43 protein-coding genes and 5 pseudogenes (2 of these 48 running past the window's edge) are annotated in these 57,671 nt (G+C 71.1%); 27 read left to right on the forward strand and 21 right to left on the reverse strand.

Features of this window, described 5'->3' with window-relative positions; genetic code table 11:
* From ACFY1T_RS15295 to ACFY1T_RS15305, 3 genes are all read right to left on the reverse strand, one after another.
* Positions 1–772: the 5' portion of an APC family permease gene (locus ACFY1T_RS15295; protein ID WP_390788535.1), read on the reverse strand. Its footprint begins 635 nt before the window's first position; only the first 772 of its 1,407 coding nucleotides appear in the window; it begins with the start codon at positions 770–772; its stop codon lies beyond the left edge, outside the window.
* Between the two features lie 324 nt (positions 773–1,096).
* Entirely contained in the window at positions 1,097–3,304 is a 2,208-nt protein-coding gene (locus ACFY1T_RS15300) for a SpoIIE family protein phosphatase (protein ID WP_390788536.1), read from the reverse strand.
* Positions 3,273–4,742, reverse strand: coding sequence for an MFS transporter (locus ACFY1T_RS15305; protein WP_390788537.1), 1,470 nt, complete (start codon positions 4,740–4,742; stop codon positions 3,273–3,275). The genes ACFY1T_RS15300 and ACFY1T_RS15305 overlap by 32 nt, the downstream gene beginning before the upstream one ends.
* 136 nt (positions 4,743–4,878) lie before the next feature.
* On the opposite strand from ACFY1T_RS15305, the gene ACFY1T_RS15310 reads away from it, so the two are divergent.
* Complete coding sequence (locus ACFY1T_RS15310; RefSeq protein WP_390788538.1) at positions 4,879–5,811, forward strand: LysR family transcriptional regulator; 933 nt, start codon at positions 4,879–4,881, stop codon at positions 5,809–5,811.
* A gap of 106 nt (positions 5,812–5,917) precedes the next feature.
* Positions 5,918–6,844: a class I SAM-dependent methyltransferase gene (locus ACFY1T_RS15315; protein ID WP_390788539.1), complete on the forward strand. Its 927-nt coding sequence runs from the start codon at positions 5,918–5,920 to the stop codon at positions 6,842–6,844.
* A 30-nt stretch (positions 6,845–6,874) separates the two neighbouring features.
* On the opposite strand, the gene ACFY1T_RS15320 is transcribed toward ACFY1T_RS15315, so the two are convergent.
* Positions 6,875–7,783 (reverse strand): alpha/beta hydrolase fold domain-containing protein, encoded by a 909-nt coding sequence (locus tag ACFY1T_RS15320; RefSeq protein ID WP_390788540.1) that lies wholly within the window; start codon positions 7,781–7,783, stop codon positions 6,875–6,877.
* A 215-nt stretch (positions 7,784–7,998) separates the two neighbouring features.
* Here ACFY1T_RS15320 and tdh point away from each other — a divergent pair, with 215 nt between their 5' ends.
* The 3 genes from tdh (at position 7,999) to ACFY1T_RS15335 (ending at position 11,434) form a co-directional block, all read left to right on the forward strand.
* Positions 7,999–9,027 (forward strand): L-threonine 3-dehydrogenase, encoded by a 1,029-nt coding sequence (tdh, locus tag ACFY1T_RS15325; protein ID WP_390788541.1) that lies wholly within the window; start codon positions 7,999–8,001, stop codon positions 9,025–9,027.
* Positions 9,028–9,246: 219 nt separating this feature from the next.
* Positions 9,247–10,455 (forward strand): glycine C-acetyltransferase, encoded by a 1,209-nt coding sequence (locus ACFY1T_RS15330; protein WP_030865167.1) that lies wholly within the window; start codon positions 9,247–9,249, stop codon positions 10,453–10,455.
* Positions 10,456–10,519: 64 nt separating this feature from the next.
* Positions 10,520–11,434, forward strand: a complete 915-nt coding sequence (locus tag ACFY1T_RS15335; protein ID WP_390788542.1) for a LysR substrate-binding domain-containing protein — start codon at positions 10,520–10,522, stop codon at positions 11,432–11,434.
* A gap of 25 nt (positions 11,435–11,459) precedes the next feature.
* On the opposite strand, the gene ACFY1T_RS15340 is transcribed toward ACFY1T_RS15335, so the two are convergent.
* Complete coding sequence (locus ACFY1T_RS15340; protein ID WP_390788543.1) at positions 11,460–12,239, reverse strand: DeoR/GlpR family DNA-binding transcription regulator; 780 nt, start codon at positions 12,237–12,239, stop codon at positions 11,460–11,462.
* A 150-nt stretch (positions 12,240–12,389) separates the two neighbouring features.
* On the opposite strand from ACFY1T_RS15340, the gene ACFY1T_RS15345 reads away from it, so the two are divergent.
* Positions 12,390–13,292, forward strand: coding sequence for an SIS domain-containing protein (locus ACFY1T_RS15345; protein ID WP_390788544.1), 903 nt, complete (start codon positions 12,390–12,392; stop codon positions 13,290–13,292).
* The gene (locus tag ACFY1T_RS15350) at positions 13,289–14,125 is read left to right on the forward strand and encodes a ketose-bisphosphate aldolase (RefSeq protein WP_390788545.1); all 837 of its coding nucleotides are present in this window, start codon (positions 13,289–13,291) and stop codon (positions 14,123–14,125) included. The genes ACFY1T_RS15345 and ACFY1T_RS15350 overlap by 4 nt, the downstream gene beginning before the upstream one ends.
* 12 nt (positions 14,126–14,137) lie before the next feature.
* Here the strand turns inward: ACFY1T_RS15350 and ACFY1T_RS15355 are convergent, their stop codons facing one another.
* On the reverse strand, positions 14,138–14,971 hold the full coding sequence (locus ACFY1T_RS15355) for a hypothetical protein (protein ID WP_390788546.1): 834 nt from the start codon (positions 14,969–14,971) through the stop codon (positions 14,138–14,140).
* Between the two features lie 181 nt (positions 14,972–15,152).
* Between ACFY1T_RS15355 and ACFY1T_RS15360 the strand changes: the two genes are divergently transcribed.
* From ACFY1T_RS15360 to ACFY1T_RS15370, 3 genes are all read left to right on the forward strand, one after another.
* Entirely contained in the window at positions 15,153–16,343 is a 1,191-nt protein-coding gene (locus ACFY1T_RS15360; RefSeq protein ID WP_390788619.1) for an acyl-CoA dehydrogenase family protein, read from the forward strand.
* Positions 16,344–17,647: 1,304 nt separating this feature from the next.
* Positions 17,648–20,095 (forward strand): N-6 DNA methylase, encoded by a 2,448-nt coding sequence (locus ACFY1T_RS15365; protein WP_390788547.1) that lies wholly within the window; start codon positions 17,648–17,650, stop codon positions 20,093–20,095.
* The gene (locus ACFY1T_RS15370) at positions 20,092–21,435 is read left to right on the forward strand and encodes a hypothetical protein (protein ID WP_390788548.1); all 1,344 of its coding nucleotides are present in this window, start codon (positions 20,092–20,094) and stop codon (positions 21,433–21,435) included. The genes ACFY1T_RS15365 and ACFY1T_RS15370 overlap by 4 nt, the downstream gene beginning before the upstream one ends.
* 128 nt (positions 21,436–21,563) lie before the next feature.
* On the opposite strand, the gene ACFY1T_RS15375 is transcribed toward ACFY1T_RS15370, so the two are convergent.
* Complete coding sequence (locus ACFY1T_RS15375) at positions 21,564–23,729, reverse strand: DUF262 domain-containing protein (RefSeq protein WP_390788549.1); 2,166 nt, start codon at positions 23,727–23,729, stop codon at positions 21,564–21,566.
* Between the two features lie 215 nt (positions 23,730–23,944).
* Here ACFY1T_RS15375 and ACFY1T_RS15380 point away from each other — a divergent pair.
* The 7 genes and pseudogenes from ACFY1T_RS15380 to ACFY1T_RS15410 form a co-directional block, all read left to right on the forward strand.
* A pseudogene (locus ACFY1T_RS15380) lies at positions 23,945–24,058 on the forward strand (LLM class flavin-dependent oxidoreductase); the annotation flags it as partial.
* Between the two features lie 662 nt (positions 24,059–24,720).
* Positions 24,721–25,215, forward strand: a pseudogene (locus ACFY1T_RS15385) (TniQ family protein); the annotation flags it as partial.
* A 189-nt stretch (positions 25,216–25,404) separates the two neighbouring features.
* Entirely contained in the window at positions 25,405–26,661 is a 1,257-nt protein-coding gene (locus ACFY1T_RS15390) for a hypothetical protein (RefSeq protein ID WP_390788623.1), read from the forward strand.
* 183 nt (positions 26,662–26,844) lie between these two features.
* Complete coding sequence (locus tag ACFY1T_RS15395; protein ID WP_390788550.1) at positions 26,845–27,726, forward strand: TnsA-like heteromeric transposase endonuclease subunit; 882 nt, start codon at positions 26,845–26,847, stop codon at positions 27,724–27,726.
* Between the two features lie 17 nt (positions 27,727–27,743).
* A complete protein-coding gene (locus tag ACFY1T_RS15400; RefSeq protein ID WP_390788620.1) occupies positions 27,744–30,116 on the forward strand; it encodes a transposase in 2,373 nt (790 codons plus the stop codon).
* Complete coding sequence (locus ACFY1T_RS15405; protein ID WP_390788551.1) at positions 30,113–31,363, forward strand: AAA family ATPase; 1,251 nt, start codon at positions 30,113–30,115, stop codon at positions 31,361–31,363. The genes ACFY1T_RS15400 and ACFY1T_RS15405 overlap by 4 nt, the downstream gene beginning before the upstream one ends.
* 5 nt (positions 31,364–31,368) lie before the next feature.
* Positions 31,369–33,315 (forward strand): TniQ family protein, encoded by a 1,947-nt coding sequence (locus ACFY1T_RS15410; protein ID WP_390788552.1) that lies wholly within the window; start codon positions 31,369–31,371, stop codon positions 33,313–33,315.
* Positions 33,316–33,423: 108 nt separating this feature from the next.
* Here ACFY1T_RS15410 and ACFY1T_RS15415 read toward each other — a convergent pair whose 3' ends face one another.
* A complete protein-coding gene (locus ACFY1T_RS15415; RefSeq protein ID WP_390788553.1) occupies positions 33,424–33,828 on the reverse strand; it encodes a low temperature requirement protein A in 405 nt (134 codons plus the stop codon).
* Between the two features lie 669 nt (positions 33,829–34,497).
* On the opposite strand from ACFY1T_RS15415, the pseudogene ACFY1T_RS15420 reads away from it, so the two are divergent.
* Positions 34,498–34,767, forward strand: a pseudogene (locus ACFY1T_RS15420) (VWA domain-containing protein); the annotation flags it as partial.
* Positions 34,768–34,859: 92 nt separating this feature from the next.
* Here ACFY1T_RS15420 and ACFY1T_RS15425 read toward each other — a convergent pair.
* Positions 34,860–36,041: an agmatine/peptidylarginine deiminase gene (locus ACFY1T_RS15425; protein WP_390788554.1), complete on the reverse strand. Its 1,182-nt coding sequence runs from the start codon at positions 36,039–36,041 to the stop codon at positions 34,860–34,862.
* Positions 36,042–36,215: 174 nt separating this feature from the next.
* On the opposite strand from ACFY1T_RS15425, the gene ACFY1T_RS15430 reads away from it, so the two are divergent.
* Entirely contained in the window at positions 36,216–36,917 is a 702-nt protein-coding gene (locus ACFY1T_RS15430; protein WP_390788555.1) for a TetR/AcrR family transcriptional regulator, read from the forward strand.
* 14 nt (positions 36,918–36,931) lie between these two features.
* Here ACFY1T_RS15430 and ACFY1T_RS15435 read toward each other — a convergent pair whose 3' ends face one another.
* The 6 genes from ACFY1T_RS15435 to ACFY1T_RS15460 are packed head-to-tail and all read right to left on the reverse strand — an operon-like array spanning position 36,932 to position 43,353.
* A complete protein-coding gene (locus ACFY1T_RS15435; protein WP_390788556.1) occupies positions 36,932–37,729 on the reverse strand; it encodes an ABC transporter ATP-binding protein in 798 nt (265 codons plus the stop codon).
* A complete protein-coding gene (locus tag ACFY1T_RS15440) occupies positions 37,726–38,811 on the reverse strand; it encodes an ABC transporter ATP-binding protein (RefSeq protein WP_390788557.1) in 1,086 nt (361 codons plus the stop codon). Before ACFY1T_RS15440 ends, ACFY1T_RS15435 begins: the two co-directional genes overlap by 4 nt.
* Complete coding sequence (locus ACFY1T_RS15445) at positions 38,808–39,665, reverse strand: ABC transporter permease (protein ID WP_390788558.1); 858 nt, start codon at positions 39,663–39,665, stop codon at positions 38,808–38,810. The genes ACFY1T_RS15440 and ACFY1T_RS15445 overlap by 4 nt, the downstream gene beginning before the upstream one ends.
* A complete protein-coding gene (locus ACFY1T_RS15450) occupies positions 39,662–40,621 on the reverse strand; it encodes an ABC transporter permease (RefSeq protein WP_390788559.1) in 960 nt (319 codons plus the stop codon). Before ACFY1T_RS15450 ends, ACFY1T_RS15445 begins: the two co-directional genes overlap by 4 nt.
* Positions 40,618–42,303, reverse strand: a complete 1,686-nt coding sequence (locus tag ACFY1T_RS15455) for an ABC transporter substrate-binding protein (protein ID WP_390788560.1) — start codon at positions 42,301–42,303, stop codon at positions 40,618–40,620. The genes ACFY1T_RS15450 and ACFY1T_RS15455 overlap by 4 nt, the downstream gene beginning before the upstream one ends.
* Before the next feature lie 27 nt (positions 42,304–42,330).
* A complete protein-coding gene (locus tag ACFY1T_RS15460) occupies positions 42,331–43,353 on the reverse strand; it encodes an agmatine/peptidylarginine deiminase (protein ID WP_390788561.1) in 1,023 nt (340 codons plus the stop codon).
* A 269-nt stretch (positions 43,354–43,622) separates the two neighbouring features.
* Between ACFY1T_RS15460 and ACFY1T_RS15465 the strand changes: the two genes are divergently transcribed.
* A complete protein-coding gene (locus ACFY1T_RS15465) occupies positions 43,623–44,195 on the forward strand; it encodes a TetR/AcrR family transcriptional regulator (RefSeq protein ID WP_030865139.1) in 573 nt (190 codons plus the stop codon).
* 24 nt (positions 44,196–44,219) lie between these two features.
* Here the strand turns inward: ACFY1T_RS15465 and ACFY1T_RS15470 are convergent.
* The 4 genes and pseudogenes from ACFY1T_RS15470 to ACFY1T_RS15485 form a co-directional block, all read right to left on the reverse strand.
* Positions 44,220–44,549: pseudogene (locus ACFY1T_RS15470) on the reverse strand (urease subunit alpha); the annotation flags it as partial.
* Positions 44,538–44,786, reverse strand: a pseudogene (locus ACFY1T_RS15475) (urease subunit beta); the annotation flags it as partial. The pseudogenes ACFY1T_RS15475 and ACFY1T_RS15470, both read right to left, overlap by 12 nt.
* A 63-nt stretch (positions 44,787–44,849) precedes the next feature.
* Entirely contained in the window at positions 44,850–46,016 is a 1,167-nt protein-coding gene (locus ACFY1T_RS15480) for an agmatine/peptidylarginine deiminase (RefSeq protein ID WP_390788562.1), read from the reverse strand.
* A gap of 118 nt (positions 46,017–46,134) precedes the next feature.
* The gene (locus ACFY1T_RS15485) at positions 46,135–46,698 is read right to left on the reverse strand and encodes a TetR/AcrR family transcriptional regulator (RefSeq protein WP_390788621.1); all 564 of its coding nucleotides are present in this window, start codon (positions 46,696–46,698) and stop codon (positions 46,135–46,137) included.
* Between the two features lie 155 nt (positions 46,699–46,853).
* Between ACFY1T_RS15485 and ACFY1T_RS15490 the strand changes: the two genes are divergently transcribed.
* The 6 genes from ACFY1T_RS15490 (at position 46,854) to ACFY1T_RS15515 (ending at position 54,979) form a co-directional block, all read left to right on the forward strand.
* The gene (locus ACFY1T_RS15490; protein WP_390788563.1) at positions 46,854–48,503 is read left to right on the forward strand and encodes a serine/threonine-protein kinase; all 1,650 of its coding nucleotides are present in this window, start codon (positions 46,854–46,856) and stop codon (positions 48,501–48,503) included.
* Between the two features lie 48 nt (positions 48,504–48,551).
* A complete protein-coding gene (locus ACFY1T_RS15495) occupies positions 48,552–49,727 on the forward strand; it encodes an agmatine deiminase family protein (protein WP_390788564.1) in 1,176 nt (391 codons plus the stop codon).
* Between the two features lie 179 nt (positions 49,728–49,906).
* Positions 49,907–50,272 (forward strand): hypothetical protein, encoded by a 366-nt coding sequence (locus tag ACFY1T_RS15500; RefSeq protein ID WP_390788565.1) that lies wholly within the window; start codon positions 49,907–49,909, stop codon positions 50,270–50,272.
* 94 nt (positions 50,273–50,366) lie between these two features.
* Positions 50,367–51,290 carry an oxygenase MpaB family protein gene (locus tag ACFY1T_RS15505; RefSeq protein ID WP_390788566.1) on the forward strand — a complete coding sequence of 308 codons (924 nt, stop codon included), beginning with the start codon at positions 50,367–50,369 and terminating at the stop codon, positions 51,288–51,290.
* 33 nt (positions 51,291–51,323) lie between these two features.
* Positions 51,324–53,411: a tetratricopeptide repeat protein gene (locus tag ACFY1T_RS15510; protein WP_390788567.1), complete on the forward strand. Its 2,088-nt coding sequence runs from the start codon at positions 51,324–51,326 to the stop codon at positions 53,409–53,411.
* On the forward strand, positions 53,408–54,979 hold the full coding sequence (locus tag ACFY1T_RS15515) for a phytoene desaturase family protein (RefSeq protein WP_390788568.1): 1,572 nt from the start codon (positions 53,408–53,410) through the stop codon (positions 54,977–54,979). Before ACFY1T_RS15510 ends, ACFY1T_RS15515 begins: the two co-directional genes overlap by 4 nt.
* 6 nt (positions 54,980–54,985) lie before the next feature.
* Here ACFY1T_RS15515 and ACFY1T_RS15520 read toward each other — a convergent pair whose 3' ends face one another.
* Complete coding sequence (locus ACFY1T_RS15520) at positions 54,986–55,447, reverse strand: nitroreductase family deazaflavin-dependent oxidoreductase (RefSeq protein ID WP_030865118.1); 462 nt, start codon at positions 55,445–55,447, stop codon at positions 54,986–54,988.
* Positions 55,448–55,588: 141 nt separating this feature from the next.
* Between ACFY1T_RS15520 and ACFY1T_RS15525 the strand changes: the two genes are divergently transcribed.
* Complete coding sequence (locus ACFY1T_RS15525) at positions 55,589–55,975, forward strand: VOC family protein (protein ID WP_384705550.1); 387 nt, start codon at positions 55,589–55,591, stop codon at positions 55,973–55,975.
* Positions 55,976–56,029: 54 nt separating this feature from the next.
* Here ACFY1T_RS15525 and ACFY1T_RS15530 read toward each other — a convergent pair whose 3' ends face one another.
* Positions 56,030–57,671: the 3' portion of a serine hydrolase gene (locus tag ACFY1T_RS15530; protein WP_390788569.1), read on the reverse strand. 179 nt of this gene lie beyond the right edge of the window; 1,642 of the gene's 1,821 nt are visible here — the last part of the coding sequence; the start codon falls outside the window, past its right edge; its stop codon occupies positions 56,030–56,032.

The raw sequence follows: 57,671 nt of genomic DNA on the forward strand, positions 1-57,671 counted from the left end.
CGGCCGTGGAGATGGCGAGGGTGGCGAGCACCGTACGGGCCACGTTGCGCCGCGGGTTCTCCAGCTCCTCCGACAGGTAGACGGCGGTCGAGAATCCCTGGGTGATGAACAGGGCGATGGCGAGACCGGAGACCACCATCATCGCGGTCACCGTGGAGGTGCCGCCGCCCTCGGCCGCGACCGTGCCGTGCACCAGCGCGTCGGCGCCCCGCTCGCTGTGCGCGAAGCCCAGTACGGCGACCAGCGCGGCGGCGATGACCTCGAGCACCAGGAAGATGCCGGTGATCCAGGCGTTGGCCCGCAGGTCGAGGAGGCCGGCGAGGGTGGCGAGCAGCATCACGCCGCCGCCCGCGACCGGGGCCGGTATGTGCACGATCGGCGCGAGGTAGTCGGCCGTGCCCATGGCGATCACGGGCGGCACGATCATCACGACCAGCAGGGAGAGGACGAACACCAGCCAGCCGGCCAGCCGGCCCGCCATGGTCGACACCATCGCGTACTCGCCGCCGGCGCTGGGGATCAGGGTGCCGAGCTCGGAGTAGCAGAACGCGACGCCGATGCAGAGCAGCGAACCGATGGCGATCGTGAGGGCGGTCCACGTGCCGAGACTGGAGAACAGGTCGGGCACGACGACGAACAGGGTCGAAGCGGGCGTCACGCACGAGAGCGTCAGCAGTGTGCCGCCGACGACGCCGATGGAACGCTTGAGCTTCTGGGGGACGGGCCCGGTGGCGGGGGCGAGGGCCTGAGGGGCACTGATCGTTTCAGACATCGGTGCGGGGTTCCGATCGGCTGGTGCGGTGAACTGAGGTGCGGGAGCGGTATCGCCTCCGAGGCGGTGGTGAGCAGAGTGGTTCGGTGGCTCCCGGGGCGTCATCGAATCCCTGCGGGATCCGCAGGTCAATAGCGGTTCCCCTGCGGATTCCGTCGCCCCGTACCGCTGCGCCCGGCCGACGGCGGCGTTAAGACCGCGTAAACGCTGCACGGAGTGCGGGTGCGGGAACCGCAGCGGGGCGCGGGCAAATTTTCTTCCGCTTTGCCGACATGTGCCCCCGGCGACACCACCTGCCCACGGAGTGGGCACCCGGGCGGGGCGTCATGACTGCGGTGCGGCTCCCCGGCCGCCCGTACCCGACGCGCCGCCCGTACGGGAGGCCAGCAGGAGGGCGATGTCGTCCGGCCGGTCCGAGGAGTCCCCGGCCCCGCCGATCAGCCGGTCGGCCGTCTCGGTCAGCGGAGAGGGCCGGGCCGCGGCCAGCGCCGCCCGCAGCCGTTCCACGCCGATGTCGATGTCCTTCCCGGCCTCCTCCACCAGCCCGTCCGTGTACAGGGCGAGCACCGATCCCGGCGCCAGCCGCAGCTCCGTCACCGGGTACGTGGCGCCGGGGTCGATGCCGAGCACCACCCCGCCCGGCAGGTCCAGCACCTCGGCCCGCCCGTCCGCGTGCCGCAGCAGGGGCTGCGGGTGCCCGGCCCGGACGGCCCGCGCCCGGCCCGACGCCGGGTCGAGCAGCACGTAGCAGCAGCTGGCGAACTGGCCGGGGTCGAGGCCGATCAGCAGCCGGTTGGTGCCCGCCATCACCTGCTCCGGCGGGCTGCCCCCGAGCGTGAAGGCCCGTACGGCGCTGCGCAGTTGGCCCATCGTCGCGGCGGCCGCCACCCCGTGGCCCTGTACGTCCCCGATGACCAGCGCCAGCAGGCCCTCGCCCGTCTCGACCACGTCGTACCAGTCGCCGCCCACGTCCATGCCCTGGGTGCCCGGCAGGTACCGGCCCACCGTCTCCACGTTCTCGCGCACCGGCAGCCGGTGCGGCAGCAGCGCCGCCTGCAGTCCACGGGCCAGCGCCGCCTCGGTGTCGTAGCGCTGCGCCCGCTCCAGGGCCTGCGCGATCAGCCCGGCCAGCGCGGTCAGCACCGCACGCTCCTCCGGGCTGAAGCCGCGCGGCGCGTCGAAGCCGAGGATGCAGGAGCCCACGGGCCGTCCCGAGGCGATCAGCGGCAGGAAGGCGCGGGCCCCGACGTGGGCGTCCAGCGGGATCCCCGGATAGGCGCTGGCCAGGTGCTCCATCGACTCGAAGAACATCGGCCGGCCCGTGGTCAGCGTCTCCACGCCCGGCAGCCGCACGTCCAGCGCCACCCCGTCGAACCGGTCCAGGAAGCCCTGTGGGAAGCCCGTCTCCCAGGCCAGGTGCAGATGCCGCTCGTTGAGCAGGTAGATCGCCAGCTGGCGGCCGCCGAAGGCGGGCAGCAGCTCCTGGGTGACCACCGCCGAGACCTGGCGGGCCGTGACCGCCTCCGTCAGCGCGATGGCCAGGGACACGGGCCGGTACAGCGCCGAGGCCCGGTCGGCCGGCGAACCCGGGCCGGCGCCCGGGCGGACCACCGACCCGGGCTCCGGCGCGTAGCCGGGCGGCTCGGCCGCGTCGATCGTCACGGTCACCCCGTCCACGCCCGGATACAGGTCCACCGCCACCCATGGCGAGTCCTGCTGCCGGCCCAGCCGGGCCGGGAAGCGCACCGGCTCCCCGGACATGAACACCCCGCGGAAGTGGTCCTCGTACGCGGGCTGCCCCAGCCACGGCACGGCCTCCCAGAGCAACCGTCCGCGCAGCTCCGGCGCGCCCAGGCCGAGCAGGCCGGCGGCGGAGTGGTTGACGTAGCGGATCCTGCCCTCGCGGTCCACGGAGAGCACGGCGAGGGTGAGCCGCTCCACCGCCTCGCGGGCGCCCTGCGCGGTGTCCGGCGGCGGTACGCCCACCGGATCGCCCGTCCAGAGCACCGGCTGCCCGGCCGTGGTGAGCGCGGCGAGCCCCTCCGCCAGCCCGTCCGCCGCGGTGCGCAGCCGCTCCCGGTCGGCGGCGCCGACCGCGGCCCCGGGGGTCGCGGGGCGCAGGACGAACAGCACCCCGAACCGCTGGGCCCCGGCCATGACGGGTTCGTACAGCGACCCGAAGGGGAACGGCAGCCCGGCCATCAGCTGCGGGAAGCGCCGCATGGCCGCCTCCGCGTCGGGCAGGTGCACCGACTGTCCGGAGCGGTAGGCCTCGGCGACGGGGTACGGGCGGTTCACGTGCATCCGCCACCACGGGCGGAACAGCCGACCGGGCAGTCCGGTCATCACGGCCAGCAGCAGCGGGCCCTCGGCTCCGGAGCGCAGGTAGACACCGCCCGCGAACCCGCCGACGGCCTGCACCGCATCGACGCAGGCCCGCGCGAGCACCCTGACCGTGGCGTCGGTGGCGGGGCCGCTGTCCGGTCTCGCCGTCACACAGTCAGCATGCGCCCCCGACGCCGGGCGCTGCATCCCGGCGCCGGTAGCCGGCCACCACCGCGAGCGCCGCCAGCAGCAGCACCGCGGCGACCGTGCGCAGCGCGACCCCCATCGCGTCCGTGAAGGCGCCGATCTGCGCCGGATCGTGCGGGTCGCCGTGGAAGCGGGAGGCCAGCACGGTGCCGACCACCGCCACCCCCAGCGCGGCGCCGATCTCCCGGGCCGCGGTGTTCAGCCCGGAGCCGAGCCCGGCCTGGTGCGCGGGCAGCTCGGCGACCACGGTCAGGGTCAGCGAGGGCGCGCACAGGCCCGTACCGACCGACAGCACGAGCAGGTGGCAGGCGTACAGGGCGTACGGGGTGCCCGCGTCGGCGGTGGAGACCATCAGCAGCCCCGCCCCGATCAGGCCCAGCCCGGCGCCGACCGGCAGCCGCGGCCCCGTCCGCTCGGCCAGCCGGGCGCCCAGCTTCGGCACGACCGCCATGCCGATGGTCAGCGGGACGATCGCCAGGCCGGCGCGGGCGGGCGAGAAGCCCTTCGCGTACTGGAGGTACTGGGCGTTGACGAAGAAGAGGGAGAAGAGCCCGAAGAACGCGGCGCCGATGCCGAGCGACCCGGCGCGCAGCCTGGGCGAGGCGAAGATCCGCGGGTCCAGCAGCGGGTGGGCGGCGCGCAGCGCGTGGCCGGTGAAGGCCGCGAGCAGCCCGGCGCCGGTTCCGAAGGCGATCAGCACCGCCGCCGAGGTCCAGCCGTACGAGGGCCCCTCGATGATCCCGTAGACGACCGCGAGCAGAGCCCCGGCCAGCAGCAGCGCGCCGGCCGGGTCGACGGAGGCGTCGGCCCTGGCCGGGGTGCGGGGGACCGTACGGGCCACGCCGAGCGCGAGCAGCGCGCCGAGCGGGACGACCGCCCAGAACAGGGCCCGCCAGGTCAGGTACTCCCCGGCCAGACCGCCCCCCACGTTGCCCGCCAGGCCCCCGAGGCCGGCGGACAGCGTCCACGTCGCCAGCGCCTGGCCGCGGCGCTCGGGCGGGCTCAGGTGGATCAGTACGGACATGGTGGCGGGCATGATCAGGGCCGCACCGGCCCCGCACAGCCCGCGCCCGGCGATGAGCACCGCCGGGGCCGAGGCGAGGGCGCTGACCGCGCCGCCCGCGGCGAACAGCCCGAGACCGGCCAGCAGGGCGCCCTTGCGGCCGTACCGGTCACCGAGCGCGCCGGCCGGGATGAGCAGCGCGGCGAAGACGATGACGTAGGCGTCGACCGACCACACCAGTTGCCCGGGCGTCGGGTGCAGGGCGGAGGCGGCGAGCTGCGGGATCAGCAGGTTGACGGCGGCGACCATGGCCTGGGCGACGAGCACGCAGGCGCACAGGACGAGCAGCACGGGCCGGGTGAGGGCGCCGGACGCCGGGGCGGGCGCGGTGGTGTCGGGATCTCGGGCATCCCGCTTGAGGGCATGGCGGAGCACGGCTCCTCCTCGGAGTCGGTGGCGGTGAAGTGGTGTGGCGTGGTGTGGGGGAGGGGAGCGCGGTCGGCTTCATCCCCCGTTCCTCACCGTAGAGTTGGGATGACCTGCTTTCCAGTGCAAGTTCTGCAAGGGATGAATGCGTGTGACGCAATCCGGCCTGGACCTCAATCTCCTCGTCGCCCTCGACGTCCTCCTGGAGGAGTCGAGCGTGTCCCGCGCGGCGGCCCGCCTGCACCTCTCCGAGCCCGCCATGAGCCGCACCCTCGGACGGATCCGCAAGGCCCTCGGCGACCCGGTGCTCGTCCGCGCCGGGCGGACCATGGTCCCGACCCCGCACGCCCTCGCCGTCCACGGGGAGGTACGCGCCGTCGTGGAACGGGCCCGGGCCCTGTTCCTGAGCGGCGGACAGGTCGACCTGCCCACCCTCACCCGCACCTTCACCGTGCTGGCCCACGACGCCTTCGCCGCCACCTTCGGGGCCACGCTCTTCTCGCGCGTGGCCCGGGAGGCCCCCGGCGTACGGCTGCGCTTCCTGTCGGAGAGCCACGTGGACACCCCCGCGCTGCGCGAGGGCGTCGCCGACCTCGAACTCGGCGTCGTGGACAGCGGATCCCCCGAGGTGCGCGTCGAGCGCCTCTTCGACGAGCACATGGTGGGCGTGGCCCGGGCCGGCCACCCGCTGCTGCGGGGCCGGATGACCGCGCGCCGGTTCGCGGCCGCCGAGCACCTCATCGTCTCCCGGCGCGGCCGGCTGGAAGGCCCCGTGGACACGGCCCTCGCCCGCCAGGGACTGTCCCGGCGGGTCGTGGGCACCGTCGGCTCCTACCCCGCCTCCCTGTTCATCCTGCGCGAGGGCGATCTCGTCGGCCTGATCGCCTCCCAGGCCGTGCCGCTCGCCGCCGAGCTGGGGCTGGAGGCCTTCGAGGTGCCGCTCGACCTGCCGACGCTGCCCTTCGGCCTCGCCTGGCACCCGCGCCACGACGCCGACCCGGCCCACGCCTGGCTGCGGGACTGCGCCCGCGAACTGCTCCCCGCGGTCGCGGGGCACCCCGTACGCCGTACGCACTGACCCGAACGCCTCCCCCGTCCGGGGGACGGGCCGCCGCACCCGGACCCGGCGGGCGCGCTCCGGGGCACCATACGCACGCGACCCACCCCGCCACGGAAGGCAGAGCATGCGGTTCCAGTACGACAGCATCGGCGATCGCTTCGTGGAGTCGAAGACCACGGCGGCCTTCTCGGCGGCCGACACCCACACCCTGCTCGGGGCGCTCGACGCGCTCGGCGGGGTGCGCGGACTCGACACCCTCGACCTGGCCTGCGGATACGGCTACAACACGCGGCTGCTGGCCCGGGGCGGGGCCCGGCGGGCCGTGGGCGTGGACATCTCGGAGGAGATGATCCGGCTGGCCCGCGCGCACGGGGTGATCGGCGGGGGCGGCGTGGGCGCGCTGGAGGCCGCGGTGGGTGCGGTACGTCCGGCGGGCGGGGCGTCGTCGGGGGCGGCGGCGGCCGAAGGCGCCGGGACGGCTCTCTGCGGGGCCGCGCCGACCGGGGCCGCGGGGGACGCTCCGGCGGGGGACGGGCCGACCGGAAACGCGCCGACCGGGGCCGCCTCGATCGAAGCCGGGTCGATCGAGTACCTGGTGGCGGACGCGGCCAAGCTCCCGCAGATGGGCCCCTTCGACCTGGCCACCGCCGTGTACCTGTTCAACCAGGCCGCCGACCGGTCCTCGCTGCACGCCATGTTCCGCTCGATCCGCGCCAACCTGCGCGACGGCGGCCGGCTGCTGGCCATCGTGCCGAACGCCGGCGCCTTCCCGCACGTCGACTGGTCGCCCTACGGGGTCCGGATCGTCGACCGCGTCCAGGAAGGCGACGCCCCGCTGCTGAAGGCGCAGTTCCTGACCCAGCCCCCGGCCGACTTCGAGTTCCGCGAGTGGGCGCACGCCGACTTCGCCGAGGCCGCCGTCGAGGCGGGCTTCTCCACGGTCGGCTGGCAGCCGAACCGGACGCCTCCCGCCGACGGCGCGCGCGACGAGGCGTACTGGACCGCCTACCGCGCCTGGCCGATCAGCTCGCTGATGACCTGCACCGCATGACGGCCCGCACCCCGGCCCGGCGGCCGGTCGTCACTCGTCGGCGGCGGACCTGATCAGCGCCACGATCCGGTCCCGGGCCGCGCGCCCCTCCGGCACCGGCAGCAGCGGGTACCCGTGCGGCAGCCCCGGCTCCTCGTGGAACTCCACCTCGACCCCGTGCTCACGGGCCCGGCGCGCCAGCTCCCGGCTGTCGGTGGTCAGCACGTCGTGGGTGCCGGTGAACACCGTCAGCGGCGCCAGGCCCGCGAAGGAGCCGTGCAGGGGGCTCACCCGAGGGTCGTCCGTGGCCAGGGTGCCCGCGTACAGCCGGCCCGCCTCCAGCAGCCCCGGCCGCGCCTGGAACGGGTCGGCGGCCTCGATCGCCGCCTGGTCGGGGTGGCTCATGGTCAGGTCCAGCCAGGGCGAGATCAGTACGATCCGCGAGGGCTGGTCCCCGGTGCGGTCGCGCAGGCGCTGGGCGGCGGCCAGTGCCAGGCCGGCTCCCGCGGCGTCCCCGACGAGCACCGTGCCGCCCGCTCCGCCGCTCGCCATGAGTCCGCTGAGCAGGTCCGCGGCCACCGGAACCGTCCGGTCGGCGGTCCCGCGCGGGGCCAGTATGTACGCCGGCACGACGACGCGGGCCCGCGCCTGCGTGACCAGGGTCCGGATCATCGACCAGTGCGGCCGGACCAGCTCGTCGATGTACCCGCCGCCGTGCACGTACAGCACCTGGACCGTGGGCTCGATCCCGCGCGGGGAGGCGTCGTACACCGGCCAGGCACCGACGAAGGTGCGGGAGACGTCGGCGACCCGGCCCAGTGAGCGCGGCGGCAGGTGCGACGCCGGCCGGCGGGCCGTCTCCGCGACCCGTGCACGCACCGCCTCGGCACTCGCGAACCGTCTTCGCCGCCCCGCCGCGATCAGCGCGACCGACAGCGCTCTGCTGCGCAGACTCGGCACGCCCCTCACCTCCCCATTCCCTGCCCCGGCCGCGGGCCCCTGCCCAGGCCACAGCCCTTCACGTGAGGAGCATAGGCGTGAAGCTGGGCTGTCGACCCGCTTAAGAAATCCTCGATGGACTGATCACCTCCGCGCTCGGCAGATTGGTGCCTGTCGATACGTCGCACCCGCACCAGTGGTTGCAACGTCCCCTCCGCATGCCTGGAGCCACCCCCATGAAGGCACTCGTCAAGCACAAGGCCGAGCCCGGGCTGTGGCTCATGGACGTCCCCGAGCCCGAGTACGGCGCCGGCGACGTGCTGATCAAGGTGCTGCGCACCGGCATCTGCGGCACGGACCTGCACATCCGCTCCTGGGACGGCTGGGCGCAGGGCGCCGTCAAGACCCCTCTGGTGCTCGGCCACGAGTTCGTGGGCGAGGTCGCCGCGGTCGGCGCTGACGTACGGGACATCGAGCTCGGCGCGCTGGTCAGCGGCGAGGGCCACCTGGTGTGCGGCAAGTGCCGCAACTGTCTGGCCGGGCGCCGCCACCTGTGCCGCAGCACCGTCGGCCTCGGCGTCGGGCGCGACGGCGCCTTCGCCGAGTACGTCGTCCTGCCCGCGCAGAACGTGTGGGTGCACCGGACCGCCGTGGACCTGGACGTGGCGGCGATCTTCGACCCGTTCGGCAACGCCGTCCACACGGCGCTGTCGTTCCCGCTGGTCGGCGAGGACGTGCTGATCACCGGCGCGGGCCCGATCGGGATCATGGCGGCGGCCGTGGCCAAGCACGCCGGCGCGCGCAGCGTCGTCATCACCGACGTCAGCCCCGAGCGGCTGGAGATCGCCCGCAAGGCGGGCGCCACCCTCGCCGTCAACGTCGCCGAGTCCTCGATCGCCGAGGCACAGGCCAAGCTGGGCCTGCGCGAGGGCTTCGACGTCGGCCTGGAGATGTCCGGCCGCGGCGAGGCCATGCGCGACATGATCGACAACATGACGCACGGCGGCCGGATCGCCATGCTGGGCCTGCCGGCGCAGGAGTTCCCGGTGGACTGGGCGAAGGTCGTCACCTCGATGATCACGATCAAGGGCATCTACGGCCGCGAGATGTTCGAGACCTGGTACGCGATGACGGTGCTGCTGGAGGGCGGGCTCGACCTCAGCCCCGTCATCACCGGCCGCTACTCGCACCGGGACTTCGAGGCCGCGTTCGACGAGGCGGCCACCGCCCGCAGCGGCAAGATCATCCTGGACTGGACGGCGTAACGGCCCCCGGGCCCCCGGGCCCGCCGACCGGGCCCCCGGCCCCCGGCCCCCGGGCCCTGACCCGGGTCCCGGCGGGGAAGGCGTGAGCGCCCTCCCCGCCCGCGGACCTGCCCGCCTCCGTCCCACCGAACCATCTCCCTCCGGCCGGGCCCCGCCCACCCTCCCCCCTCCGCGGGGCCCGGCCCCCTTCGTCCGCCGCACTAGGAGAAGCCGAAGCCCATGTTCGAGTCCGTACGCGAAGACCTCCGCACCACCCTCGACGAGATCCGCGCCGCGGGCCTGCACAAGCCCGAGCGCGTCATCGGCACCCCGCAGAACGCGGCCGTCGCCGTCACCGCGGGCGGCGCCCCCGGCGAGGTCCTCAACTTCTGCGCCAACAACTACCTGGGGCTGGCCGACCACCCCGAGGTGGTCGCCGCGGCGAAGGACGCGCTGGACCGCTGGGGCTACGGCATGGCCTCGGTCCGCTTCATCTGCGGCACGCAGGAGGTGCACAAGGAGCTCGAGGCCCGGCTGTCCTCGTTCCTCGGCCAGGAGGACACGATCCTCTACTCCTCCTGCTTCGACGCCAACGGCGGCGTCTTCGAGACCCTCCTCGGCGCCGAGGACGCGGTGATCTCCGACGCCCTCAACCACGCCTCGATCATCGACGGCATCCGCCTCTCCAAGGCCCGCCGCTTCCGGTACGCCAACCGCGACATGGCCGAGCTCGAGGCCCGCCTGAAGGAGGCGACCGAGGGCGGCGCGCGCCGCAAGCTCATCGTCACCGACGGCGTCTTCTCGATGGACGGGTACGTCGCCCCGCTCGCCGAGATCTGCGACCTGGCCGAGCGCTACGACGCCATGGTCATGGTCGACGACTCGCACGCGGTGGGCTTCGTCGGCCCCGGCGGCCGCGGCACGCCCGAGCTGCACGGGGTCATGGACCGCGTCGACATCATCACCGGCACTCTCGGCAAGGCGCTCGGCGGCGCCTCCGGCGGCTACGTCGCGGCCCGCGCCGAGATCGTCGCGCTGCTGCGCCAGCGCTCGCGCCCGTACCTCTTCTCGAACTCCCTGGCACCGGTCATCGCGGCCGCGTCCCTGAAGGTCCTGGACCTGCTGGAGTCGGCGGGCGACCTGCGCGAGCGGCTCGCCGCCAACACCGCGCTCTTCCGCACGAAGATGACCGAGGCCGGCTTCGAGATCCTCCCCGGCGACCACGCGATCGCCCCGGTGATGATCGGCGACGCGGCGGAGGCGGCCAAGATGGCGGAACTGCTGCTGGAGCGCGGCGTGTACGTGATCGGCTTCTCCTACCCCGTGGTCCCCATGGGCGCGGCCCGCATCCGCGTCCAGCTCTCGGCGGCCCACTCGACGGCGGACGTGGAACGCGCGGTGGCCGCCTTCGCGGACGCCCGCACGGCCCTGGCGGCGACGCAGGCCTGAGGCCGCACGGGCGGGGGCGGCTCGGCCGGCCGGGCCGCCCCGCTCCACCTGCGAGAATGGTGGGGTGATCGACCCCCGCCGGCTGCGCATTCTGCGGGCCGTGGCGGACCACCGTACGGTGACCGCCGCGGCCGCAGCCCTGTACCTCACCCCCTCCGCCGTCTCCCAGCAGCTCGCGGCGCTCGAACAGGAGACCGGGCACGCGCTGCTGACCCGAAGCGGCCGCGGCGTACGCCTGACGGCGGCCGGCGAGATCCTGCTCGGCCACGCCCACGAGGTCCTCGCCCAGCTGGAGCGCGCCGAAGCCGAGCTCGCGGCCTACGCGGGAGGCGCGGCGGGAGAGGTGACGGTGGCGGCCTTCGCGACCGGCATCGCCGAGGTCCTCGCCCCCGCCATCGGCCGCCTGGCCCGCGAACACCCGGGCATCCGCCTGCGCGTACGGGACGCGGAAGGCGACCAGAGCCTGCCGCTGCTGCTCGACGGCGAGGCCGACCTGGCGCTGGCGGTGGAGTACCGCGGCGCCCCGGGCGCCGACGACGGCCGCCTGTCGGTGCTCCCGCTGTACGCGGAGCCCTTCGACGCGGTGCTCCCCTCGGGACACCCCCTGGCCGACCTTCCCGAGGTCCCGCTGGCGGACCTCTCCGGCGCGGACTGGGTGGGGCAGTACCCCGGGAACCCGTGCCACGACGTGACGCTGCTCGCCTGCGAACTGGCGGGCTTCCAGCCCCGGTTCGTGCACTCCTCGGACGATTTCCGCGCCGTGACGGCCCTGGTGGGCGCCGGGGCGGGGGTGGCGCTGGTCCCGCGCTCGGCGCTGCGCGGCATGGACCTCAAGGAGGTCGAGGTCCGCCCGGTCTCGGGATCGACGCCCACCCGGAGGGTCTTCGCGGCGACCCGCCGGGGCGCGGAGTCCCACCCCCTGATCGCCCCGATCCTGGCAGCCCTGTCGCAGGAGGCGGGACGCCTGCCGGCGCACTGAGGGGCGGTCGGGGCGGGGGCGGCCGTCACACCCTCCGCACCTCCACCCCCGCGGCCTCGAACTCGGCCGCCACCCCGTCCGGCAGGGCCGTGTCCGTCACCAGGACGTCCACCGACCGCGTCGGGCAGATGCGGGCGAAGGCGCGGACCGCGAGTTTGCTGGAATCCGCCGCGATCACCACCCGGCGGGCCCGTTCGCACAGGAGGCGGTTCATCGCCGCCTCGTCCTCGTGGCGGGTCGCCGCGCCGTCCGCCGGGTCGAAGGCGTCCACGCCGACCACCGCCGTGTCCATCGTCAGCTGGCCCAGCACCTGCTGCGCCAGCGGGCCCGTCAGCTCGTACGACTGGGGGCGGGCGACCCCGCCGGTCAGGACGATCTTGAACTGCGGTCTGATGACGAGTTCGCCCGCGATGTTGAGCGCGTTGGTCACCACCGTCAGCGCCGGCGAGCCCGTCGCCAGGTCCGGGCGGCCGGCCAGCGCCCGGGCCACCTCCGTGGTGGTGGTGCCGCCCGTCAGGCCGATCACCTCGCCCGGGGCGATCAGCTCCGCCACCGCCTCGCTGATCCGGTGCTTCTCGGCGGCGCGGCGCGAGGTGCGGTAGCGCAGCGGGAGTTCGTAGCTGACGCCGTGCACCACCGCCCCGCCGCGCGTGCGGACCAGCAGCTGCTGTTCGGCCAGCTGGTCGAGGTCGCGGCGGATGGTCGCGGCGGACACGCCGAGGGCCTCCGCGGCCGGCTCCACCTCCAGCTCGCCCCGCTCCACCAGCTGGTCCAGCAGTGTCTGCCAGCGCTCCTTGCGGGTCATGGACCCCACGGTGATCGACCCCCTCGGGTGTGCTCCAACGGCCTACGCGTCGACATTAACCCAGGAGATCAACCCCCCTGGGTGCTTGAAGTTGCGTGAAATGGGCCGCTACCTTGCAGGAAACTGCACTCACCACGCCAGGGAGCCGGCATGAGCCACGTCGCGTACGAGTTGGGCACACAGCCCGAGTGCTGGGAGCGGGCCGCCGAACTGGCCCCGGCCCACCGGGCGTTGCTGCCGCGGCCGGGGGAGCGTACCGCGATCGTGGGCTGCGGGACCTCGTACTACATGGCCCAGGCGGCCGCCGCCCTGCGCGAGGAGATGGGTCAGGGCGAGACCGACGCCTTCCCCGCCTCCGAGTTCCCCCTGCACCGCCGCTACGACCGGGTCGTCGCGCTCACCCGGTCCGGCACCACCACCGAGGTGCTCGACCTGCTGGCCGGGCTGCGGGACACGGGGGTGCGCACGACCGCCGTCATCGGGGACCCGGCGACGCCGGTGATGACCCTCGCCGACGAGCTCGTCGTACTCGACTTCGCCGACGAGCAGTCCGTCGTACAGACCCGCTTCGCGACCACCGCCTTCACCCTGCTGCGCGCCCACTTCGGTCTGCACACCCCTTCCGTCGTCGCCGACGCCCGCACCGCGCTGGCCGAACCGCTGCCCGAACAAGCGGCGAGCCGCGGCCAGTTCACCTTCCTCGGCCGCGGCTGGAGCGTGGGCCTCGCGCACGAGGCCGCGCTGAAGATGCGCGAGGCCTCCCTGTCCTGGTCCGAGTCGTATCCGGCGATGGAGTACCGGCACGGGCCGATCAGCGTCTCCGGGCCCGGCACCCTCACCTGGTCGCTCGGCGAGACGCCCGCCGGCCTCGCCGAGCAGGTGCGGGCCACGGGCGGCCAGTGGGTGGCCGGCCGGCTCGACCCGCTCGCAGAGCTCGTACGGGTCCACCGGCTGGCGATCGCGGTGGCGGCCCACCAGGGCCTCGACCCGGACCAGCCGCGGAACCTGACCCGCTCGGTGATCCTCACCGCCGGTGAGGAGGCGGTCCGATGAGCCTCGTCTCCGCCGGGACGCTCGTCCTCGACGCGGCCGCCGCGGGCCGCGCCGTCGCCGCGTTCAACATCATCACGCTGGAGCACGCCGAGGCCGTCGTCGCCGGGGCGGAGCGGGCGGGCCTGCCGGTCATCCTCCAACTCAGCGAGAACGCCGTGAAGTTCCGCGGCGGGCAGCTGCTCCCGATCTCGCGCGCGGCCGCGGCGTGCGCGGAGGCCGCCGGCATCCCGGTCGGCCTGCACCTCGACCACGTCAAGAGCCCCGACCTGCTCCGCCAAGCCGTGGACGCCGGGTTCGGCTCGGTGATGTACGACGCCGCGCAGCTCCCGTACGCGGAGAACCTGGAGGCCACCCGCTCCGCGGCCGACTGGGCGCACGCCAACGGGCTGTGGATCGAGGCCGAGTTGGGCGAGGTGGGCGGGAAGAACGGCGCCGCCCCGCTGGACCCGCACGCGCCGGGCGCACGTACGGACCCGGACGAGGCGCGCCGGTTCGTGGCCGACTCCGGGGTCGACGCGCTGGCCGTGGCGGTCGGCAGCAGCCACGCGATGACCAGCCGCACCGCCGAGCTGGACCACGCGCTGCTGGCCCGGCTGGCCAAGACCGTGGACGTGCCGCTGGTGCTGCACGGCTCCTCGGGGCTGCCGGACGCGGAACTCGCGGCGGCGGTCGCGGGCGGCATCCGCAAGGTCAACATCGGTACCGCGCTGAACCTGGCCATGACGGAGGCGATCCGCACCCACCTGACCCCGGCGGACCCCCGGCCCTACCTGACGGCGGCCCGTACGGCGATGGCGGCGACCGCCGCGGCGATGATCACGGCGCTGAACTGACGGCGGGAGGGGTCAGCGGGGGCTGAGCCGGGCCCGGTGGCACGTGAGGGTGTGCCACCGGGCCCGGTCCGGTGTCGCGCCCCGGTCCAGGGAGCGGCGGGCCTCGATCGCGGTGACGTCGCGGTCGGTGGACAGGCACAGCAGGACGAACAGGTCGCTGTGCCGGGGCTGGACGGTCTCCTCGTAGTACCACTCGGCCGTGACGGTCCGCTGCCCGGCCAGGAAGGGGCGCTGGAGGAAGTCCTGCACCTCGAGCGGGAAGTGCCCGAGCACGCCTTGCGCCTCCGGCGGGTCCAGGACCAGCCGCTCCACCGGCGCACCGGGCCGGCCGGGCGCGGCCGCGCCCGCGCCGCCCGCCGGCGCCGGGCGCCCGTCGAAGGAACGGCTGACCAGCGAGCCGGGCGCCACCCGGAGCCGCTCGCCCCGGTGCGCCTGCGCCCGGCCGTCCCGGTACTCCGGCTGGACCCGGCACAGGCCGCGGTCCCCGAACACCACCGCGAAGGGGGCGCCGTCGGAGTAGACCCGGGCCCACCACACCAGGGAGCGGCCGGCCTTCTCGAGCGTCTTGGCCCGTACGTCGTCCGGCAGCAGCTCCCACGCGCGCATGCGGTCGGGGCTCTCGGGGTCGACGGGCAGCGCGCCCGGCTCGTGGATCTGGGTCACACCCCCGGAGCCCTCGCCCCGGCCGCCGGGCAGCCGGTCGCCGGGCAGCCGGTCCCGGTCCCGGTCCCCGGGCATCGGATCCCGCCCGGCGGGCAGCCGATCCGCCGGCCCCGGCGTCCGGTCCCGGCGCTTCGGCATCCGGTCCCGTCCGGCGAACTCCCGCTCCCAGGCCTTCTCGTCCACGTGTCCCCCCGGATCATCGAACTGCCGCTCTTCGCAAGCCCATTGTGGGTCACGGGCCGCCGCCCCGCCGCCGGTCGGCGCAAACGGCGCCCCGCGAGTCCTTCCCCCTTCTTGGAACACGTTCTACTCTGTGCGCCGCCACCACAGCGACCGGCTGGACCGCGAGACACCCGGAGGGGCCGTGCACCTCGAATACACGCCTGAGCAGCAGCAGTTGCGCACCGAGCTGCGCGCCTACTTCGCCGAGCTGGTGCCGCAGGACGTCTACGCCCGCTACGAGGACCCCGCCGCGCAGAAGCGCTTCTACCGCGAGACCATCCGCAAGCTCGGCGCCGACGGCTGGCTCGGGGTCGGCTGGCCCAAGGAGTACGGCGGCCGCGGGATGTCGCCCATGGACCAGTTCATCTTCTTCGACGAGGCCGCGCAGGCCGTCGTCCCGCTGCCGCTGATGGCGCTGAACACGGTCGGGCCGACCATCATGCAGTTCGGCACGGACGAGCAGAAGGCGTACTTCCTCCCGCGCATCCTCTCGGGCGAGATCGACTTCGCCATCGGCTACAGCGAGCCCGACGCGGGCACCGACCTCGCCGCCCTCAAGTGCAAGGCGGTGCGCGAGGGCGACGAGGAGACCGGCACCTACGTGGTCAACGGACAGAAGATCTGGACCACCAACGGCGACACCGCCGACTGGGTCTGGCTGGCCGTCCGCACCGACCCGGACGCCCCCGCGCACAAGGGCATCACCATGCTGCTGGTGCCGACCGCCGACCCCGGCTACTCCTGCACCCTCATCAACACCCTGGCCTCGCACGACACCACCGCCAGCCACTACGAGAACATCCGCGTCCCCGCGAGCCGCCGCGTCGGCCAGGAGAACAAGGGCTGGCGCCTGATCACCAACCAGCTCAACCACGAGCGCGTCACCCTCGCCGCCCACGGCACCATGGCCATCCGCGCCCTGCACGACGTCCAGCGCTGGGTCGCGCAGACCAAACTCGCCGACGGGCGCCGCGTCATCGACCTCAACTGGGTCCGCGGCCGCCTGGCCCGCACCCACGCCCGCCTCGACGCGATGAAGCTCCTCAACTGGCAGATGGTGGGCGCCGTCCAGGACGGCATCCTCACCCCCCAGGACGCCTCCGCCGTCAAGGTGTACGGCTCCGAGGCCCGCAGGGACGCGTACGCCTGGCTGATGGAGGTCGTCGGCGCGGCCGGCTCCCTCAAGGACGGCTCCGCGGGCGCGGTCCTGCACGGCGAACTCGAACGCGGCTACCGCAGCGCGGTCATCTTCACCTTCGGCGGCGGAAACAACGAGATCCAGCGAGAGATCATCTCCTGGATAGGCCTGGGCATGCCCCGAGTCCGCCGCTGAATCCCTGTGACGAGGATTTTTAGTTGGCACAAAAGATGGATGGTTGGCACCGTGATCCGTTGTAGCGTGGGATGCGATCCAGGTCGTCAGACGAATCTCTCCTCGAGAGCTTCGTCAACCCACTCCGAGGCCCCCGTGCACGACTGCTGACCTGGTAATGCGTGTCCCTGAGGGCGCTCGTTGATCCAGGACACTGCAGGTGTTGGTCTTTGGCCGGCGCCCGCGGGTACGCGGCTGTGTCGCGGCGTTGTGGGTGGAGGGCGCAATTCCAGTAGGCGTGGAAGCGGTGCCCACGTATGGGCGCGGCGTCGATGTTGAGCGGCGCAGCGGCACGAAAGATTGCAGTAGCGCGTGACTCGGTGCAGTTCTTTCTGCCGTGCCGCAGTGAATAGTGCACAGCCGGGCGCTGAACTTGGCACCGCCGGGGCGATCGCCAGGGCCAGCGCAACCCACTCCATCGGCCCTCAAACCCTCTCGAAGGCCATCCGCGAACTACCCCAATCCTCGTGCGAGGTGCCGATCGCTGAAATGACTTGGCCTCGGTGACATGACTAAGGTCAGCGGTTCGCCGGGGCCAGGGGAGCGCCTCAGCGTAGGATGCGCACTGCGGGTGTCTCGCGCGTTTCCTGCCACTGCCGGAAGGGTCGACGGCATCTTCGACGGTGTCACGGGTCGGGTTGTAGGTAGGCGCTTTCTGCCCGGTCCGTGCCGCGAGAGGGTTCTCGGGACGACGGCGACTCGTTCGATGGCCTCATAGGCATCCGCAAGTGCCACAGTCAGTCCTGGCGCTCGGATACGAGGATGAGTCGCAGGGACACCCAGGCAAGCGGCTGACCTTTCAGCGCCACTGGCAGGCACCCTCCCGCCATTGGCATGTACACAAGCGCGCGGTCGGTCGCTCGTTCCGTGCGCGATCGGTATGGTGCCGCAAGAACGCTGTCCTGGCCGAGGCTGACCGGACTTCGACCCGTCCGCAGCGCCGGCAGAGGGGGTGGCACTGGGTGGCCGTGGATGCACTCGATCGTGCGGTGGGCTTCGAGCTCGTTGACCTATGACGCTCTGTGGTGGGATCGCGACGGATAGATAGCAGCCGGTCCAGCCAGGCGCTGACAGCGTCTGGCCGGACCGTTCCCCGCCGATTGTTACTCTGTGGCGGGATGGTTTCACCCTGCTGGAGACCCCCACGGAGATCGCTGGCGTATGACCCGCCGTCGGTCCAGTGCCAGCTAGGTGCACTCGAGAGCCTTACTCGAGCTGGCCATCGCTGGCGTAGCTGTGTAGCAGTTCAGACAACAAGGAGCAGGATGTCGAAGTCGACCGTGGCAGCGGGACGCAAGCCGAAGGTCGTCCCTGCGAACCCTTACCGGGACGGCCACGAACCGCTGCATCGTGACGGGAACTGGGTCTGGGCTCCGCTGAAGCAGACGTGGCTGCTCGCCAAGCCTGAGGAACTCGTCCGGCAAGAGTTCATCCACCGTATGCACACACAGTGGGGCTACGATCTCGGTCAGATGCGTCAGGAAGTCCGCGCCGCCTCAGGTCGCAAGTCTGTCCGCGCGGACATCGTGGTAGCCGAATCCCCCCAGGCGCTCTTGGAGAATCGTGACTACGTCATGGTGGTCGAGACCAAGGCGGAGAACGTCCCGATCCGCCGGGCCGACTACGAGCAGGGTGAGAGCTACGCTCGTGGCGCTGGCGTCGAGTTCCTCGTGCTTCACAACAGCAAGACGACCTCCTATTTCAAGCTTTCACCCGGCTTCCCGGGTGAAAGCGTGGAGATCGCCAGCGTACCCAAGGCATCCGAGCTGAAGAACGTGAAGCGGCTGGCGGAGATCCGGAGGTCCACGAAGGCGTTCACCCGCGACGAGTTCCAGCGCCTCTTGTTCGACTGCCACTGCATTCTGCGCGACAACCACAAGATGGACCCCGGCGCGGCCTTCGACGAGATCTCCAAGGTTCTATTCATCAAGATGGCCTTCGAACGGTCAGGGCAGGGAGAGGTCTTCACCACCGACACTCTGCGCGACGTGGCCAAGAATAATCTCCTGCGCGAGGATCCTAGTAAGCTCCTCGAGAAGCTCTTCGATATCACGAAGGACTTTTACAAGAGGGATAAACTGTTCGGATCGCGGGATGTCCTCAATATCTCAATGGCGACGCTAGAAACGATCGTCAAAAAGCTGGAAAAATTCAACCTCTCCGACACCGGTGAGGACGTCAAGGGCTTGGCCTTCGAACGCTTCCTGGGAGATACCTTCCGCGGTGATCTCGGGCAGTTCTTCACACCGAGGCCACTGGTCAACTTCATGGTCGACGTGCTCGACCCCCAGGAGGGTGAGCGGGTCATCGACCCTGCGGCCGGCACCGGAGGCTTCCTTATCACCGCCCTGGGCCGCGTGCGCGCGAGCATCGAGCACGACGTGCAGAGCAGCAAGGCAGCCCGTCGGGCTGAGCTGGAGCAGCAGGCCAAGGCTGAGAAGTGGAGCCCGGAGACCCTGTTGGAGAAGATCGGCGAGGCTTACGCCGAGCTTAACCGGGAACTCGACGTTCAGAACGAGCGCGGGCGCCTGCACCGGGCGGCACGGGACTGCATCCGCGGGGTCGACGCGGAGACCAGGGCCGCACGTACCAGCAAGATGAACATGATCATGCATGGTGACGGACACAGCGGTATCTATCACCACGACGGCCTGCTTGACATCCGGGACGTCTACGAAGGCTCCTTCCAGGTGGTGCTCAGCAACCCTCCGTTCGGTGCCACGGTGACGAAGGATCAGCTCGTTGGCTCGACAGCCCAGACCAGCGCGCTGAGCGACTCGCGTTTGGTGGAGGAGTACAGGGCAAAGCTCGGTGACCCCTGGCTGTCTTCCCAGCGACGCATGATGGAGGCCGAGAAGCGGAGCCGGCCGATCATAGAGCTTTTCGACATCGGCCGGGACCCAATTGCGGGCCCCCTGGACGCGGCCAAAGTACGCCCGTCTCGCAGTACCGAGACGCTCTTTGTCGAGCGCTGCATCAGACTGCTCGAGCCGGGCGGACGCATGGGCATCGTCCTGCCCGACGGGATCCTCAACAACCCCTCGATGTCATGGCTTCGGGAGTACGTGGAAGACCACGCCAAGGTGACAGCCGTGGTGTCCGTTCCGCAGGAGGTCTTCGCAAGCTCCAAGGCGACGGTGAAGACCTCCCTGGTGTTCCTGAAGCGCTTCACCGATGAGGAGGCCCACCAGCTCGCAGAGCTTAAGGAGCAGGCGGCCAGGGAAGTCGAGGAGGACCTCGCACCGGAGCGGGAAGCGCTGGAGGCCTTGCTGCGTCGCTCGCAGACGTACGACCGAGAGGACCTTGCGCCGCTAATCGACGAGATCGGCCAGCTGGAAGCGGCGGGCCCGTCGCAGCGCCACGCACTGGCGGCGAAGAAGCGCCAGCTTCGCACTGCGGTCACCGAGGACGACAAGGCTCGCAGCAAGGGCCTGGCCCGTCAGCACGCGCGCGAGGAGGCCGAGCTGGAGCGCAAGAAGGAGACCTTGGTCAGGCAACTGGCCAAACAGCGCTTCAGCTACCCCGTCTTCATGGCGGAAGCTCAAGCTGCGGGCATCACGGCAACCGGCGAAACCGGAAACAGTGTGGCCAATGACCTGCCAGGGATCCTGGAGGAGATCCGAAAGTTCCAGGCCGATCCCGACGGCTACCGTGAACGGGTGGAGGCGAAGCTCGCGCTCGACGGAGCCCAAGAGCAGGAGCCAAGCCTGTGAGCGCGGTCATTCGTGTCAAGGCGTCCCATGTCCTGGAACGCTGGGACGTCAAGCACGTCCTCGCCCGAACCTGGCACCGTCCGCCGCAGGAGCTTCGCCCGATCGGCGACGTGGCCGTGCGTCGCAGCGAGTCCAATCCAGGCGGTTTGCGCCTTGGGAGTATCCACTTCGACGGCAGCATGTCCCTGAGGCCGGCCGATGCAGCATTGAAGGGCCGCTCATTCGCCGCGCATTCCGGGGACGTGGTGTTCAGCAAGATCGATGTCCGCAACGGCGCGATCGGTGTAGTGCCCGAAGAGCACGGGAGCTTGGCGTTCAGCGCCGAATACCCGATCTACGACGTGCGCTCGCCTGGATATCTGCTGCCCGAGTACATGCGTCTGCTGTGCCGCACCGAGGTGTTCCGCAGCCAAGTGGAAGCCCTTGTTGTCGGACACAGCGGACGCAAGCGGGTAGCACCTGAACTGTTCGAGACCCTCACCATCCCCGTTCCGAGCCTTGTCGAGCAGGAGCAGATTGTCCTCGCTGAGCAGGAGGCGCTCAAGCGCATCGCGGAAGCACAGGCTGCCTCGCAGTCCGCTCCGGCGGAGGGCATCCAAGAGATCACCCGGCTCCTGGGCCTGTCTGCCACAGAAGCTGCCCCGATCCGCTTCCCCTTCGTCGTGGACAGTGCTCGGCTTGGTGCCTGGGCGGTGCCTGCGGCGGCGCACACGGCCCGAGGTGTATCGACTGAACTCACCAGCGACTACCCTGTCCGTCCGCTCGGGGAGCTCGCCGCCGTGTCCTACGGGCTGCAGAAGAGCCCCGCCAACCGACCGGGCCCCAACGCGCGCCCCTACCTGCGCGTGGCCAACGTCCAGGACGGCTACTTCGACCTGACCGAGATCAAGCAGATCGAGGTCCCGCCAGGGTCAGAGGCCCCGTTCCTTCTCCAGGCGGGCGATGTTCTCCTGTGTGAAGGCAACAGCGCCGAGCTTGTCGGACGCCCCGCGCTATGGGCCGGCCAGATCCCCGACTGTGTCCATCAGAACCACGTTCTTCGCGTCCGAACGGACCGGGATCAACTGCTTCCCGAGTACCTACTCGCCTATATGCAGACGGCCCCGGCGAGGAGCCACTTCCGGCGCCGGGCGAAGAAGACCACCAACCTCGCCACCATCAACAGCACCGACGTACGTGAACTCGCTGTTCCGCTTCCCCCGCTCCCCGAGCAGGAGAAGCTGGCAGATGTGTGGGTCGCTGTGCAGACTCAGGTGCGAGAAGCCAGGGAGAAGGTCTTCCAGGAGGAGGCCAAGCTCAGGCGACGCCTGGAAGAGATGATCAGCGACGGCATGGCCTGACAACCCACTTGGCTCCGGCGGTCGGCCTCTGGCTCTACGGGCTGCCGCCAGCGCAGCCGGATACTGCTGCGGGCGGGCATAGACGTCTCAACGACTCTCTGCCCGCCCGGAGTAGAGGGAGCTGCCGGTCAGGTGATGAGCAGCCCGCGCTCGAGCGCCCGCTGTCGAATCTTGATCAGCTTCTCGGTACCGTTTTCGGTCTCCACCTGCCAGGTGGTCCACCCATTACACGACGTGATATTCAGTGCCATTTGCCCTGCGGTTGACAGGGCGTCATAGACAGCACCGTTGTCCAGCTTCACGCGCCCGTCCTCGAGTAGAACAGCGTACTGAGTCTCCCTCTTACCGGTCGTGCTGATCCGGGCGCCAGGCTTGAGTAGGCCGACAGCGATCAGCTGGGCTGGGGTGACCCCGTAGTGCGCGCGCGTGGAGGCGGTCCGCTTTGCCGTCTGGCCCGCGGGCACGATGAAACCCAAATCTGCGGGGTTCCAAAGCAGCTCGCACAAGTGCCGGTACAGACGCTGCCGTTCCTTGATCGCCGAGGGCGGGAACGAGTCGCCGTACGGCTTCGCGAGCTTCGACAGGCCGTGGTCCTCGATGAAGCGCCGCAGCCGAGGATTACGCTCGTGGGACTCGGGGTGCAGGAGAGCTGCTAGGAGATTCTGCCGCCGGTAGAACCCGACTTTCCGCTCATAGACGGCGTCCTGGTAGCTCGCGTTGTCCGACTTCGGGAGTAGGAGGAGAGCTCCGAGCTGGTCACGCTGGTTGCGGAACTGCTCCTCGCTGCCGGCCTCCTTGTGCCGGTCGTAGTGGTTCTCCCAGATGTGCTCGATCTCGTGAGGGCGCGCGCCCGCCTCGAGACCGAGGTACTCCGCGGTACGATCCGGGTTCCCGTTTCCGCCCTCGACGAAGGCAGTCATCCGCGCCAGGAGATATCGGACCTGCTTGCGATTATCGCTGCGGAGCTTGAAGGTGTTGATCCCCGAGAAATCATGGCCGAGTTGGGTCGCCTCCCGGCCCAGGAGCTGGGAGAGCTCACCGACGGTCGCGGCTTCCCGTACCAGGGGCACCAACGGCATGATCTCGGGGAGCATCTCGACGTTCTGGATCGGCGCGCTGTTCGCCATGCGGCGAGCCAGCATGAGGTCCAGGAAGCGTGCCACCAATCGGGCCTTGGCGATGAAGGTGTCCTCGTCGTCCTCGGGCCTCATCGCTGCGGTCAGCAGGGTGAACTGTGCGGTGAGACCGTTGTCCGCGTTGTACCGGATCGTCTCGAGACCGGGGACGTGTTCCGCCGTCGCCCTCTGGACGAGCGAGTACCTCTTGGCGGAGGGAATGAGGACATCGGTGATGAACCGACGGAACTGATCGGGGCGTGTGAGCTCGAGCAGTTCCGCGTGTTCACGGACCCACTCGTGGAACGAACCATCGATCTTGTGCAGGTCAGGGGTGTCCGGCTGGACGTAGCGTGCCTGTAGGAGGGTCTTGATGAAGTCGCTCGGATGGGCGCCGGCGTTCGTCAGTCCCGACAGCATGTCCCGCCATGCCTTGTTGAGCTCGCCGTGGTTCTGACCGGCGTGGGAGAGCAGGAAGCCCTTGAGGAGGTCGAGCGGCGTGAGTCGCGCGCCCCGGTCGTTCATGGTCTCGAAGATCTCCCACCCGTTGTCCCGGTCATGGGCGCGGATGTCGACGAGGCAGACCCGGTGGAGCAGCCAATCGACGAAGTAGGGCAGCGGCTCCCCCCGCAGCGTCGCGGGGAAGTCCTCGGCGAGATCGCACCCACGGGCCCACAGGTTCTTCACCGACAGCGACGCAGCCGATGGCGGGACGAAGTCGCGCCCCCTCAGAAGCGACTCCATACAGGCATCTCGCTCCGGGACATCCAGCGTAAAGGACCGCTGGCCGTACTGCCGCGAGCGAATGAGCCGGTCGAGTTCGGTCGCGTCATCCTCCAGGTCCTCGTCCACCCCGAGGAGCCCGCGTAGATGAGTGAGGAGCAACAATAGCGAGGTGAACCGCTGCTGGCCATCGACCAGGTACGTGCGGTCGCTCACGTAGGTCACGATCGACCCGAGGAAGTACGGCCGGTAGAAGCGCACATCAGCGCGCTCATGCCCGGACTTCCACTGGTCAAGGAACCGGTTGGACAGGTCGTCCAGAAGCTCCTGCATGTTCCGGCGAGTCCAGGTGTACTCCCTCTGGTAGTACTCCAGCCCGTACCGGACGTCCTTGAAAAGCTGACTGACTGTCTGGCCGCGCCCGTCTACCAGCTGTGCTTCCCCGCCGTCGTGCACGCGCCCTCCCTTGTTTGACCATCGGCACCGGATACGAACCCTACGCCGGGCCTCGGACATTCCTGACGTCTTCGCGGCAACCCACAGGAGCATGCTCAGGCAAGGCGAAGCACCGACCATCTATCCGGCATTTCGGGCAACTCCTGCACCCGTTCTGGGTTCTACGCCAGTTCGCTCTCTGGAACGCGGATGGTCGAACCCGTATCCTCCGGCGGTGTGTGATGCTCCCCAACCACCCGCCGCTCGTTGTCGCCGAACAGTTCGGCATGCTCCAGTCCCTCGCCTCCGGCCGCGTCGGCCTCGGCCTCGGCCGCGCCCCAGGCACCGACCGCCAGGCACACGGCCATTTGGCACATGACCAGCCACAGGCGGAGTTTCTGCCGCCCTCGCAAGCATCGCGGGAGACGCAGGCAACGCCCCCGCCCCCACTCTCGCTTGAACACAGGCACGACGAGATCGGCACAGTTGACAGGTCACACCCAGCCGAGCATGGGCAGGGTAACCTCCCCTCAACCAGAGGCTCGATGACATCCTGTGATGCACCACCGTCCTGCCGGCCTGTAGCAGGGGGTTGCCCTCTGCCTCTCCGGGGCTCATCCGTACGAGCGCTGCGGAGCGGTCAGCTTGCTCCACACCGAACAGAATCTCGTCAACCCTTCCATGTCGACTTGACTGGCAGCCACCATGGCCGGCCTGTGAGAATGTGTCGGTTGCGACGGGGGGCTCGGAGCGGCCAGCCCCTGGGGGCCGAGCATGAGTCGATCGGGACCGACGAGAGAGGGCGCTCTGCACTGTGGCTGGCCACACAGGTTATCCGCTGGAGTTACGTGACCGCGCGGTGCAGAGGTACCAGCAGACCCACCCGAAGCCTACGTACGGCAGCCTCGCTGACGAACTCGGCGTACATCGGGATACCGTGCGCCGCTGGGTCCGGCTGGCCGAGCATGAGTCCCACAACACCGCGCCGCACGGAAACGCCCCAGCGAAACGAATGGCGGGAACTCCAGCCCCATCCACGCCACCAAGTCCTCCGTCGTGCAGGGCGCTCGCCCGGAGCCTGGCCCCGTTACCCGAGGAATCGCTCTCAGGATTCCTACTGCGCGCGGCGTACCGACTGGAGCGTACGCCGAGACGCCTCGCCCAGTTGAGCGGCCTCATGGCGCTGGGGCGTACGCTACCGCAGCACCTGCGAACCCTCTCACCCTCAGTGCTCGAGAGGTTCAGCACCACCATGCAACTCACGCCGACCGAGGTCACCAGCATGACCCTGGCGGGCCTGCAGCAACGTCTTCCCGCTCTGGCGGATCTACGTCGCGCGGCGACGCACGCCAAGGGCCGTGCGGGTGCCTCTACTTGGGCCATGGCCTTCCCCGGTCGCTACTGCCCCGAGTGCCTGCGTGGCGACGGGTCGCCGGTTCAGGAACTGTTCGGCGGCGCGTGGCAGCTGAGGTGGCACCTCCCCATCGTGTTCGCATGTCTGACGCACCATCGCCTGTTGGAGAGTGCGTGCCCTGCCTGCCATGCCGCGCCAAACGGACGCACAACTCAGCACACCAGCTTGATCTGCAGACCGGGCATCGCGGGTCTGCACCCCGCTCAGTGCCGGAACCCCGCGCCGGGGCAACCAACCGGCTCTGGAATTCGGCAACTCCCTTGTGGGGCACGGCTGGATGAGGTGGATCAGGCTGCCGTCGGAATGGGCCATCATCTTCCCCCACAGGATCTGGAGCGGCTGTTCGCGTTCCAGAGGCGCCTTGAGCAACACCTGGCCGATAGCCCCACCAACCCGAGGGAAGGTGGGGAAGACGACGGCGCCTATCTCCCGGACCTCATCGCCGCGGCCCAACTGATTGTTCTGAGTTGGCCCGTCGGCTCTTCGCTCGCAGCGTCGCCCGCACTGACCTCATTGATCGACGCCTACGCCGCGCCCCTCACCACAGGCCGCTACTTGGGCTTCCAGGTGCGCCTTCCCCCAGTGAATGCCGCGCAGTGCGGAGCCCTCCTGTTCGCGGCCGAAACCCTGCTTGGCAACCGTGATCTTGCCTCGCTCCATGAGCGCATCCGCCCCCTGAGTCGCGAAACCAAGAAGCGAGCACCGGACTTCACCAGGCGCCTGGGGCGCCAGGGAGGAGTGTCCCTCTCCTTCAGTCGCGCGACAAGCCGACGGCTCCACGGCTTCCAGTGGGACCCCCGGGTACGAGCTCGCTCCCGCACCGACGGCTTCCTCCTCGAACACGTACCTCCATATCTTCCCGAGTCGTGGCTTAACCTCCACTTCTCCAATTTTCTCGGCCACCTCCCTGACCTCGATCCAAAATTGCGACGCCACCTTCGAAGGGCAGCCTCGCTCCGGCTCGCCGAAATGGCCTGTGGAGACACCTGGCCGAACTGCGCCGTGGCGCTCGGGAAGCCGGAGAGCACAGGTCGACACACATTGAATGTTCTCGGGCGCCGGCTCCACCAGTCTGGCCTCTGGCCGGACTTCGAGGACGCCGTACGGGACGCCGGCGATCACCTCTCGCAGCTCACGATCCAGCCGGACTACGCCCACCGGCGCAGCGTGCTGTCGGACTGGCGGCTGCCTCAGAACGACTGGCGGGCACTGTGCTCCGGGATACCCCGGCTGGAGAGGATGGGCTCGACGTACAACCCGGACGCGGGAACCATCCTGGTGTGGTCGCACGTCAATGAGGCCGAGCATCTGCACCACCCGCTACTCGACGTGGCTCAGCAGGTACATTCCGGCACCAAAGACTCACTGACCAATTTCGTAGGCCGCTTCTATCACCGCCCGGACCATCAACAAGGAGCCCGCCTGACGCTCCGGCGGAGGCTTGATCAGTACGGCGCACGCCTCGCATCAGCCTGTGACCGAGGCGAGGACCTTCGAATCCAGGATGCCGAGGTCATTTCACAGGGATTGCCAGCCTGACTGTCCGCGGTCGGCTGGCCCGCGCCAGGCGGACGATCACCGCCCTGGGCCACGGCAGCAGAACAGCCTCACATTCACTCGAACGTGTGATGTTAGAAAATCTGACCGCCTCAGGCGTCCGGATCGCCATACCGTCATCGCGTTCTTGGCGTACAGATCATGATGCGGAGGTGGCGATCTCGAATGAACTCAGCTCTCACCGGGCGGAGTTTGCACACCAAATCGACGTCGGGTCCTCATGGCGCGTGGTCGGATGCGTGCACCCTTGAAGACCTCGCCGTGCTGTGCGTCGGCTTCACGGACTACGCGTACGCCCTGGATCTCGACGAGAAGTGGCCGGTGCGCTGGACCACGACGTGGAAGTTCGGCCGGACACCGGTCACCAGTCCCGTGCGCGACCTGGACAAGGTGGATCTGCGCCGGAGTGTCCCCGTGCGCCGGTTCACCTGGCGCACCGACCAGTTCCACCGTCCTGGGCTCGAGTACCTGATGTCGACCGACCGTCACCACGGTTTCGAGAGTCACGAGGAGGAACGCCTGCTGCTCGTGGCCGACTTCGCCGCGGGCCTGGTGGAGGCGCTTTGTCAGCCGTTCCGGCTGCGGTTCTTCGCCGACGGGAAGGCGATTCGGCACACGCCCGATTTCCTGTTGTTGACGGATTCCGGGCTCGTCCTGATCGATGTACGTCCGGCCGATCGTATCGAGCCGGAGGATGCGTTGAAGTTCGCCGCGGCAGCGGAGACCGCGCTGTCGGCAGGGTGGCGGTACGGCGTCGTAGGGGGATGGCGGCAGCATGCGTGGACGAATGTGGACACGCTGTCCGCGGAGCGGCGGCCGCTGCCGGATGTGCTGGGGACTCAGGAGCATCTGCGGGAGGCGGCAGCGCAAGGCCCGCTTCCCTTCGGCGAGTTGGTCGAGCGCTGCCGTATCCCGGCGATCGCCCGTGCACATGCGATCCACCTGCTTTGGCATCGGCACCTCGGCGTCGATCTCTCCGTGCCGTTCGGCAACGCGAGCCTGATCCGAGTGGCTCCCCGGAAGCATCATCGGGAGCTTCCGCGGTGAGCACTGCGACAGAGCCGATGTGGAACCTGGAGCCCGGCGCCGAGCTGATCATCAGCAACACCGCATGGCAGGTCCAGTCCTGTCTGCCGCACCTCGGCCGGGTGACCCTCGTCAACGAGGACGGCGAGAGCTGGAAGGCATCGGTGGGTGAGTTGATCCACCGTCCGGACTGCCGGCCGTCCACGCGGACCCGCGCGGACCTGCCCGCCGCGGACCGGGGCCGGCAGCCCAAGTCGCTGGACGACCTCACACCAGAGCAGCGCACCATCGTCATGCTCCGCATGGAGCACCTGTGGGAGGCCGAGACCGGCTTCCGTAACGGACATCCGCTCGCCGCACTGCCCCACGAACCACGGCCGCAGTACGACCCGGACACCACGACGCTGACCCAGCGCCGCCTTGCGAAAGCCGACGAGCTGCGCAGGGCCGCGTCCGAGACGCCCGCGCAGGCGAAGGCGAACGGCCTCCTTGAGGTGAGTCTTCGCACGTTGATCCGTTGGGGAACCGCCCACGCGAGATACGGTCCCATCGGAGTGGCGGACGACCGGTGGCTGCGGAAGGCGACCGGGCACAAGATCACTCCCGAACTGCGCGAGGCCCTCTATGCGGTGTACGAGGAGTCACGGCACCGCTCGAAGCTGACGATGCGGGACAAAGAGTTCCTGATCCGCCAGTACATCCACGAGACGTTCAACTCTGCTGAGATGTACGGCCCTGACACACCACGCGCTGACGCCCTCGACGACGAGGCTGCTGGAGCGCCGCGCGTGGAGGTCCCCGGCTACGACACCCTGCGGGCCATCTGGAAGGACTGGTTCGGCTCCAACGGGGGGCGGCAGCGCTACGCGCGTTCGGCGGCGAAGGCGAAGGAGTACGCGACCGGTCGGCATATCGTGGTGCACCGGCCCGGGCAGGTGGTGGCGCTGGACAGCACCGTGATGCCGGTGAAGGTGCTGGAGGACGTGTTCGGCGACCCGGTGTCGGTGCATCTGACGCTGGCCCTGGACGTCTACACGCGCTCGATCGTCGCGTTCCGGCTCAGTCTTGTCTCGGACTCCTCGATCGACGTGGCCATGGTGCTGCGGGACATGATGATGCCGTTGCCGATGCGCCCGGACTGGGGCGAGGCCATGGAGTGGGCCTACCCCGGCGTGCCCGGCACGGTGGTCGCGGACTTCGCCGGGTACGAGGTCGCCGGTCTTCCGTTCTTCGCTCCAGAGACCGTCACCACCGACCATGGCTCCGTGTACCGCAATCATCACCTCGTCGAGGTGCAGCGGGTCATCGGGGCGAACATCAAACCCAGCCGCGTCTTGCGCCCGACCGACAAGCACTCCGTGGAGCGGACCTTCGGCGCCATCAAGTCGCTGCTGCTCGCCGTCCTGCTCGGCTACCAGGGCACGGACACGGCCGACCGGGGCGTGGATCCGGAGGCGGACGCCTGCCTGACCGTGACGGAGATGGAACATCTAATCGCCACGTGGGTCGTCAAGACATGGCAGAACCGGCGGTTCGGCTCGTACGCGCCGAGCTGGGACCCGCGCGGTGACCACAGCCCCAACAGCCTGTTCGCGGCGGCGATATCCCAGGGCGGCTTCGCTCTTCGAATTCCGCCGGCCGAGCTCTACTATCAGCTCCTTCCCAGCCACAGACTCATGGTCCACGGCAAGCGCGGTGTGAAGGTCAAGAACCTCTGGTACGACGGCCCTGCACTGGATTCCTACCGCGGGAAGCTCTCCGGCCGCGGAGGAAGGAACAAGAACAAGTACGTCGTCCACCGTGACCCGCGCGATCCGTGTTTTGTGTTCTTCCAGGACCCGATGACCCACGAGTGGCACACGCTGCGCTGGACGGGACTGCCCGAGGAAGGCGAGGTTCCAGCCTTCGGTGACGCCCGTGTCAGGGAAGCCATGCGGGAGCTGCGCCGGAGGGGGCTCGCTCCGAAGGCGGACACCGAACTCCTGCCCGTCCTCTTGGAGCTGATCGGTGGCCACATCTCGGTCGAGCAGTGGCCGACTCAACTCTCCAAGAAGCAGCGCACCGAGCACGCACGTGAAGTCGCGCAGGCAGCCGCAGCCGACGCCGACAGTCCCACGGGCGCGGTCCGCAAGGGCCGGCTGGCTCGGCCGGTCGCGGTTCCCGCAGCGCGAGCAGATGCCGGCGAGGGCAAGGTCGTGCCCCTGCGCCCGAAGGAGCGGGCTCAGCAGGTCCACAACGCGGTGGACAGCGAGCGGCGGCGCCGTCGTGAGGCCGCTGTCCCCGACCAGATGGCCCCACCCCCCGATCTGTCCGAGAAACTCCGCTCTTCCAGCCTGCTGGCTCTGCTGGACGACGACTTCGACGTCAACCCCATCACGGCCGACGAGGCCGAGGAAGAGGCCGGCCGGTGACCCACCGCCAGAACCCGCTGTCGTTCCTGCCCGGTCCTGCTGTGGACCGCACCACCGTCGAGGGCTGGAACACGTGGTGCCGGACACGCAAGTCCTTCGTCCCGGCTCGTATCCTCACGGCTGCCGAGTTCGCGCGCCTGACACCGCGGCAGCAGCGGATCCACAACCTGCACCGTCTCGCGACGCACAGCTCCCTGACCATCCAGGCCACACCGATGAGCGAGCACGTCGCCCACGCGGCGCTGGCCCGCGTCGAGGACGGCGCCTTCAGCCACAAGGCCGGAACCCGCGGCGGCATCATGGTCAATGGCGACGGCGCCCAGGGAAAGACCGAGACCGTGTGTGAGGCCCTCGCCGGCTTCCAGGAGGAATGGCTCGCCCTCCACGACTACGCAAATCCCGACGCCATGCCCGGCACCCGCGACCTGGTCGCCCCGGTCGCCTACGTACGCTGTCCGGTCAAGGCCACCCCCATCTCCACCTGCCAGCGGATCCTCGACTTCTACGGCGAGGACTACAAAGGCATGCGTCTGGAAGACCTTGTCCGCACCGTCAAGACGGCGGTCATCGAGCACGCCACGAAGGCCCTCGTCATCGACGACATCACCCGCCTCAAGCTCCACCGCGAGGCCGACCAGGACGTTCTCGACCTGATCCGCGAGATGATGAGCATGCCCGTGGCGCTCGTCCTCGTCGGCGTCGGCATCCCCACCTCGGGCCTGCTGCGCGAAGGCCGCCGCGACTCGAAGACCCAGGAGTGGATCTACCAGCCGGTCAAGGACCGCGGCCGCAGCCCCAACGACCACGCCGCCAGCCAGCACGAACGCCGCTTCCAGGTCGTCGACCTCAACCCGTTCAGCTACTCCACCACCCAGCAGATGGAGGCATGGATGACCCATCTGCGAGGCGTGGAGAGTCAGTTGCGTCTCTTGAACGACACCACCGGGATGCTCACCGAGGGCAACATGCCCGAGTACCTGTTCAACCGCACCAAGGGCGTCGTCGGCATCCTGGAGAAACTCATCCAGCACGGCTGCCGCCGCGCCATGGAGGACAAGAGCGAACGCCTGACCAAGAGCCTGTTCGACCAGTTCACCGTCACGCCCGACGACATGCCCGACCTCGACGCCGAATCCGGAGAACAGCCCCACATTCCACCCCACGAGCCGAAGCAGAAGAGGCAGTCCAAGGGGCGCAACACGGTGTTCGACGACGACGGCCCCGATGCCGCCGCATCGGCAGGGTGAACCACGTGGGACACCGGCCCCTGGCCCGCAGTCTGGCCCCACTGCCCGAGGAGTCACTTCCCGGATTCCTCCTGCGGCTCTCCTACCGACTGGAGCTGTCACCGGCCCGCATCGGCAAACTGTGCGGTTTCAGCACCCCGCATCGTCGCCTGCCTGCCGCCTATCTCCTCGCTTTGCCCTCACCCATTGCCGGCCCCTTCGCCGAAGCCACACGGCTCTCCGCTGCTGAAACGCAGGCACTCACGCTGACCGGATCGGGACTCGCCGCCAGGTACGCGCCCCTCTACGCGACCCGTCTCGACCGCGGTCGCAACCATGCCGCTGCGCAGCAGCGTTGGGCGGTCAATCTCTCCAGCCGCTTCTGCTCTCTGTGCCTGGCGGGCGACGGAAGCCCCGTGCAGAACCAGTTCGGTGGTCCCTGGAAGCTCCGCTGGCATCTTCCTGTCGCCTTCGCGTGCACCACGCACGCTCTACCGCTGTCTGGCCCCTGTCCGCAGTGCCGCAACCTGCCCAACCGGTCTCCCGGAACCGAACGATCCGGCCTGCTCATCCAACGGGCCGTCAGGGGGCTCCATCCCGCACAGTGCCGTCAGCCGCTGCCGGGTACACGGTCCAAGATGGCTGATACCCCTCACAGCTGCGGCGCCCGGTTCGATCACCTTCCTGGCACCGCACCCAAGCTGGGACCCGGTGACTTGGATCGTGTACTCGCCCTTCAACTCCGCATCGATCAGTGGCTGTTTGCCAACGAATCCGGGCAAACCGCCAACCCGCACTACTTCCGCGACCTGGTCACCCTGGCCCATCTGATCAAGTTCAGCTGGCCGTTGGGAGCGGATCTGGTCCACTCGGCCCCTCTGGTCTCACTGATCGATGCCCATGCCACGCCCATCACCAGACAGTTGGGTCAGCCGCTCGGCCCCGGCCCGCGGCCAGCCAGCCCCTGGCGAGCCCCGGACGACCCCGCCCAGTGCGCGGCCCTCCTCGTTGCGGCCGACGAGCTTCTCAGCTACCGCGATGAAGGTGACGCCGAGTACCGGCGCCGAGTTCAACCGCTGGCACGTCTGGCCTTCGAACGCCTCACGCCCAACCTGGCCGCAGCGCTCCGACGCATGGATTTCTCTCCCACACTGGCACGCGCGCTGGCCCGGAAGACAAACGGCTTCTACCACGCAGGCGGTCACCCACGGAGCCGGCTCCGCACACCCTCTCGGGACTGCCAGTTCGGCGTCGAACACGTTCCGGCACTGCTGCCGACGGCGTGGTGGGACCTTCACTTCGGCGATCTCCGCGAGCGCGTGGGGCCATTGACGGACTGGAACACCCGCCACCTACGCCGAGCCGCGTCACTGAAGCTCGCCGAGATGACAGCCGGAGGCGCCTGGTCTGCCTGCGCCGAAGCGCTCGACACCCCCTGGAGCACGGCCCAGCAGAGCCTCAACATCTTGAAGCGAGTCCTGGAACCCGCGGAATCCTGGACGGAGTTCGACCAAGCAGTCACACGGACCGCCCGCCACCTGGACTCCCGCACCTCTCGCATCGACTACGCCCATCGTCGTCGCACCTTGCTCCTCTGGAGCGTGTCAGATGCGACCTGGCGTGAACTCCACGCCGGATTCACGACATTGAAAGCCGCACCGACATCACCGAGCCCGACAGCCGCCACCGCACTGGTCTGGGCCCACGTCACGCAGGGCGACTACCTGCACAGCCCTGCTCTCACCGCCCTACGGACGTCCGGGCGCGACACGACGGCTGTGGTCGCCAGCGTGAACCAGCTACGCGCGGCCCCCCGCCGCACCAAAGGTGAGAAGGCCCTACTGGCAGGCCGACTCGAGCTCTACGCTACGCACCTAGCGCAAGCGTGCGACCAAGCTCACCACACCGCACTCATGACGGGCACACCCAGGGACGACGGGGTCACGCGGGACGGGGCACCCTGCGCCTCGTAACAGAACCACCGAAACACTGATCCCAAGGTAGCCAGGCTTCACCCGAACGCGCAGGAAGCGACCCGCCCGGCAGTCGCTGCGGAACGCCCCCGTACGGGGCCCATCCCCTCACTGCCGCTTCGAACACATTCGAGGGCCCGGGGAAACGCCGGCGGCGTTCTCCGGTGAGCGGCCAGAGAACGGCGTGGCCAGCATCGCGGCGATCACCAGAGGCGTGCCAATCGGGTGCTCGGCGACTCCCGCACCCAGTACGGCTAGGGACTCACTGAGTACCAGAATGACGAACAGTCCGTGCCGCTCGGTGAAGTAGGCGGCGCTGTGGATAAGCCAGTTGCCGCGCCGGGAGGTGAGGTAGACCCCGCCCCAGTCCACCGCGATCGTCGCCGCGAACAGCGCCGTCTGTACCCCGCCGTCAACCGTGGCACCCGCGATCAGGAGACCGGAGCTGGCCAGTACCGGTGACCAGGAGACGGCGACCTGCCGCCGCAGCCCTGCATCGCCGAACGCCGACATGCCTGAGGAACGCCGCTGGAAATGAGAGTTGACAAGGCACCTGACCCACCCACTGCCAATTTGGCATCCATCGAATTAGCGCGGATTTGGGTCACTGAGAATGAGAGTGACTCCGACCATGCGTCTACGGCGTGATGGCGCGGCGTAGACGAGGGGTTCCGAAAGGTCTTTGCGTCGCATGCACCAGGGGCAGCCGATCGAACTCGGTCCCTGCACGGAAATCTGCAACCTCGACAAGGTTCTCAACCTGCAGGTCAAGCCCGCCGCGTGCTCGCAGAGCGGGGCCCAAAGCGCGCCGTGCGCTGCGGCTTTCCCGGTATGTTTCCCGACGTGCTACCGAGCGGATCTGAACCTGATCGGGGCGTCAAGTCCGCACTCTCCTGAGCTGGGTAATCCTGGCATTGGGGTCGTTCAGCAGGATTCGCCTGGCACCCCTTGTGACCTGCGGTGTACGTATGCGCCAAGTATCCCTCTGATTTCTTCCCCAGGAGGGCCGAAGCTACCTGGCATCACCGCAGGTCAGGACCGTGGACTAGTGCCAACTAGAAGTCTTGGTCACAATCCCTCCACCCGGGGAAGGCCGCGCACACCGGCACGCCAGGCCGGCAAGGCCCTGGTGGAGCGGGACATCGCGAACCGGCGGGCGGCGGTGTACCTGCCGCGGATCCCGCCTTCGTCGTGACCCAGGTCGGAGACGAGCCCTGGGACAAGTCCGAGGTCCGCTCCCTGCTGCAGAACACCGCATCGCCGGGTGTCTTCTGGCTGTTCGTCGGATTCGGCCGCGGCAAGCTCGCGTTCTACAAGAACCTCAACGCGTCCGCTTCCGCCACCTTCACCAACGTCGCCTTCTACGACGCGAGCAAGAACCCGGGATCGGTGCCCGACGAGCGGTTCTACGCCGGCCTTGTCGACGCCTTCGCCGTCTGGTTGCGGGGCTGACGGGACGGCGTGCCGTCGCGCGGCCGGGCGGGGGTGCCCCGGTGACGGGGATCTTCACCGGGGCACCCCCTCCTTCCGTGCGACGGGCGCCGCTACGGGGCGGGCTGCTGCTGGGTGACGCAGTGGATGCCGCCGCCGCCCGCGCCGAGGCTGTCGATGTTGAGCTGCTCTACCGTGCGGCCCGGGAAGAGGCGTTGGAGGGTGGACTTGGCGCCGGCGTCGGCTCGGGAATCGCCGAACTGGGGCGCTATGACCGCCCCGTTGCACACGTAGTAGTTGGCGTACGCGCCCACGAAGTTCGGGTCGGTGGAGCGGATGAGGTTGTAGTCGGGGCCCTGGAGCTTGGTGACCGAGATCGGGCCGCCCTGGGCACCGGTGGAGGTGGAGAGGATCTGGTACTGCTGGCGCGCATCGTTCGACCAGGGGTCGGTGTCGCTCGCCAGCGGCATCTGGACCAGCCCCTGGCCCGGGGCCAGGAAACGGGAGGTCGCGTCGACGTGGTCGTCGGTGATGTCACGGCCGAGGACGCCCTTGAACCAGATCACCTTGGAGGCGCCGAAGGCCCCGCACATCGCCGCCTCGATCTGTGACTGCGTCAGGCCGGGGTTGCGGTCCGGGTTGATGATGCTGCTGCGGGTGGCCATGAGGGTGCCCGCGCCGTCCGTCTCCACCGCGCCGCCCTCGCCGACGAAGGAGGCGGTGGTGAACGGGACCCCCACGTAGGCCGCGATCCGGCCGGCGACCAGGGAGTCCTTGGCGTGGGTCTGCTGGTTGCCCCAGCCGTTGAAGTTCAGGCCGACGGTGTCGAGTCCGCCCGCGCCGTTCGTACGGAACACCGGTCCGCTGTCGCGCATCCAGCAGTCGTCGACGGGGATCGAACCGATCACCGTGACGGCCGGTCCGCAGGCGCTCTTCGCCTTCGAGACGCTCGCCGAGTTGGCGCACATGACGACGGGCTCGTACTTGGCGATGGTCTTCGCGATGAGCGCGATGTTGGCCTGGACACCCGCCAGCTTCCGTCCCCAGATGGCCGAGCTGTCCGGCCACGCCATCCAGGTACGGGTGTGCCGGACCGTGTCGAGCGGGACCGCGAACCCGCCGGCGGCCGCCGCCGAGCGCGCCGAGGGGCGGGCCGCGGCGAAGGCCTCGCCGCCCGCCGCCGCCAGAGCGGCGCCCGCGGCCGCGAGGCCTGCCGCCGCCAGGAAGCCCCGCCGGTCCAGGGCCCGTCGCGGCGTTCCGCCGGCCGGGTCCCGGGGTGCAGCGTGATCGTTCATCACTCTTCTCCGATCAGCCAGGGTGGATCGCTCCACCGATTGGCCCGGAACGTATTACTGACCGAGCGCTCGGTCAATAATTTTGGACGCATCAACTTGCCAGTGAATGAAGGGAGTTGGCTTCTCTTGATCGTTCTTGCGGTGCCGTGGACGCGGGGTCGTTAGAGTGGCGCCGTGGCAGCAGAAGCAGCGGACGTAGCGGACGCAGCGGAAGAAGCGGAAACGGCGGAAACGGCGACACGGGCCGAGGGCGGCCGCCCGCCCGCTCCGGCCCGCACCCTCCGCACGTCCCGTACCTCCGCCAAGGGCGAGCAGACCCGCGCGCGGCTGATCGCCGCCGCCCGGACCCTGCTCGCCGGCGAGGGGTTCGCCCGCTTCAGCACCCGCAACGTCGCCGCGCTCTGCGGGATCTCGCACGGCATGTGCCACTACCACTTCAAAGACCGCACCGACCTGATCGTGGCCGTCGTGCAGGACATCGGGCCCGAGTGGATCGGTCCGATGGAGGCGGCGGTCGACCGCCCCGGTTCCTTCGCCGAGCGCGCCGAGCGGGTGATCGGACTGCTCACGCAGCCCGAGGGCCCGGACCTGTCACGCCTGCACTCCGCCCTCCACTGGTTCGCGTTGAACGACGACCGGGTCCGGGCCGCCGTGGATGCCGAGTACCTGCGCTGGCGGGAGTGCTTCGTCCGGCTGTTCCGGGTGCTGGCGGACGAGCACGACGGTGCCTTCGACCCCGTCCCGCCGGGAACGGCGCTGGCCGCCGCGTCCGACGGGCTCGCCGCCCTCCAGTCCCTGGACTCCCGGGTCGATCCCGAGGCGACCGTACGGGTCCTCGTCGAGGGCCTCACCGCGGCGGCGGTACGCCGGCCCTGACCCCGCGCGCCCCCTCAGAGGGCGCGCCGCGCCGCCGCGATGCCCTGCGGATCCCAGCCCGGCCGGGGGACCGATTCCAACAGCAGCCGGGTGTAGGGGTGTTCCGGCGCGGCGAGGACCTGCGCGGTCGGGCCCGCCTCGACGATCCGGCCGTGCCGCATGACGACGACGTCGTCGGTGACGCAGCGCACGACTCCCAGGTCGTGGGTGATGAACAGGTAGCCGATGCGGCTCTGTTCACGGATGTCGGCGAGCAGGTTGAGGATCTGGGCCTGTACGGACACGTCCAGCGCGGCCACCGCCTCGTCGAGCACCAGGACGGCCGGCTCCACCGCCAGCGCCCGGGCGATCGCCACGCGCTGGCGCTGCCCGCCCGACAGCTGCCGCGGCAGCGCGTCCGCCTCCCGGGCCCCCAGCCCCACCTGGTCGAGCAACTCGGCCACGCGCCGGCCGTGGTCGGCTCCGGGGAAGTGCAGCCGCAGGGTCTCGCGGAGCGCGCCGCCCACGGTCGTGCGCGGGTCCAGGGACAGGAACGGGTCCTGGAAGACCATCTGCACCTCCCGGGCCCGCGCCAGACGTCGTGCCCTGCCGCGCGCCCGATCGCCCCGGTCCCGCCCGTGGACGAGGATCCGGCCGCCGTCCGCGTGCTCCAGCCCCACGACGATCCGGGCGGTGGTCGTCTTCCCCGAGCCCGATTCGCCGACGATGCCGAGCGATCCGCCCTCGGCCAGCCGGAACGAGACGTCGTCCACCGCCTGGACGGGCCCGTAGGCCCGGCGCAGGCCGACGGCCTCCAGCACGGTCTTCCTCATCGGTGGCTCTCCTTTCGGGCGGGGGACCGGCCCTGTTCGCCCGGCGCGCAGCGGACCTGGTCACTGTGGTGGCAGGAGGCGAGGTGACCGGCCGTGCCCGCGCCGCCCGCCCCGCCCCCGTCGAGGGGCAGCAGAGCCGGCGCCTCCCGGCCGCACAGGTCGCTCGCGTACGCGCACCGCGCCGCGAACGGGCACCCCGTCACCTCCTCGCGCAGGCTCGGCGGGCGGCCCTCGATCGCGGCGAGCCGGCCGCGCGGCGAGTCCAGCCGCGGGGTCGAATCGAGGAGCGCCGCCGTGTACGGGTGGCGCGGCCGCGCGAACAGCTCCTCGGCGGGGCCCGTTTCGACGATCCGGCCCGCGTACATCACGTACACCCGGTCGCTGATGGCCGCGGCGAGCCCGAGGTCGTGCGTGACGAAGAGCAGCCCGGTGCCGAAGCTCTCGCGCAGCTCGCCCAGGAGCGCCACCACCTCCGCCTGCGTCGTCACGTCCAGGGCCGTGGTCGGCTCGTCGGCGAGGATCAGCGCGGGGTCGCCCATGAGCGCGGCCGCGATCATGACCCGTTGCAGCATGCCGCCGGAGAGCTGTCCCGGGTACTTCCGCAGTGCGGCCGCCGAGAGGCCGACGGCCTCCAGCATCCGCACCGCCCGCGCCTCGGCGGCGCCCTTCTTCATCCGGGCGTTCAGGCGCAGGCTCTCGGTGAGGAAGTCGCCGACGCGGCGCATCGGGTTGATGGCGGCCCGCGGGTCCTGGAAGATCATGGCCGCGGTGCTCGTGCGCAGGACCCGCAGCTGACCGGCGGTCATGGTGAGGACGTCGTCGCCGACGACCCGTACCGAGCCCCGGGCCCGCGCACCCGCCGGCAGCAGGCCGAGCACGCTGCGGGAGGTGAGGGTCTTGCCGGAGCCGGACTCGCCGACCAGGGCCACCGTCTCCCGGGCGGCGACGGTGAGGTCGACCCCGTCGAGGACGGGCCTGGCACTGTCCGGCAGCCGCAGTCGCAGCCCCCGGACGTCGAGGGCGTCCAGGGTGTCCGGTGCATCCGGGGTGTCCGGGTCGGAGACCGTGTCGAGGGTGTTCATCGGTCCCTCCCGGCGACCTTGTCGGCCTGGCGTTCGCCGACGACGTTGAAGGCGACCACGGTCAGGACGATGGCCGCGCACGGCACGATCGCCGAGAGCGGGTAGCCGGACTGGATGGCGGTCTTGCCGTCGAAGACCATGCGGCCCCAGTCGGACGTCAGGGCGGGTACGCCCAGGCCGAGGAAGGAGAGGCCGGCCAGGTCGATCAGGGCGTAGCCGAAGTTGATCGTGGACTGGGCGAGGACGACCGGGGCGACCCCGGGGACGACGTGGCGCAGGCAGATCTGGAGCCCGGAGTGGCCCTGGACCCGGTAGGCCTCCACGTACGGGCGCTCCCGCTCGGCCAGGACGAGGGAGCGGGTGAGCCGGCTGACGTACGGGAGGTACGCGATCGCCAGCGCGATGACCGGGGCCATCAGCCCCTCCCCGTAGACCGAGACGATCAGGATCGCCAGCAGCATGCCGGGGAAGGCGAAGACGAGCTCGGTGCTGCGCGACAGGACGGAGTCCAGCCAGCCGCCCCGCCAGGCGGCGGCCGTCCCGATCGCCACCCCGGCCAGGGTGGAGAAGACCACCACCCCGAGCGGGCCGAGCAGGGAGGTACGGGCGCCCAGGACCAGGCGGGACAGCGTGTCGCGTCCGGAGGCGTCGACCCCGAGGAGGTGTTCGGCGGACGGCCCGGCCAGGGCGTTGCCCAGGTCGACGGCGTTCGGATCGCAAGGGGCGATCCACGGGGCGAGTCCGGCGACGAGGACGACCAGGGCGACGAAGCCCAGGCAGAGCGCGGACAGGGGTGCGCGGGTGCTCCGGATCCGGGCGAGGCCGGGCCGGCGCAGCAGGGTGGTGGCGCTCATGCCGCCTGCTTCCGGGGGCCGAGGGCGACCCGGGGGTCGACCAGCGGGTGGAGGAGGTCGACGAGGAGGTTCACGGTCATGAACAGGGCGACCATGATGAGGGAGATGGCCTGCACCGTGGGGAAGTCCTTGGTGGTGGTGGACAGTTCGAGCAGCTGGCCGATGCCGCCCACGCTGAACGCGGACTCCACCAGCACGGTGGTCACCAGCAGGGTGGAGACGATCAGCCCGCCGGTGGTGAGCACGGTGCCCAGGGCGTTGCGGAACACGTGCCGGCGGACGACCAGGTGCGCGGCGACCCCGCGGCTGCGGGCGACGGTGACGTGCTCCTGGCCGAGGACTTCGACCATCGCGGCCCGGGTGACGCGGGCGAGCATCCCGATCAGGTAGAGCGCCAGCGCGACCGCGGGCAGCGTGAGGTGCCACAGCATCTGGCCGAGGCCCTCGCCCGTGCCCCCGGTGGGGAACCAGTGCAGTTTCACCGCGAACAGGCCCTGGAGCAGGACCGCCGCCACGAACGACGGGGTGCCGATCGCGAACGTGGTCGTGACGAGGATCGTCGAATCGGCGGCGCCGCCGCGCACCGCGCCGATCCAGCCCAGCAGCAGGCCGGCGGCCAGCACCAGGACGAGCGCCATGGAGATCAGCAGCAGGGTGCTGGGCAGCCGGTCCGCCAGCAGCCGGGACACGTCGGTGCGGTACGTGATCGAGCGCCCGAAGTCGCCCTGGACCACCTGGCCGAGCCAGCGCAGGTACTGCACCGCGAACGGCTCGTCCAGGTGGTACTGGGCGTTGATCGCCTGCAGCGCCTCCGGGGAGGCCGACCGCCCGGCGAGCAGGAAGCTCGCCGGATTGCCGGGCGCCAGGTACATGGCGCCGAAGATGACGAACGAGGCGCCGAACAGGGTGGCCGCCATCTCGGCCAGCCGCCGCATGGCGAATCTCAGGAAACTCATCGCGTGGCCGCCCCGACGTCGGCCGCCCACGGGGAGTACAGGTACGAGATGGTGGTGGGCGCCCCGGTGATCCTCTTGTTCAGGAAGACCGCCGTGGGCCATTCGGCCACGGGGATCCACAGGACCTCGTCGGCGGCCTTCTGCTGCAGCCGGGCGGCCGTCGCCGTCCGGCGGGCCGGGTCGTACTCCGCGCGGGCCTTCGCGACGAGGTCGTCGTAGGCCGGGTCGCTGTAGCCGGCGTAGTTCTGGAACGCCCCGGTCTGGAAGTTGCTCAGCAGGTCCATCGGGTCGGTGATGGAGTCGTAGTACGTCTCGGGGAACATGTCCAGCCCCTCGCGCGCCTGGGGGTCGGTGAACAGGGCGGTGAAGGCGTTCGGGGCGATGGTCTTCAGCCGGACGTCGAGCCCGATCCTGCTGCCGGCGGCCTGGACCGCGGTGGCCAGCAGCGACACGTCCTGGCCGATGGCGCTGGTGGCGATGGTCACCGTCTTGCCGGTGGCGCCGGCCTCCTTGATCAGCGCCTTGGCCTGTTCGATGTTCTGCTCGGGCGACGGCAGCCCGTCGAAGGCGACCTTGCGCACGTCTTCGGGGGCCGCGGCCCAGACGGCCTTGGTGGTGAGGGAGTTGGTGGCGGTGCCCGCGCCGCCCAGGCCCGCCTTGACGAACCCGCGGCGGTCCAGCGCCATGGACAGCGCCCTGCGCACGCGTACGTCGCCGAGCGCGCCCTTCATGCTGGTGACGTTGACGTTGACCGTGCTGAGTCCCTCGCCGAAGTAGAGGGTGCCCACCCCGCTCCTGCTCAGCCGGTCGTAGCTCTCGGTGGGGATCAGGTAGCCGCCGTCGGCCTCGCCGTTCAGCATCGCGTTGGTGCGGGCGGACGGGTCGGTCAGGAAGGTGAAGACCGCCTTCGCCGACTTCGCCTTGGTGCCCCAGTAGCCGTCGAAGCGCCGGAGCTCGATCGACTGGCCCTTGTTCCAGGTGCCCAGCTTGAAGGGGCCGGTGCAGTCCAGGCTGCCCGAGGTGCCGTAGTCCTTGCCCGCCTTCTCGACGCCGGCCTTGGAGGCGACGACTCCGGCGGCGGTCGCCATGTACTGGGGGAACTGCGAATCGGGCTGCTTCAGCTTGACCGTGACCTGGAGCGGACCCGTCTTGGTGATCGACTCGACGTTGGCGAAGTTGCTGTTCCAGGCCGACCCGCCCTCGGGGTCGGCCTGCCGGCCGAGGCTGAAGACCACGTCGTCGGCGGTCATCACACCGCCGTCGTGGAACGCGACGCCCGCGCGGAGGTCGTAGACCCAGGTGTTCGGGTCGGGGTTGGTGGCCTTCTCGGCCAGGCCCGGAGCCACGGTGAGCTGCGGCGTCCACCGCATCAGGGACTCGCAGACGTTGGAGACGATGGTGTTCTGCGGGTAGTCGAAGGCGGAGACGTAGTCGAGCGTGGGCGGTTCGGCGTACAGGGCCCAGGTGAAGGAGTCCAGCTCGCCGGCGGCGGCCGGGGTGCCCGCGGAGAGCTTGAACGCGGCGCTCCCGGGGGCCGGGCCGCCCTTGGGCGGGCCGGAGCAGGCGGCGACCAGGGAGACGGCGGCGAGGGCCGCGGCGGGGAGCGCGTACCGGCGTGCGGACCGTTGTGCGGACCGGTGTGCGGACCAGTGGGTTCCGGACGGGGGGAGGGATCTCGGCATCGATGCTCTCTCTTCCTTGCTCGACGCTCAGCGGGAGGTGGCGACGGGCACCGGGGACGGCACCTGCTGGGTGATGCAGTGGACGCCGCCGCCCCCGTAGGCGATCACGCGGGAGCGGACGCCGACGACCTTGCGGCCGGGCAGCGCGGCCGCGATGACCGCGAGTGCCTCCTCGTCCTCGGGGACCCCCGCGACCGGGACGACGACCCCGCCGTTGGCGATGTAGAAGTTCAGGTAGCCGACCTCGGTCTCCCGGCCCGCGACCTCGACGAAGGCGCTCTGCGGCAGGTCGACGATCTCCAGGCGGCGGCCGGCGGCGTCGGTGGCCTCCTCCAGGACGGCGCGGTTGACCCGCATCCGCTCGTGGTCCGGGTGCTCGGGGTCGCTCGGCAGCTGGACGACCACCTTGCCGGGGGCGACGAACGCGCAGACCCCGTCCACGTGCCCGTCGGTCTCGGTGTCCAGCAGACCGCCGTACGGCAGCCAGATCACCTTGGTGACGCCGAGGCGGGCGATCAGCTCGGCCTCGATCTCCTCCTTGCTCATCCCCGGGTTGCGGTTGGGGTGCAGCAGGCACTGCTCGGTGGTGATCAGGGTGCCCTCGCCGTCGACGGTGATCGCGCCGCCCTCGAGGATCATCGGGGAGGCGACGCGCTCCACGCCGAGGTGTTCCAGCAGGGCGGCCGCTATCTTGTCGTCGGTGTCGTACGGGTGGTGCTTGCCGCCCCAGGCGTTGAAGCGGAAGTCCACCCCCGCACGCCGTCCGTCGGGCCCGAGCACGAAGATCGGCCCGGAGTCCCGGAACCAGGAATCGTCCAGCGGCAGTTCCACCACCGTGACGCCCTCCCCGCACCGCTCACGGGCCTCGGCGCCGGCGCCGGGCAGCGCCACCATGGTCACGGGCTCGAACTGCGCGATGGCGCCGGCGACCTGCGCGTACTCCGCCTTCACCTCGTCGAAGACCTCGCCCCACAGTTCCTGACGCGTCGGCCAGGCCATCAGGCAGCCCTCGTGCTCGGTCCACTCGGCCGGCATCCGGAAATCCGTCATGGTCGCTCCTGTGTGTGAAGGGAGGGGAGGGGCGTGTGCCCGCATCCTCCTCCGTACTGAAAATTCAGTCAATGCTTCTGGCCAAGTACTCGTCGATTCGGCCAGTCGTTTGCCCCGCGAGGGGTTCGCGGGCGCTGCGGTGCTGTGAGGCGCCGCAAGTTCATGTGTCTGACCAGCGGGTATGGTGCGCCGACGGGCCGGGAAAGAACCTGACTGTTCGATCAGGAAATGGCCCCATGTGACCGGCTCGGCGGGTAGAGTGACACCTCGTGTCAGACCGTCGAACGGAAATACTCAGGGCCGCCACGCGAGTGATCGCGCGCCGCGGCGTGCGCGGACTGCGCGTGGGAGAGCTCGCCGCCGAAGCGGGGGTGTCCACCTCGCTGATCTACTACCACTTCACCGATCGCGCCGGGATCCTGCGCCGGACCCTTGAGTTCATCAGCGACCGCGCCGACCGCTACACGGCGGAGCGCGATCCGGGCCAGGACTGGGTCGACCCGCGGACCGAGCTCTCGCAGGTGCTGCTCCTCGAACTCCAGGACACCCCGGAAGTCCGGGAGAACAGCACCGCCTGGGGAGAGCTCAGGGCCAGTGCCGTCTTCGACGCCGACCTGCGCGAGGACGTGGCCAGGGCCACGCACACCTGGGTGCACGAGATCGCCGACCTCCTCGGGCACGCCCGGCCCATGGGCACGGCCCCGGCGCACGCGGCCGCGGCCGAGCGGCTGACGGCCCTCCTCGAAGGCCTCAGCGTCCGCTGGCTCAGCGGCTCCCTGCCCCTGGAACACGCGCGCCGGCTGCTCATGGACGCCATCGAGGTGGAACTGGACCGCCGCTGAGCCGGAGGGGTTCGCGGCAGCCGGCTACAGGAAGTGGAGGCGGCCCGGCGAGACCGCACCGGCGGGCGCCGAGACGAGGGGCTCGCCGTCGAGTGAGACCGGGCCCGTGCCGGGGTGCACGTCGACCGTGCCGGTACGGGCGTTGCGCAGCATGTCGCCCGGCCCGATGCCCCGGGTCCCGCGGACCGCCACGCGGCGCCGGCGCGTGGGCATCTGATCGCCGTTCTGCACGGCGGCCTCCGCGACGAAGGCGACGGAGAGGTCGGCGGCGGTGGCCCCGTACGCTCCGAACTGCGGGCCGAGCAGCAGTGGTTCGCAGCGGTCGGTGGAGGTGTTCGGGTCGCCGGGGGCGCCCAGGGGGCCGTCGACCGGTCCGGCGAAACCGATGGCCACGCGCGCCCCGCCGATCGGCGCGAGCTCGACGAAGACGGTGGATCCGGAATCGAAGCGGACCGTGGAACCGGCAGGGACGGCGAGCCGCATCCCGTAAGCCGCAGCGCGGTCGAAGGCGAGGCGGGCGTTGGCCTCGAAGAAGTGGAAGTGCGAGGAGACGCTGATCGGCACCGTCGCGGTATTGCGCACCGGCAAGATCAGCAGCCGGTCCCGCTCGGTCGGTGTCAGTCGCATACCGCCTCGTTTCCGTGCGCGGAGGTCTTACGGGAGCGGCTCGTGCATCGTGGAGCAGTGGATTCCGCCGCCGCCCGCCATCAGCCGGTCGACGTCGATCTGGACGACCGCCCGCCCGGGGAAGGCCTCCGACAGGGCGCGCAGGGCGGCGGCGTCCTTCACCGCGTCCCCGAACTGGGCGGTGATGACCGCACCGTTGACGACGTGGAAGTTGAGGTAGGAGTCGACGAACTGGGAGTCCTTCGACCGGACCGTGTCGGGGCCCTCCACCCGGATCACCTTCAACTTCCGCCCCCGGGCGTCCGTGGCGCGGGAGAGGATCGAGAACTGCTCGCGGGCGTCCCGGGCCCAGACGTCGTCGCGGTCGGCGGGCGGGACCTGCACCATCACCACGCCTGGGCCGATGAAGCGGGAGGTCACGTCGATGTGGTCGTCCGTGATGTCCTTGCCCTTGATGCCGGGGACCCAGATCATCTTGTCCGCGCCGTACGCCCGCAGGACGGCGTCCTCGATCTCGGCCCTGCTCATGCCCCGGTTGCGGTTCTTGTTGACCAGGCTGCTCTCCGTGGCCATCACGGTGCCGTCGCCGTCGGTCTCGACGGCCCCGCCCTCGCCGACGAAGTCGGTCCGGGTGAAGGGCACGCGGAGGTCGTCCGCGACGAGCCGCGCGACGTCGGAGTCGTAGCTGTGGGTCTGCTTGTCGCCCCACCCGTTGAAGTTGAGGCCGAGGGCGTCGATCCCGCCGCGGCCGTCGCGGCGGAAGACCGGTGCGATGTCCCGCATCCAGAGGTCGTCGGTGGGGATCGAGTCGATGACGGTGACCCCGGGCCCGCACAGGGAGCGGGCCTTGGCGGCGGTGTAGGAGTCCGGGGCGCACAGGACCACCGGCTCGTAGCGGGCGACGGTCCGGGCGATCAGGGCGATGTCCTCCTGAACCCCGGCGAGGCGCCGGCCGCCCCAGATGGACGACCGCGAGGGCCAGGACATCCACGTACGCGCATGCGGTACGTCGTCCCGGTCCACCCATCGGCTGGGCATCGCGGCGCTCGCCCGCTGCGGGGCCGCCGCGATCGAGCCGAGGGCCACACCCGCGGCTCCGAGTCCCGCGGCGCCGAGGACGCGCCGGCGGGAGGGCTCGGCGGAGCCGAACAGGCGGCTGAGGAGGGAGCGGCTGTTGTCGTGGGAGGTGCTCATGGCCCGACTCTGTCATTGACTGAAAATTCAGTCAAGACGTGAGGTGAACAGAAGGCCCCTGCCCGGAGGCAGGGGCCCTGAGTGGTCGGCGGAGGCTCGGGGTGCTCGCGGAGGGCGGTCAGCCGCCCGGCTGCGCCAGGTGCCGCAGTTCGGCCGCGACGGCCGTGGTCATCAGCTCGCGGGCGTGCGCCAGGGGCAGGCTCCCGCTCAGCCAGCGCGAGCTCAGTCCCTCGACCAGGGCGGTCAGCCGCTCGGCGGCGCCGGCGAGCGCCGCGGCCCCCGCCATCGGCCGGACCCGGCCCAGCAGCTCGCCCACCTCCTGCACCCAGACCAGCGTGGCGCGGGCCAGGTCCTCGCGCAGGTCGGGATCGAAGACGGCCGTCGCCCGGAGCTCTCCCCAGGCCGTGCTGTTCTCCCGCACCTCGGGGCTGTCCTGGAATTCGAGGAGGAGGGTCTCCTCCAGCTCGCCCTGTGCGTCCAGCGGGGGAGCGTCCGGTTCCCGCTCGGTGGTGTACCGTCCCGCGCGGTCGTTGATGAACTCCAGGGTCGCGCGCAGGATCCCGGCGCGGTCCTTGAAGTGGTAGTAGATCAACGCCGTGGACACGCCCGCCTCGGCGGCGAGCTCCTCCACGCGCAGGCCGCGCACGCCGCGTCGGGCGATGACCCGCGCGGCCCCTTCCATGATTGCTGTTCGACGGTCCGCCACGCCGACACCCTACCTGGGCTCGCATGACGGCTACGACCCCATTCCTGACTGAAATTCCAGTCGGATAGGATCCGAGGCCGTTCGGGCGACCGCACAGCCGCCGATCCGCCCTCGTCGCCGGGAGAGCCGTCATGTCCACATCCCCACCACCCCCGGGTGCCACCCCGCACCAGCTCCCGGCGCCCGGCGCCGACGATCCGCGCGAGGTGGGCGGTTACCGGGTGGTCGCGCGACTCGGCGCCGGCGGGATGGGCCGCGTCTACCTCGCCTACACCCCGGGCGGCCGCCCGGTGGCGCTGAAGGTGGTCCGGCCCGAGCTCGCGGGCGATCCCGAGTTCCGCCGCAGGTTCGCCCGGGAGGTGGCCAGCGCGCAGCGCATCCACGGGCTCTACACCGCCCAGGTCGTCGACTCGGGAGCCGACGACCCCACCCCGTGGCTGGCCACCACGTACGTCCCCGGCCCCTCGCTGCAGCAGGCGGTGCACACGTACGGCCCGCTGCCCGAACGCACCGTGCTGCTGCTCATGGCCGGCATCGCCGAGGCGCTCCAGGAGATCCACCGGGCCGGCGTGGTCCACCGCGACCTGAAGCCCGCCAACGTCCTGATCGCCGCCGACGGACCGCGCGTCATCGACTTCGGCATCGCGCGGGCCGCGGACGCCGGCGCGCTGACCGGCACCGGACTGCGCGTGGGCACGCCCGCCTTCATGGCCCCCGAGCAGGCACTGGGCCGGCCGGCGGGCCCCGCCACGGACGTCTTCGCGCTGGGCGCGCTCGCCGCGTACGTGGCCGGGGGTGCGCCGCCCTTCGGCACGGGCCCCGAATCCACCGCCCTGTACCGGGTGGTGCACGAGGAGGCGGACCTGGGCGCGGTCCCGGCCGGACTGCGGCCGCTGCTGTGGCACTGCCTGGCCAAGGACCCGGCGGACCGGCCGGGCACCGCCCAGGTGATCGAGGCCGTACGCGGACACCGCGCGGTCGGCGGGGAGCTGCGCTTCACCGAGGACTGGCTGCCGCACCAGGTCACCACCGAGCTCCGCCGCCATGCCGACGCCGGCCTGCCCGCACCGCCGGCCACCGCCCTCGACGCGGCCCCCACCCTGAGCGCCCCGCGCGAACCGGCCCCGGCCGCGGCCCCGCAGCCCCCGGGCGCGGGGGAGGCGCGGCCGCGAGGCCGCAGACGGGCTCCGGCCCCGCGGCGCGGGCGGGGCCGTACGGCGGCGGTGGCCGCTGCCGCGCTGCTGCTCGGCGCCGCCGGGGCCTTCGCACTGCTCGACCCCTCCTTCGGGGGCGGCGGGGAGGAGGACCCGGACGATCCGGCCGAAGCCGTCGCCGGGGCGCCTGCCTCCACCCCCGCCCCCGCCCCCTCGGCCGTACCGACGCCCGCCCCGTCCGCCGGCGCGCCGGGGTACACCGCCGTCCACACCGGCACCGAACTCACCTCGCCGGACCAGGGCTACGAGTTCGACGTCAAGGCGGGCCGGGTCGTGCAGCAGGAGACCGCCTCCTGGTACGTCGGCCGGAGCGCCACCGAGTTCTACGTCCCCGAGAGCAGTGACGCGTACGTCCTGCCGGCCGGCCGGCAGGGGCTCGCCGACTGCCTCAAGGGCATCGACAGCCAGCCCGTCACGGCGCTGCCCTTCACCACGCTGCGCGCCGGCCGGGCCTTTTGCGTACGCGCCCAGGACGGCCGGGACGTCGGGATCGTGACCGTGCTCACGGCCACCCCCGGCGACGGTCCGGTGAAGGTCTCCGTGGACTACCACCGGCGCAACGGATGACCCGCTCGGCGGATTGACTGAATATTCAGTCAGTGTCACAGTGGAACCATGACCTCCCCTTCTTCCATGTCCCGTCGTTCCGCTCTGCGCGCCTTCGCCGGCATCGGCGGTGCGCTCGCCCTCGGGGCCGGTGCCTGCGCCCCGGCCGATTCCGGTGAGGCCGGAACCGATGCCTCTACGGCGCCGAGCCCGGGCACGATCACGGCGGCCGGGCGCAGGTTCCCCGCCGAGTGGGAGAGCCACGCGCGGACGTTCATGTCCTGGCCCGCGCTGGACCGGGTCTGGTACGAGCAGCTGCCGGCGGTACGGGAAGACATCGCGCGGGTGGCCCGCGCGGTCGCCGCGTACGAACCCGTCGTGATGCTCGCCCGGCCCGACCAGCAGGCGGCGGCCCAGAAGGCGTGCGGTTCCGAGGTCGAGGTGATCCCGGTGCCGGTGGACGACCTCTGGGCGCGGGACACCGTGCCGGTGTTCGTCGAGGAGCCCGGCAAGCTGCTCGGCATCGACTTCAACTTCAGCGGGTGGGGCAACAAGCAGGAGCACCGCAACGACGCCCAGGTCGGCCGGGTCCTGCTCGCCAAGTACGGGATCGAGCGGGTGCAGGCTCCGCTCGTCGCCGAGGGCGGCTCCTTCGAGACGGACGGCCAGGGAACCCTGCTGGTCACCGAGAGCTCGGTGGTCAACAAGAACCGCAACCCCGGCAAGAGCCGCGACCAGATCGAGGCGGAGCTCAAGAGCACCCTCGGCATCAAGAAGGTGATCTGGCTCGTCGGGGTGCGCGGCCAGGACATCACGGACGCCCACGTGGACAGCCTCGTCCGGTTCACCGCCCCGGGCGTCGTCCTCCTGGACCAGGCGTTCCCCGGCAGCCCGCCCGACGTGTGGTCGCGCGCGGCCGATCAGGCGCGGACCGTGTTCAAGGACGCGACCGACGCGCGCGGCAAGCGGCTGCAGGTCGTCGACCTGCCGCAGCCCGACCTCGACAAGATCACCGGCCGCGGGGACGCGTTCGTGTCCACGTACGCGAACTTCTACGTGGCCAACGGCGCCGTCTTCATGCCCAGGTTCGGGGACGCGAAGGCCGACGACCGGGCGAAGGGCATCCTCCAGGAGCAGTTCCCCACCCGGGAGATCGTGCCCGTGAAGATCGACACCATCGCCTCCGGCGGTGGCGGCATCCACTGCTCGACGCACGACCAGCCGGGCAAGCCCGCTGCCGAGTAGCCGCACGCCGGTAGCCGCCCGCCGGGGGCGTGCGGGGTGGTGCGGAGCGGGGCGGGCGCGCTTCCGCACGCCGGGGGCCGACCCCCTGACACGCCGGTCGGCGGCCGACAGAATCGGTCGCCCGCAGGCGCTTTTCGGCCTGCGCCGCACCATCACCACAGCAAGGGGGGATCACGCACGTGAAGTCCATCCTCAAGCGGCGGCTCGGCCACTGGGGGCGCGCGGCGGGGGTCGGCGCGGCCGGCGCCGCGCTGGCCCTGACCGCCGCCGCCCCGGCCGGGGCGGCCAATCCGCCCAAGACCAACAGCCTGACGCCCGCGTACGACAGCCCGTTCGCGCCGCAGGCGCTCATCGGCGGCATCTTCAGCGGAGTCACCGTGACCATGCGCTGCTGGCGGGACGGGGCGTGGGCGAACGGCACCAACCGCTGGTTCCTCGTCGAAGGGGCCGGATACAACCCGTACACCGGCCGCCTGAACTTCGTCCGCGGCTTCGTGTCGGCCAACAAGATCGTCAATCAGGTCCGGGTCGACCGCTGTCCCTGACCGGTACGCACCTCCGCTCCGGCCCGCCGTGCCTCGGTAGGCTGGAGCGGAGGGGCAATCCGGGATCCGTAAGGGAGTTACGGGAGGTACGGCAATGGCCGCGACCCGAGGCACCGCGTCCGCACCGACCCCGCCCGGGTCCGGGCCCGACCCCGGGCTCTACGGGCCCGCCTCCGTCACCTGGCAGTGCCACGGCGACCCGATCATGTGGATCGCCGGAATCCGCGCGCTCTACCTCCAGGCCCTGCACCCCCGGGCGGTCCGCGGGGTCATGGAGAACAGCGACTTCCGCTCCGACGCCTGGGGCCGGCTGCTGCGCACCGCCGACTTCGTCGGCACCATCACCTACGGCACCACCGAGGCCGCCGAGCGCGCCGGCGCCCGCGTCCGCCGGATCCACCGGAGCCTGTCCGCGACCGACCCCGCCACCGGGGAGCGGTTCCCGGTCGACGACCCCGAGCTGCTCCTGTGGGTGCACTGCGCGCAGATCGACAGCTTCCTGCACGTCCTGCGCCGCTCCGGGGTCCCCCTCACCGCAGCCCAGGCCGACCGCTACGTGGACGAGAACCGGGTCAACGCCCGCCTGGTGGGTCTCGACCCGGCCCGTGTCCCGGCCGGCACGACCGCCCTCGCCGCGTACTTCGAGGAGGTCCGCCCCGGGCTCGCCGCCGGACCCGACGCCCGCGCCGTGGTCGACTTCCTGCGGAGCCCGCCCACCCCTGCCCTCCTGATACCTGGCCGAAACCTGCTGTGGCGCCCGATCGCGGAACTGGCCTACGGTTCCCTCCCCGGCTACGCGCACCGGCTGTACGGGCGGGCGGCGCCGCCGGCACCCGTCATCACCCGTCGCCTGCGCCTCACCGGTACCCTGCTGCGCAGCATTCCCGCAGGTCTGCGGTGGCAGCTGCCTCCAGGTCACATCTTGAAAGCGATGCGCCGCATGGGCCCCGGGAGCCGCCCCTCGGCGTACACACTGCGTACACCAGCGGCCATACTGGACCGGCCGGGGAGGGCATAGGACGGAGCACGACAACGGGGGCGGCTTTAAGACATGGCGGAGTCCAGACTGATCCAGGGCCGTTACCGGTCACTCGATCTGATCGGGCGCGGCGGCATGGGCGAGGTGTGGCGCGCCCGGGACGAGTCGCTGGGCCGGCAGGTCGCGGTGAAATGCCTCAAACCCCTCGGGCCCGAGCAGGACAACCACTTCACCCAGGTCCTGCGCGAACGGTTCCGCCGCGAGGCGCGCGTCGCCGCCTCCCTCCAGCACCGCGGGGTCACCGTCGTCCACGACTTCGGCGACGACAGCGCCTCCGGCGGCCCCCTCTACCTCGTCATGGAACTCCTCGACGGCCGCAACCTCAGCCAGCTCCTCGACGACAACGAGACGCGCCCGCTCCCCGTGGACGTGGTCGTCGACACCGCCGAACAGCTCGCCGCCGCCCTCGGCTACACCCACGACCAGGGCGTCGTGCACCGCGATCTGAAACCGGCCAACATCATGCGGCTCACCGACGGCACGGTGAAGATCTGCGACTTCGGCATCGCCCGCCTCGCCCACGACATCGGCTTCACCGCCAAGCTCACCGGCGGCGCCATGGCCATGGGCACCCCGCACTACATGTCGCCCGAGCAGATCGCCGGCGGCGAGGTCGACCACCGCAGCGACCTCTACTCCCTCGGCTGCGTCCTGTACGAGATCGCCACCGGAGCCCCGCCCTTCGACCTCGGCGACTCCTGGTCGGTGCTGGTCGGCCACCGCGACAACGCGCCCGTACCGCTGCGCGAGCACCGACCCGAGCTGCCCGAGTACTTCGAGCAGGTGGTCCTGGACCTGCTGGCCAAGCGTCCCGAGGACCGCCCCGGCGACGCCCGCCACCTGCACCGGCGGCTCGTCGAGGCCCGCCTCGGCCCGGGCGGCCCGCCCGGCACCCGGACGCCCCTGCCCGCCTGGGCCGACGGCATGACCGCGGGCCGCAAAGCGGGCGCCCCGGCCCGCCCCGCGAGCGGCGCCTGGGCCGTGCTCACCGGCTCGTGGACCGCCGGCCGCCCCAGCGGCGAGCACCGGATCCTGCGCCCCGCGGCGGCCGAGGACCCGCGGCTCACCGCGCCCTACGGCGTGCCGTACGGGATCCCGGACGCGCCGGGCTCCGAAGGCGCCGGCCTCGACGGGGCCGGTCCCGGCGCGCTCGCCGCGGGTCACACCCGGGCGTTCGTCCTCAGCCGCGCCGGCCGGCCCGAAGAGGCGCTGGCCGTGTACGAAGCCGTCGCCGAGGGGCGCACCCGGGCGCTCGGCGCCGACCACCCCGACACCCTGGCCGCGCGCCAGGAGGCGGCGTACGAACTGAGCCGGCTCGGACGCCACGGCGAGGCCCACGACGTCTACCGCGCGGTGCTCGTCGCACGGGAGCGCACCACGGGCCCGCTCCACCCCGACACGCTGCGCTGCCGTCACAACCTCGCGTGTGAACTCGGGGCGCTGGGCCGGTTCGCGGACGCCCACCGCACCGCCGCCGAGGTCGCCGCCGACCGGGCGGCCGTCCTGGGCGCCGAGCACGCGGACACGCTGCTGACCCGGTACGAGGCCGCGTACGCGCTGGGCCGCCTGGACCGCTGGCAGGAGGCCCTCGAGGGGTTCCGCCACGTCGCCGCCGTACGGGAACGGGTGCTCGGCCGGGACCATCCGGACACCCTCGCCGCCCGCTACGAGGCCGGCATCGCCCTCGGCCGCACCGGCCACGCCGCCCAGGCCCTGGACCTGTTCCGGGGCCTGGTCCGCGACCGCACCCGCGCCTACGGCGCCTTCGACCCCGAGACGCTGCGCGCCCGGCACGTCCTCGGCGTCAACCTGGGCCGGCTGGAGCGCTGGGAGGAGGCGGTGGCCGAGGCCCGGCAGGTGGCCGCGGCCCGGGCCGCCGCGCTCGGCGCCGAACACCCCGACACCCTCGTCAGCCGGCGTGAACTCGCCGTCGGGCTGGGACGGCTGGGCCGCTGGGACGAGGCCCTGCCCGTCTACCGGGACCTCTCCGGCATCCGCGAACGCTCCCTCGGCGACGACCATCCGGACACGGTGGCGGCCCACGCCGACGAAGCACACTGTCTGGAGCGGCTCGGCCAGGTGTGTTACCAAGAGCCATGACGAGCTTCGGGCACGATGTATACGACGACGTGATCGTGGGCGGCGGGCACAACGGACTGGTCGCCGCCGCGTACCTGGCCCGGGCGGGCCGTTCGGTGCTGGTCCTGGAGCGCCTCGGGAACACCGGCGGCGCCGCGATCTCCACCCGCCCCTTCGTGGGGGTCGACGCCCGGCTCTCGCGCTATTCGTACCTCGTCTCACTGCTCCCGGCGAAGATCGTGCGCGATCTGGGGCTGGAGTTCGCCGTCCGCAAGCGCACGGTGTCCTCGTACACGCCGGTCGAGCGCGACGGGCGGGCCGGCGGGCTCCTCGTCGGCGGCGGAGAGTCCCGCACCCGGGAGTCGTTCGCACGGCTGACCGGCTCGGAGCGGGAGTACGAGAGCTGGCGGGCCTTCTACGGGCGGACCGGGCGGCTCGCCGAGAAGGTGTTCCCGACGCTGACCGAGCCGCTGCCCACGCGGGCGGAGCTGCGGGCCCGGATCGACGACGAGGCGGCGTGGCGGATGCTGTTCGAGGAGCCCCTCGGGCGGGCCGTCGAGGAGCACTTCGCCGACGACCTGGTGCGGGGCGTGGTGCTCACGGACGCCCTGATCGGCACCTTCGCGGACGCGCACGACGCCTCGCTCGTACAGAACCGCTGCTTCCTCTACCACGTCATCGGCGGAGGCACGGGGGACTGGGACGTTCCGGTCGGCGGGATGGGCGCGCTCACCGATGCGCTGGCCGCGGCCGCCCGGGCGGCCGGTGCCGAGATCGCGACCGGGCACGAGGTGCTCCGCATCGAGACGGACGGGCGGGCGCCGGCCGAGGTGACGTTCCGTACGGCGACGGGGGAGGGCCGGGTCGTCGGGCGGACGGTGCTCGTCAACGCCTCGCCGCGGGCCCTGGGCGAACTGCTGGGGGAGGCGGCGGCTCCGGAGCCGGCTCCCGAGGGGGCGCAGCTCAAGGTCAACATGCTGTTGCGCCGGCTGCCCCGGCTGCGGGACACCTCGGTGGATCCGCGCGAGGCCTTCGGCGGGACGTTCCACATCGCCGAGGGGTACGCGGAACTGGCCCGGGCCCATGCCGAAGCCGCCGCCGGGGAACTGCCGTCCGTACCGCCCTCGGAGATCTACTGCCACTCGCTGACCGATCCCACGATCCTCGGGCCGGAGCTCGTGGCGCAGGGCTACCAGACGCTGACCCTCTTCGGACTGCACACCCCGGCCCGGCTGTTCGAGAAGGACAACCACGGTGCGCGCGAGGTGCTGCTCACCGGCACGCTCGCGCAGCTGGACGCGCACCTCGCCGAGCCGATCACCGACTGCCTGGCCTTCGACGCGGACGGGCGGCCGTGCATCGAGGCGAAGACCCCGCTCGACCTGGAGCGCGAACTGCGGCTGCCCGGCGGGCACATCTTCCACCGGGACCTGTCGTGGCCGTACGCGCAGGACCAGGGCGCGGCGGGCCGCTGGGGCGTGGGGACCCCGTACGCCAACGTCCTGCTGTGCGGCGCGGGCGCCGTGCGCGGAGGCGGCGTCAGCGGGGTCCCCGGCCACAATGCGGCGATGGCCGTCCTGGGGCACTGACCTCGGCTACGCGGCGGGCCCGGCGGGCTCGATGACGACGATCGGGATCTCGCGGTCCGTCTTGGTCTGGTACTCGTCGTAGTCCGCCCAGTGCTTCACCATCACGGGCCAGTACGCGGCGCGCTCCGCGGGGGTCGCCGTGCGGGCCGTGCCCTGGAGCACCTTCGGGCCGACCTGGATGCGCACCTCGGGGTGGGCCGTCAGGTTCTTGTACCAGAGCGGGTGCTCGGGGTCGCCGCCCTTGGACGCCACGATGAGGTAGCGGCCGTCGGCCTCGCCGTAGATGAGCGGGGTGCGCACCGCGTTGCCCGAGACCCGGCCCACGGTGGTGAGCAGCAGGGTCTGGGTGCCGTTCCAGTGGTGGCCCTCGGCCCCGTTCGATGCGACGTACTGCTTGACGTGGTCGAGCTGCCAGGTGCCCTGCCGGGGGTCCTTCGGGTGGTCCCAGTCGATGTCGGTGGTCGCCATGTGCCTGTACCTGCCTTCGCTGTTGAGCTGCCTGAGGGGGGTTGAACACTCGACGAAACTCAACGAGTGCGAACAGCGTCGGGCACGGCTTTATGCCCCCGGCGCAGGTCTCGGCCCCGGGACACCCCCTAGGATCGGGCCATGATCGCCGAACTTCAGTGTGTGGTGCTGGACTGTCCCGATCCGCTGCGGCTTGCCGAGTTCTACCGGGAGGTGCTGGGCGGGAGCGTCAACCGGCCGGACCCGCGATGGACGGTCGACGAGCACTGGGCGACGCTGCACGTCCCGTCGGGTCAGGTGCTCGCCTTCCAGCGGGTCGCGGACCACCGGCCGCCGCGCTGGCCGGACCCCGCCCGTCCGCAGCAGTTCCACCTGGACTTCGCGGTGGCGGACCTGGACCGGGCGCAGGAGCAGGTGCTGGCCTGCGGCGCGGAGCTGCTGGACGCCCGCACCGGCGCCGTCCCCGACGACTGGCGCGTCTTCGCGGACCCCGCGGGCCACCCGTTCTGCCTGGTCCGCGAGGCCTGACGCGGCCGCGCCGGCGACGCGGCCGCCGCCCCGGTGCGGCCGTGCCCCGGTGCCTCAGTCCGTGGCGCGGGTCCAGCCGGTGGCCCGGATGCGGGACGCGTCGGCCGGGCGGTCCTCCGCGAAGAGGAGCCGGGCCGGTTCCGCCACCCGTACGACGTCCACGTACACCCCGCGGCCGACGTAGCGGCCGGCCGCGGCGTGGCGGAAGCGCAGGTGGACCGGGCGGCCCGCCCAGGCGGTGAGCGGTGCCTCCAGGCGGTGCCAGATGCGGCCGGACCAGCCGCCGGCGCTGCCGCGCGGCCACTGCTCGGGGGCGCCGCCCGTCGACCGCTGCGTGCTGAACGCCAGCGGCTCCCAGGTCTGTCCGTCGGCCGAGGCCTCCAGGTGGAAGGCGCCCTCGCCGGGCACGGTGTCCCACCACACGGCGCAGCGCAGCCGCGCCGCGGCCGTGGCCGGGGTGAGCGGCGGCAGGGTCAGGGTGCCGGAGCCGCCGGTCTCCATGCCGGAGTACCAGGCCGCGCCGCCGTGCTTCGTACGGACCGGGACGGCGCGGGCGAAGCGGTTGCCGACGGCGACGCGCGGCGCGCTGCCGGCACGCCAGGTGCGCACGGGGTGAACGGAGTTGCCGAGCAGGATGAGGAAGGAGTCGGTGGAGGGGTCCAGCACCAGGGAGGTGCCGGTGAAACCGGTGTGGCCGGCGGAGTGCGGGGTGGCCATGGCGCCCATGTACCAGTGCTGGTAGAGCTCGAAGCCGAGGCCGTGGTCGTCGCCGGGGAAGGCGGTGTTGAAGTCCGTGAAGAGCAGCTCCACGGAGGCGGGGCGCAGGATGCGCCTGCCGGCGTAGACACCGCCGTCGAGGAGGGTGCGGGCGAGGACGGCCAGGTCGAAGGCGGTGCCGAAGACGCCCGCGTGGCCGGCGACGCCGCCGAGGGCGTACGCGTTCTCGTCGTGGACCTCGCCCCAGACCAGTCCGCGGTCCAGGCCGGACCAGGGGGGCCGCTGGACTTCGGTGGCGGCGGTGACGCGGCGCCAGGAGACCGGCGGGTTGTAACGAGTGCGGTGCATCCCGAGCGGAGCGGTGATCTCGTCGTGGAGCAGGAGATCCAGCGTGTGACCGGTGATCCGTTCCAGGAGCAGCTGGAGCGCGATGAGGTTCAGGTCCGAGTACCGGTACACCGTCCCGGGGGTGTCCTGCGGGCGCACGCCCCACAGCATCCTCAGCCGGCCCTCCCGGGTGGACTGCTGGTAGAAGGGGGCCCACGAGCGCAGCCCCGAGGTGTGCGTGAGCAGCTGGCGCACCGTGATGAGCTCTTTGCCGCCGCCGGTGAACTCGGGCAGGTACCGGTCCACCGGAGCCTCCAGCTCCAGCCGGCCGCGCTCCATCTGCTGCACGGCCAGGAGCGAGGTGAACAGCTTGGTCAGCGACGCCAGGTCGAAGACGGTGTCCTCGGCCATCGGGATGCGCTGCGCCGCCGGGAACTCCCGGACCCGGTCGGTGCGCCCGTCGTAGTCCGCGTACCGCACGGCCTCGCCCATCGCGCGGTGCAGGGCGATCGTGCGGCCGCGGCCGGCGAGCAACACGGCCCCGGCGTAGTAGGGGTGCTCGGGGGAGGGGCCGAGGAACCGCCGGGCCTCGTCGGCCGCCGCCTCCAGATGCCTCTCGACCAGTCCCGCCTGCCGCGGCGACCCGTACCGC

This window comes from Streptomyces sp. NPDC001194 (genome assembly GCF_042896985.1).
GTDB lineage: Bacteria > Actinomycetota > Actinomycetes > Streptomycetales > Streptomycetaceae > Streptomyces.

Excerpts from the sequence above, each read along its gene's own strand:
- ACFY1T_RS15415 (WP_390788553.1), bottom strand. The coding sequence starts at position 33,828 with ATGTCGGCGTTCGGCGATGCAGGGCTGCGGCGGCAGGTCGCCGTCTCC.
- ACFY1T_RS15315 (WP_390788539.1), top strand. The coding sequence starts at position 5,918 with ATGCGGTTCCAGTACGACAGCATCGGCGATCGCTTCGTGGAGTCGAAG.
- ACFY1T_RS15460 (WP_390788561.1), bottom strand. The coding sequence starts at position 43,353 with ATGACGGATTTCCGGATGCCGGCCGAGTGGACCGAGCACGAGGGCTGC.
- ACFY1T_RS15480 (WP_390788562.1), bottom strand. The coding sequence starts at position 46,016 with ATGAGCACCTCCCACGACAACAGCCGCTCCCTCCTCAGCCGCCTGTTC.
- ACFY1T_RS15455 (WP_390788560.1), bottom strand. The coding sequence starts at position 42,303 with ATGCCGAGATCCCTCCCCCCGTCCGGAACCCACTGGTCCGCACACCGG.
- ACFY1T_RS15300 (WP_390788536.1), bottom strand. The coding sequence starts at position 3,304 with ATGCAGCGCCCGGCGTCGGGGGCGCATGCTGACTGTGTGACGGCGAGA.
- ACFY1T_RS15435 (WP_390788556.1), bottom strand. The coding sequence starts at position 37,729 with ATGAGGAAGACCGTGCTGGAGGCCGTCGGCCTGCGCCGGGCCTACGGG.
- ACFY1T_RS15365 (WP_390788547.1), top strand. The coding sequence starts at position 17,648 with ATGTCGAAGTCGACCGTGGCAGCGGGACGCAAGCCGAAGGTCGTCCCT.
- ACFY1T_RS15330 (WP_030865167.1), top strand. The coding sequence starts at position 9,247 with ATGTTCGAGTCCGTACGCGAAGACCTCCGCACCACCCTCGACGAGATC.
- tdh (WP_390788541.1), top strand. The coding sequence starts at position 7,999 with ATGAAGGCACTCGTCAAGCACAAGGCCGAGCCCGGGCTGTGGCTCATG.
- ACFY1T_RS15505 (WP_390788566.1), top strand. The coding sequence starts at position 50,367 with ATGGCCGCGACCCGAGGCACCGCGTCCGCACCGACCCCGCCCGGGTCC.
- ACFY1T_RS15450 (WP_390788559.1), bottom strand. The coding sequence starts at position 40,621 with ATGAGTTTCCTGAGATTCGCCATGCGGCGGCTGGCCGAGATGGCGGCC.
- ACFY1T_RS15525 (WP_384705550.1), top strand. The coding sequence starts at position 55,589 with ATGATCGCCGAACTTCAGTGTGTGGTGCTGGACTGTCCCGATCCGCTG.
- ACFY1T_RS15515 (WP_390788568.1), top strand. The coding sequence starts at position 53,408 with ATGACGAGCTTCGGGCACGATGTATACGACGACGTGATCGTGGGCGGC.
- ACFY1T_RS15350 (WP_390788545.1), top strand. The coding sequence starts at position 13,289 with ATGAGCCTCGTCTCCGCCGGGACGCTCGTCCTCGACGCGGCCGCCGCG.
- ACFY1T_RS15425 (WP_390788554.1), bottom strand. The coding sequence starts at position 36,041 with ATGAACGATCACGCTGCACCCCGGGACCCGGCCGGCGGAACGCCGCGA.
- ACFY1T_RS15510 (WP_390788567.1), top strand. The coding sequence starts at position 51,324 with ATGGCGGAGTCCAGACTGATCCAGGGCCGTTACCGGTCACTCGATCTG.
- ACFY1T_RS15345 (WP_390788544.1), top strand. The coding sequence starts at position 12,390 with ATGAGCCACGTCGCGTACGAGTTGGGCACACAGCCCGAGTGCTGGGAG.
- ACFY1T_RS15340 (WP_390788543.1), bottom strand. The coding sequence starts at position 12,239 with ATGACCCGCAAGGAGCGCTGGCAGACACTGCTGGACCAGCTGGTGGAG.
- ACFY1T_RS15495 (WP_390788564.1), top strand. The coding sequence starts at position 48,552 with ATGACCTCCCCTTCTTCCATGTCCCGTCGTTCCGCTCTGCGCGCCTTC.
- ACFY1T_RS15445 (WP_390788558.1), bottom strand. The coding sequence starts at position 39,665 with ATGAGCGCCACCACCCTGCTGCGCCGGCCCGGCCTCGCCCGGATCCGG.
- ACFY1T_RS15520 (WP_030865118.1), bottom strand. The coding sequence starts at position 55,447 with ATGGCGACCACCGACATCGACTGGGACCACCCGAAGGACCCCCGGCAG.
- ACFY1T_RS15310 (WP_390788538.1), top strand. The coding sequence starts at position 4,879 with ATGCGTGTGACGCAATCCGGCCTGGACCTCAATCTCCTCGTCGCCCTC.
- ACFY1T_RS15395 (WP_390788550.1), top strand. The coding sequence starts at position 26,845 with ATGAACTCAGCTCTCACCGGGCGGAGTTTGCACACCAAATCGACGTCG.
- ACFY1T_RS15485 (WP_390788621.1), bottom strand. The coding sequence starts at position 46,698 with ATGGAAGGGGCCGCGCGGGTCATCGCCCGACGCGGCGTGCGCGGCCTG.
- ACFY1T_RS15490 (WP_390788563.1), top strand. The coding sequence starts at position 46,854 with ATGTCCACATCCCCACCACCCCCGGGTGCCACCCCGCACCAGCTCCCG.
- ACFY1T_RS15440 (WP_390788557.1), bottom strand. The coding sequence starts at position 38,811 with ATGAACACCCTCGACACGGTCTCCGACCCGGACACCCCGGATGCACCG.
- ACFY1T_RS15400 (WP_390788620.1), top strand. The coding sequence starts at position 27,744 with ATGTGGAACCTGGAGCCCGGCGCCGAGCTGATCATCAGCAACACCGCA.